Source organism: Pseudogemmobacter sp. W21_MBD1_M6 (assembly GCF_052119585.1).
Lineage (GTDB): Bacteria > Pseudomonadota > Alphaproteobacteria > Rhodobacterales > Rhodobacteraceae > JBGQOJ01.
The window spans coordinates 1-56,595 of record NZ_JBGQOJ010000013.1; the positions used below are offsets into that span (position 1 = coordinate 1).

General features: G+C 62.0%; 51 protein-coding genes, 1 pseudogene and 1 riboswitch (1 of these 53 only partly in view). Of the genes and pseudogenes, 18 read left to right on the plus strand and 34 right to left on the minus strand.

What is annotated here, in order from left to right; genetic code table 11:
* The 3 genes and pseudogenes from ACEN2R_RS13315 to ACEN2R_RS13325 form a co-directional block, all read right to left on the minus strand.
* Positions 1-519: pseudogene (locus tag ACEN2R_RS13315) on the minus strand (IS21 family transposase); the annotation flags it as partial.
* Between the two features lie 64 nt (positions 520-583).
* Positions 584-856 (minus strand): glycosyltransferase family 2 protein, encoded by a 273-nt coding sequence (locus ACEN2R_RS13320; RefSeq protein ID WP_442042980.1) that lies wholly within the window; start codon positions 854-856, stop codon positions 584-586.
* Between the two features lie 256 nt (positions 857-1,112).
* Positions 1,113-1,571 carry a GatB/YqeY domain-containing protein gene (locus ACEN2R_RS13325; RefSeq protein WP_442042982.1) on the minus strand — a complete coding sequence of 153 codons (459 nt, stop codon included), beginning with the start codon at positions 1,569-1,571 and terminating at the stop codon, positions 1,113-1,115.
* Positions 1,572-1,756: 185 nt separating this feature from the next.
* Between ACEN2R_RS13325 and carA the strand changes: the two genes are divergently transcribed.
* The gene (gene carA / locus ACEN2R_RS13330) at positions 1,757-2,923 is read left to right on the plus strand and encodes a glutamine-hydrolyzing carbamoyl-phosphate synthase small subunit (protein WP_442042984.1); all 1,167 of its coding nucleotides are present in this window, start codon (positions 1,757-1,759) and stop codon (positions 2,921-2,923) included.
* A 72-nt stretch (positions 2,924-2,995) separates the two neighbouring features.
* A complete protein-coding gene (locus tag ACEN2R_RS13335) occupies positions 2,996-4,909 on the plus strand; it encodes a glycosyltransferase (protein WP_442042986.1) in 1,914 nt (637 codons plus the stop codon).
* Here ACEN2R_RS13335 and ACEN2R_RS13340 read toward each other — a convergent pair.
* Positions 4,875-5,525, minus strand: coding sequence for a GntR family transcriptional regulator (locus ACEN2R_RS13340; RefSeq protein WP_442042988.1), 651 nt, complete (start codon positions 5,523-5,525; stop codon positions 4,875-4,877). The two genes, ACEN2R_RS13335 and ACEN2R_RS13340, sit on opposite strands and share 35 nt — an antisense overlap.
* Before the next feature lie 100 nt (positions 5,526-5,625).
* Between ACEN2R_RS13340 and ACEN2R_RS13345 the strand changes: the two genes are divergently transcribed.
* Entirely contained in the window at positions 5,626-6,273 is a 648-nt protein-coding gene (locus tag ACEN2R_RS13345; protein ID WP_442042990.1) for a pyrimidine 5'-nucleotidase, read from the plus strand.
* A gap of 38 nt (positions 6,274-6,311) precedes the next feature.
* The gene (locus tag ACEN2R_RS13350; protein ID WP_442042992.1) at positions 6,312-7,520 is read left to right on the plus strand and encodes a UbiH/UbiF family hydroxylase; all 1,209 of its coding nucleotides are present in this window, start codon (positions 6,312-6,314) and stop codon (positions 7,518-7,520) included.
* Positions 7,521-7,580: 60 nt separating this feature from the next.
* Here the strand turns inward: ACEN2R_RS13350 and ACEN2R_RS13355 are convergent, their stop codons facing one another.
* The 3 genes from ACEN2R_RS13355 to ACEN2R_RS13365 form a co-directional block, all read right to left on the minus strand.
* Complete coding sequence (locus ACEN2R_RS13355; RefSeq protein WP_442042994.1) at positions 7,581-8,708, minus strand: aminotransferase class V-fold PLP-dependent enzyme; 1,128 nt, start codon at positions 8,706-8,708, stop codon at positions 7,581-7,583.
* Between the two features lie 72 nt (positions 8,709-8,780).
* A complete protein-coding gene (locus ACEN2R_RS13360) occupies positions 8,781-9,242 on the minus strand; it encodes an Lrp/AsnC family transcriptional regulator (RefSeq protein WP_442042996.1) in 462 nt (153 codons plus the stop codon).
* Positions 9,239-9,694 carry an Lrp/AsnC family transcriptional regulator gene (locus tag ACEN2R_RS13365; RefSeq protein WP_442042998.1) on the minus strand — a complete coding sequence of 152 codons (456 nt, stop codon included), beginning with the start codon at positions 9,692-9,694 and terminating at the stop codon, positions 9,239-9,241. Before ACEN2R_RS13365 ends, ACEN2R_RS13360 begins: the two co-directional genes overlap by 4 nt.
* A gap of 139 nt (positions 9,695-9,833) precedes the next feature.
* On the opposite strand from ACEN2R_RS13365, the gene ilvC reads away from it, so the two are divergent.
* Both ilvC and ACEN2R_RS13375 read left to right on the plus strand, forming a co-directional pair.
* On the plus strand, positions 9,834-10,856 hold the full coding sequence (gene ilvC / locus ACEN2R_RS13370; RefSeq protein WP_442043000.1) for a ketol-acid reductoisomerase: 1,023 nt from the start codon (positions 9,834-9,836) through the stop codon (positions 10,854-10,856).
* Between the two features lie 66 nt (positions 10,857-10,922).
* Complete coding sequence (locus ACEN2R_RS13375) at positions 10,923-11,840, plus strand: DMT family transporter (RefSeq protein ID WP_442043002.1); 918 nt, start codon at positions 10,923-10,925, stop codon at positions 11,838-11,840.
* Here the strand turns inward: ACEN2R_RS13375 and glmM are convergent.
* The 8 genes from glmM to ACEN2R_RS13415 all read right to left on the minus strand — a co-directional run bounded on the left by glmM (position 11,837) and on the right by ACEN2R_RS13415 (position 22,475).
* Positions 11,837-13,177, minus strand: a complete 1,341-nt coding sequence (glmM, locus tag ACEN2R_RS13380) for a phosphoglucosamine mutase (protein ID WP_442043004.1) — start codon at positions 13,175-13,177, stop codon at positions 11,837-11,839. The two genes, ACEN2R_RS13375 and glmM, sit on opposite strands and share 4 nt — an antisense overlap.
* Positions 13,174-14,193 (minus strand): dihydropteroate synthase, encoded by a 1,020-nt coding sequence (gene folP, locus ACEN2R_RS13385; RefSeq protein ID WP_442043006.1) that lies wholly within the window; start codon positions 14,191-14,193, stop codon positions 13,174-13,176. Before folP ends, glmM begins: the two co-directional genes overlap by 4 nt.
* 40 nt (positions 14,194-14,233) lie before the next feature.
* The gene (locus ACEN2R_RS13390; RefSeq protein WP_442043008.1) at positions 14,234-15,163 is read right to left on the minus strand and encodes a dihydroneopterin aldolase; all 930 of its coding nucleotides are present in this window, start codon (positions 15,161-15,163) and stop codon (positions 14,234-14,236) included.
* 104 nt (positions 15,164-15,267) lie between these two features.
* Positions 15,268-15,969 carry a cell wall hydrolase gene (locus ACEN2R_RS13395; RefSeq protein ID WP_442043010.1) on the minus strand — a complete coding sequence of 234 codons (702 nt, stop codon included), beginning with the start codon at positions 15,967-15,969 and terminating at the stop codon, positions 15,268-15,270.
* Between the two features lie 194 nt (positions 15,970-16,163).
* On the minus strand, positions 16,164-18,761 hold the full coding sequence (locus ACEN2R_RS13400) for a putative PEP-binding protein (protein WP_442043012.1): 2,598 nt from the start codon (positions 18,759-18,761) through the stop codon (positions 16,164-16,166).
* A 58-nt stretch (positions 18,762-18,819) separates the two neighbouring features.
* Positions 18,820-21,051, minus strand: a complete 2,232-nt coding sequence (gene glyS / locus ACEN2R_RS13405; protein WP_442043014.1) for a glycine--tRNA ligase subunit beta — start codon at positions 21,049-21,051, stop codon at positions 18,820-18,822.
* A 6-nt stretch (positions 21,052-21,057) separates the two neighbouring features.
* On the minus strand, positions 21,058-21,549 hold the full coding sequence (locus ACEN2R_RS13410; RefSeq protein ID WP_442043016.1) for a DUF6446 family protein: 492 nt from the start codon (positions 21,547-21,549) through the stop codon (positions 21,058-21,060).
* On the minus strand, positions 21,546-22,475 hold the full coding sequence (locus ACEN2R_RS13415) for a glycine--tRNA ligase subunit alpha (RefSeq protein WP_442043018.1): 930 nt from the start codon (positions 22,473-22,475) through the stop codon (positions 21,546-21,548). The genes ACEN2R_RS13410 and ACEN2R_RS13415 overlap by 4 nt, the downstream gene beginning before the upstream one ends.
* A 179-nt stretch (positions 22,476-22,654) precedes the next feature.
* Between ACEN2R_RS13415 and ACEN2R_RS13420 the strand changes: the two genes are divergently transcribed.
* The gene (locus ACEN2R_RS13420; RefSeq protein ID WP_442043020.1) at positions 22,655-24,388 is read left to right on the plus strand and encodes a serine protease; all 1,734 of its coding nucleotides are present in this window, start codon (positions 22,655-22,657) and stop codon (positions 24,386-24,388) included.
* 155 nt (positions 24,389-24,543) lie between these two features.
* Here the strand turns inward: ACEN2R_RS13420 and ACEN2R_RS13425 are convergent, their stop codons facing one another.
* On the minus strand, positions 24,544-26,136 hold the full coding sequence (locus ACEN2R_RS13425) for a 5-guanidino-2-oxopentanoate decarboxylase (protein ID WP_442043022.1): 1,593 nt from the start codon (positions 26,134-26,136) through the stop codon (positions 24,544-24,546).
* A 261-nt stretch (positions 26,137-26,397) separates the two neighbouring features.
* The gene (gene folE2, locus ACEN2R_RS13430; protein ID WP_442043168.1) at positions 26,398-27,501 is read right to left on the minus strand and encodes a GTP cyclohydrolase FolE2; all 1,104 of its coding nucleotides are present in this window, start codon (positions 27,499-27,501) and stop codon (positions 26,398-26,400) included.
* Positions 27,502-27,712: 211 nt separating this feature from the next.
* Here folE2 and ACEN2R_RS13435 point away from each other — a divergent pair, with 211 nt between their 5' ends.
* On the plus strand, positions 27,713-28,330 hold the full coding sequence (locus tag ACEN2R_RS13435) for a glutathione S-transferase family protein (protein WP_442043024.1): 618 nt from the start codon (positions 27,713-27,715) through the stop codon (positions 28,328-28,330).
* On the opposite strand, the gene metZ is transcribed toward ACEN2R_RS13435, so the two are convergent.
* On the minus strand, positions 28,327-29,508 hold the full coding sequence (metZ, locus tag ACEN2R_RS13440) for an O-succinylhomoserine sulfhydrylase (RefSeq protein WP_442043026.1): 1,182 nt from the start codon (positions 29,506-29,508) through the stop codon (positions 28,327-28,329). The two genes, ACEN2R_RS13435 and metZ, sit on opposite strands and share 4 nt — an antisense overlap.
* Positions 29,509-29,574: 66 nt before the next feature.
* A riboswitch (SAM riboswitch) is annotated at positions 29,575-29,653 on the minus strand.
* A 152-nt stretch (positions 29,654-29,805) separates the two neighbouring features.
* On the opposite strand from metZ, the gene ACEN2R_RS13445 reads away from it, so the two are divergent.
* Entirely contained in the window at positions 29,806-30,720 is a 915-nt protein-coding gene (locus ACEN2R_RS13445) for an alpha/beta hydrolase (protein ID WP_442043028.1), read from the plus strand.
* Between the two features lie 23 nt (positions 30,721-30,743).
* Positions 30,744-31,451, plus strand: coding sequence for a glutathione S-transferase N-terminal domain-containing protein (locus ACEN2R_RS13450; protein WP_442043030.1), 708 nt, complete (start codon positions 30,744-30,746; stop codon positions 31,449-31,451).
* Positions 31,452-31,525: 74 nt separating this feature from the next.
* Here ACEN2R_RS13450 and ACEN2R_RS13455 read toward each other — a convergent pair whose 3' ends face one another.
* The 4 genes from ACEN2R_RS13455 to ACEN2R_RS13470 form a co-directional block, all read right to left on the minus strand.
* Entirely contained in the window at positions 31,526-32,131 is a 606-nt protein-coding gene (locus ACEN2R_RS13455) for an inner membrane-spanning protein YciB (protein WP_442043032.1), read from the minus strand.
* 8 nt (positions 32,132-32,139) lie between these two features.
* Positions 32,140-33,045 carry an EamA family transporter gene (locus ACEN2R_RS13460; RefSeq protein WP_442043034.1) on the minus strand — a complete coding sequence of 302 codons (906 nt, stop codon included), beginning with the start codon at positions 33,043-33,045 and terminating at the stop codon, positions 32,140-32,142.
* Between the two features lie 45 nt (positions 33,046-33,090).
* Positions 33,091-34,410 carry a signal recognition particle-docking protein FtsY gene (ftsY, locus tag ACEN2R_RS13465; protein ID WP_442043036.1) on the minus strand — a complete coding sequence of 440 codons (1,320 nt, stop codon included), beginning with the start codon at positions 34,408-34,410 and terminating at the stop codon, positions 33,091-33,093.
* Positions 34,411-34,539: 129 nt separating this feature from the next.
* On the minus strand, positions 34,540-36,225 hold the full coding sequence (locus tag ACEN2R_RS13470) for an NAD(P)H-dependent oxidoreductase subunit E (RefSeq protein ID WP_442043038.1): 1,686 nt from the start codon (positions 36,223-36,225) through the stop codon (positions 34,540-34,542).
* 189 nt (positions 36,226-36,414) lie between these two features.
* On the opposite strand from ACEN2R_RS13470, the gene ACEN2R_RS13475 reads away from it, so the two are divergent.
* Positions 36,415-37,491 (plus strand): alkane 1-monooxygenase, encoded by a 1,077-nt coding sequence (locus ACEN2R_RS13475; protein WP_442043040.1) that lies wholly within the window; start codon positions 36,415-36,417, stop codon positions 37,489-37,491.
* A 79-nt stretch (positions 37,492-37,570) separates the two neighbouring features.
* Entirely contained in the window at positions 37,571-37,978 is a 408-nt protein-coding gene (locus ACEN2R_RS13480) for a hypothetical protein (RefSeq protein ID WP_442043042.1), read from the plus strand.
* A gap of 85 nt (positions 37,979-38,063) precedes the next feature.
* Here ACEN2R_RS13480 and xseA read toward each other — a convergent pair whose 3' ends face one another.
* Positions 38,064-39,551, minus strand: coding sequence for an exodeoxyribonuclease VII large subunit (gene xseA, locus ACEN2R_RS13485; protein WP_442043043.1), 1,488 nt, complete (start codon positions 39,549-39,551; stop codon positions 38,064-38,066).
* A 72-nt stretch (positions 39,552-39,623) separates the two neighbouring features.
* On the opposite strand from xseA, the gene purD reads away from it, so the two are divergent.
* A complete protein-coding gene (purD, locus tag ACEN2R_RS13490; RefSeq protein ID WP_442043044.1) occupies positions 39,624-40,886 on the plus strand; it encodes a phosphoribosylamine--glycine ligase in 1,263 nt (420 codons plus the stop codon).
* Between the two features lie 101 nt (positions 40,887-40,987).
* Here purD and ACEN2R_RS13495 read toward each other — a convergent pair whose 3' ends face one another.
* Together ACEN2R_RS13495 and ACEN2R_RS13500 are read right to left on the minus strand one after the other, a co-directional pair.
* Entirely contained in the window at positions 40,988-41,698 is a 711-nt protein-coding gene (locus ACEN2R_RS13495; RefSeq protein WP_442043045.1) for an FG-GAP repeat domain-containing protein, read from the minus strand.
* Positions 41,695-42,018 (minus strand): 2Fe-2S iron-sulfur cluster-binding protein, encoded by a 324-nt coding sequence (locus ACEN2R_RS13500; RefSeq protein ID WP_442043047.1) that lies wholly within the window; start codon positions 42,016-42,018, stop codon positions 41,695-41,697. Before ACEN2R_RS13500 ends, ACEN2R_RS13495 begins: the two co-directional genes overlap by 4 nt.
* Positions 42,019-42,297: 279 nt before the next feature.
* On the opposite strand from ACEN2R_RS13500, the gene ACEN2R_RS13505 reads away from it, so the two are divergent.
* Complete coding sequence (locus tag ACEN2R_RS13505) at positions 42,298-42,837, plus strand: peptidoglycan-binding domain-containing protein (RefSeq protein ID WP_442043049.1); 540 nt, start codon at positions 42,298-42,300, stop codon at positions 42,835-42,837.
* Between the two features lie 78 nt (positions 42,838-42,915).
* Here the strand turns inward: ACEN2R_RS13505 and ACEN2R_RS13510 are convergent, their stop codons facing one another.
* From ACEN2R_RS13510 to rpiA, 6 genes are all read right to left on the minus strand, one after another.
* Complete coding sequence (locus ACEN2R_RS13510; protein WP_442043051.1) at positions 42,916-44,421, minus strand: Do family serine endopeptidase; 1,506 nt, start codon at positions 44,419-44,421, stop codon at positions 42,916-42,918.
* A gap of 136 nt (positions 44,422-44,557) precedes the next feature.
* On the minus strand, positions 44,558-44,752 hold the full coding sequence (locus ACEN2R_RS13515; protein WP_442043053.1) for a DUF2065 domain-containing protein: 195 nt from the start codon (positions 44,750-44,752) through the stop codon (positions 44,558-44,560).
* The gene (gene hflC / locus ACEN2R_RS13520) at positions 44,749-45,624 is read right to left on the minus strand and encodes a protease modulator HflC (RefSeq protein ID WP_442043055.1); all 876 of its coding nucleotides are present in this window, start codon (positions 45,622-45,624) and stop codon (positions 44,749-44,751) included. Before hflC ends, ACEN2R_RS13515 begins: the two co-directional genes overlap by 4 nt.
* Complete coding sequence (gene hflK, locus ACEN2R_RS13525; protein WP_442043057.1) at positions 45,624-46,763, minus strand: FtsH protease activity modulator HflK; 1,140 nt, start codon at positions 46,761-46,763, stop codon at positions 45,624-45,626. The genes hflC and hflK overlap by 1 nt, the downstream gene beginning before the upstream one ends.
* Before the next feature lie 88 nt (positions 46,764-46,851).
* On the minus strand, positions 46,852-48,207 hold the full coding sequence (gene gor, locus ACEN2R_RS13530) for a glutathione-disulfide reductase (protein WP_442043059.1): 1,356 nt from the start codon (positions 48,205-48,207) through the stop codon (positions 46,852-46,854).
* 8 nt (positions 48,208-48,215) lie between these two features.
* A complete protein-coding gene (gene rpiA / locus ACEN2R_RS13535; RefSeq protein ID WP_442043061.1) occupies positions 48,216-49,004 on the minus strand; it encodes a ribose-5-phosphate isomerase RpiA in 789 nt (262 codons plus the stop codon).
* A 145-nt stretch (positions 49,005-49,149) separates the two neighbouring features.
* Here rpiA and ACEN2R_RS13540 point away from each other — a divergent pair, with 145 nt between their 5' ends.
* From ACEN2R_RS13540 to ACEN2R_RS13550, 3 genes are all read left to right on the plus strand, one after another.
* Positions 49,150-49,854 carry a glutathione S-transferase family protein gene (locus tag ACEN2R_RS13540; protein ID WP_442043063.1) on the plus strand — a complete coding sequence of 235 codons (705 nt, stop codon included), beginning with the start codon at positions 49,150-49,152 and terminating at the stop codon, positions 49,852-49,854.
* Entirely contained in the window at positions 49,855-51,228 is a 1,374-nt protein-coding gene (locus ACEN2R_RS13545) for an L-serine ammonia-lyase (RefSeq protein WP_442043065.1), read from the plus strand. It begins immediately after the preceding gene.
* 67 nt (positions 51,229-51,295) lie between these two features.
* Positions 51,296-52,207, plus strand: a complete 912-nt coding sequence (locus tag ACEN2R_RS13550; RefSeq protein WP_442043067.1) for a DMT family transporter — start codon at positions 51,296-51,298, stop codon at positions 52,205-52,207.
* Here ACEN2R_RS13550 and ACEN2R_RS13555 read toward each other — a convergent pair.
* A complete protein-coding gene (locus tag ACEN2R_RS13555) occupies positions 52,176-52,847 on the minus strand; it encodes a thiamine diphosphokinase (protein WP_442043069.1) in 672 nt (223 codons plus the stop codon). The genes ACEN2R_RS13550 and ACEN2R_RS13555 overlap by 32 nt on opposite strands.
* 227 nt (positions 52,848-53,074) lie before the next feature.
* Between ACEN2R_RS13555 and ACEN2R_RS13560 the strand changes: the two genes are divergently transcribed.
* The gene (locus ACEN2R_RS13560) at positions 53,075-55,105 is read left to right on the plus strand and encodes a hypothetical protein (protein WP_442043071.1); all 2,031 of its coding nucleotides are present in this window, start codon (positions 53,075-53,077) and stop codon (positions 55,103-55,105) included.
* A gap of 134 nt (positions 55,106-55,239) precedes the next feature.
* On the opposite strand, the gene ACEN2R_RS13565 is transcribed toward ACEN2R_RS13560, so the two are convergent.
* The gene (locus tag ACEN2R_RS13565; RefSeq protein ID WP_442043073.1) at positions 55,240-55,470 is read right to left on the minus strand and encodes a DUF2842 domain-containing protein; all 231 of its coding nucleotides are present in this window, start codon (positions 55,468-55,470) and stop codon (positions 55,240-55,242) included.
* Between the two features lie 9 nt (positions 55,471-55,479).
* Positions 55,480-56,595 carry the 3' portion of an adenylosuccinate synthase gene (locus tag ACEN2R_RS13570; protein ID WP_442043075.1) on the minus strand. It continues 177 nt past the right edge of the window, so only the last 1,116 of its 1,293 coding nucleotides appear in the window; its start codon lies off the right edge, out of view; it ends in the stop codon at positions 55,480-55,482.

Below are 56,595 nucleotides of genomic sequence, written 5' to 3' on the forward strand. Positions count from 1 at the left end.
CGATGCACCCAGAACGGCGACAAACACCTGTGCCGTGCGCACCTCCCCGGTCTGGGGGTCAATCACATCGATCGTATGGCCGGCGTAATCGACGAACAGTCGTTCACCTGCAGGATGACGCTGTCGCATCACCGGCGACAGCTTACCTTCCCAGCGCGTGTACAGCTCGCAAAACCGCGAATAGCCATATCCATCAGGATGGCCAGAACGATATTCTTCCCACAGGAGCATCAACGTCACGCCCTTGCGGCGCAACTCACGGTGAATATGTGCCCAGTCAGGCTCGGTCGCACGGTTCGCAATATCACGCGCCGTGCGTGGATAAATCAGGCGCTCAAGGTCCGTATCGGACATATCTAGCGGTAGCGGCCAACTCAGATCAACCGCGGCAGCCCGATCCAGATAGGCCTGAACCGTTGTCCGCCCAATCGTCAGGCTGACCCCAATTTTACGGGTCGAAAGACCCTCGGCAGACAGTCGCAAAACATCTCGTATCTTCCGCATCGGCAATCTCTTCATCGGGCTTCCTTCCAGACCAAAAAGCCAGACGGTAGCCAGTTACAGATTGCCTCGCAGCATCACATCACAGGGTGGCCGGATACTCCGGAATCAGTGGCCGGATAAAATCGGAATGGGTGGCCGGATACTTTCGGAATCGCTGGCCGGATCGCTCCGGAATACGCAGCTCTGCCAGAAGTCGCAAAGTGTCATCCGTGCCGTCAATCGAGTCATTCTGGTAGACGACAATATCGTCAAACCCAGCAAGCAGATGATGCGACACCCATTCAAGGATGTTCGGCCCTTCGTTCTTCACTGTCGCAACAAGCAGGGTCCGTCCAATGGCAGGCTTTTTCATTCTCTCAACACCGACTTGTTGCGTTTTTCGATCGTCAGGACAAAACATCAGAAACGGCAGCCCCGTTCAATGACAGAAACGACCGGGAGATATCCAGATATTCATAGTATCAGTCTGTTCAGAAAAACATCGGAAACGAAGCGAAGATACTGCAAAAGCGCAACGGCCTTTGTGATCGACGGAGATGCCTTAAATCAAAAACAGCCCGACAATCGCCGGGCCGCTCTTCTAATTCTGCATGGGTTGCACCGCTGGGCTAGCCCAACATGTCCTTGACCATCGGCCCGACTTTTCCAAAATCCATCTGGCCGGTGTATTTGGCTTTCAACGCGCCGATCACCTTGCCCATGTCACGGATCGACGTCGCATCAGATTCGGAGATTGCCGCTTTGATCGCTGCGGCGGTTTCGGCCTCGCTCAGCTGCTTGGGCAGATACTCTTCGATCACCACGATCTCGGCGCGTTCCTTCTCGGCCAGTTCAAGCCGCCCACCCTCTTCGTAGGCGCGGGCGCTCTCGTGGCGCTGCTTGACCATTTTCCCAAGGATCGCAAGCACTTCGGCATCGGTAACCTCTGCCCCTTCGCCCTCGCCACGCATGGCGATTTCCTTGTCCTTGATCGCAGCATTGATCAGGCGCAGTGTTGACAGGCGGGCGGCCTCTTTGTTCTTCATCGCGTCTTTAAGGGCCAACGAGACCCGTGTTCGCATATCCATAGAGAATGCTATCCCCGGCAATTTTCCAAGACCTCACAATATCGCGACGCGACTTTGCTTACAACAGGATAGATTTCAGCTAAGTCATTGATAAATATCAATAACGTAAATTACCCCTTCCCTCTTGACCCTGACTGTCCCTGACCCTAGTTTGCCGAGAATTTTGAGACGAGGAGTCGTTGTCCATGTCCACCATCCTTGCAGATGCAACCGCCAAACCGACCGCCTGTCTGGCATTGGCGGATGGTACGATATTCTATGGCAAAGGGTTTGGCGCCGTGGGCGAAACGGTGGCAGAGCTTTGCTTCAACACCGCCATGACCGGTTATCAGGAGATCATGACAGATCCCAGCTATGCCGGTCAGGTCGTGACCTTCACCTTTCCCCATATCGGCAACACCGGCGTGAATGCCGACGATGACGAAACCGCAGACCCCGTCGCCGCCGGCATGGTGGTCAAATGGGACCCGACCGAGGCGTCCAACTGGCGCGCCACAGAGCAGCTGACAGCCTGGCTGCAACGGCGCGGCCGGATCGGCATCGGCGGTCTTGATACCCGTCGCCTGACCCGCGCGATCCGCCAGCAAGGGTCGCCGCATGTGGCACTGTCCCACGATCCCGACGGCAACTTCGACATCGAGGCGCTGGTTAAAAAGGCGCGGGCATGGTCCGGCCTTCTGGGGCTTGATCTGGCCAAGGATGTGACCTGTGCGCAATCTTACCAGTGGGATGAAATGCTTTGGGCCTGGCCAGACGGGTATACCAAGCGCCCGACCAAGGGTCACAAGGTCGTCGCGATCGACTTTGGCGCAAAGCGCAACATCCTGCGCTGCCTGGCCTCGGCCGGTTGCGATGTCACGGTCCTGCCCGCCACCGCCACCGCAGACGAGGTGCTGGCACTAAACCCTGCGGGCGTATTCCTGTCGAACGGTCCCGGCGATCCGGCAGCCACCGGCGTCTATGCCGTTCCGATGATCCAGGGCGTGCTGGAGCGGTCCGCAGTTCCCGTGTTCGGCATTTGCCTTGGCCACCAGATGCTGGCACTGGCGCTGGGTGCAAAGACCGTCAAGATGAACCACGGTCACCATGGCGCGAACCATCCCGTCAAGGATCTGGAAACCGGCAAGGTCGAGATTACGTCGATGAACCACGGCTTTACCGTGGACAGCCAGACGCTTCCGGCCGGTGTGAAGGAAACGCATGTGTCCCTGTTCGACGGGTCGAACTGCGGTATTCGCATGGCCGACCGTCCGGTATTTTCGGTGCAATATCACCCCGAGGCAAGCCCGGGCCCGCAGGACAGCTACTATCTGTTCGAGCGGTTTGTCGCAGCGATCGAAAAAACAGCCTGATTTCAAGCGGCTTTAACGCGTTGTTAATCTAAAGCGGTGAAGTCTGAGGCCTAGTGCCTTTGGACTTTGCCCATGACACCGCATATTCGTGTTCATACCGACCCGGCCCCGATCCGCCCCACAAAACCGCGCGGAACCGGGCGTGTGCCCTTGGGGCAGCTTCTGTTGGACAGCGGCGCGCTGGCCCCCGGCGACCTGTTGCAGGCCCTTGCGATGCGCGCCCGTCAGGACGCACGGCTGGGCGACATCCTGCTGACACATGGCATGGTCACGGAACACGCGCTTTTCGCGGCATTGTCACAGCAATGGTCGGCGCAGGTTGTCGATCTGGCGGCAGGTCCGGCTGACCCGCGACTGATAGATCAGGTCGGGCCGGAATGGTGCATCCGCCACGGGGCCATTCCATGGCGCAAACTGGGTGGCATCACCATCTTTGCCACCGCCCGCCCGGAACAGTTCATGGCCCTGACACAGGATCTTCCGCTGTCACTGCGCCCTGCACTGATGGGGTTGGCCCCCGACCGCGAGATCCAGAACGCGCTTTTGCACTCGCGCCAATCCGCCCTTGTGCGCAAGGCGGAAACCCGTGTGCGGCCAGAGGATAGCTGCCGCAGCTGGCATGTTCCGGTGCTGCGGCGATGGGTTCTGTCGGTCCTGATTGCGGTTCTGGCACTGGCAATCGCGGCACCTATGACGCTGTTCAGCCTGCTGTTCGGCTGGGCGGTTCTGACCCTTGTCTTGAGTTCCGCGCTGAAGGCCGCTGCCGCCGTGATCCATTTGCGACAGCCCCCGCCGATTGTCGGCCCCGACGCCCCCATGATCGCGCGACTGCCAACCGTTTCGATCATGGTGCCGCTGTTCAAGGAAACCAACATCGCGGGGCGGTTGGTCAAGCGGTTGCAAAAGCTGAATTATCCGCGTGAAATTCTGGATATCTGTCTGGTGACCGAAGCCGACGACACCCAAACCCGCGAGACATTGGCCCGCACCCATCTGCCGCCCTGGATACGAACTATCGCCGTGCCGCGCGGCACGCTGAAAACCAAGCCCCGCGCGCTGAACTACGCCTTGGATTTTTGCCGGGGGTCGATCATCGGGGTCTACGACGCCGAAGATGCCCCCGATCCGGAACAGATTCACAAGGTCGTGCGCCGCTTTCATCAACGCGGGCCGGATGTAGCCTGCCTGCAAGGGGTGCTTGATTTTTACAATGTCCGCACCAACTGGCTGTCGCGGTGCTTTGCCATCGAATACGCATCATGGTTCCGTATCGTATTGCCAGGCCTGCAAAAAATGGGCTTTGCCATTCCCCTTGGCGGCACCACCCTGTTCTTTCGCCGCGACGCGCTGGAACGGTTGGGCGGCTGGGACGCACATAATGTCACCGAGGATGCAGATCTGGGTATCCGCCTGGCGCGCTACGGCTACCGCGCGGAACTGATCGACACCGTGACAGAGGAAGAGGCGAACTGTCGTGCCTGGCCCTGGGTCAAGCAACGATCCCGCTGGTTGAAGGGATACGGCATGACCTGGGGCGTCCACATGCGAAGTCCGCGCCGACTGCTGGCCGATCTGGGCTGGTGGAAATTCATCGGAGTGCAGCTGCTGTTTCTGGCTACGCTATCGCAATTTGTCCTCGCGCCGCTCCTCTGGAGCTTCTGGTTGATCCCGCTGGGCCTGCCGCACCCGTTTTCGGGCGGGGAAACACATGGGCTATTGATGGCGCTGGGGCTGCTGTTCTTTTGCACCGAATGCGTGAACATCGCCGTCGGGATACTTGCCGTGCGCGAAACGAAACACCGGCATCTATACCCGTGGATCCCGCTGCTATACGTCTATTTCCATATGGGCGCGCTGGCCTCTTACAAGGGCATATACGAACTGGTGACAAAGCCTTTTTACTGGGACAAAACCACCCACGGGCTGCACGACCAGCCCGTGACCGCCCCGCCTACGGCTCCTCTGACGTCCCTGCGTCAAGCTTGAGCCGGGTCTCAAATGCCTTGGAAATATGGCGTTTCAACGCCTGATAGGCCGCGTCGCCGTCTCGGTTTTCAATCGCGGTGACGATGGCATCATGCTCTGACACAGTCATCTCGCCACGCCCTGCCGCCGCAATGGACGTACTGGCAAGCAAGGCCATGGACCGATACACAAGGTCCAGCTGCTGCACCAGATAGCGGTTGTGCGAGGCCAGATGGATCTGCTTGTGGAACCGCCGGTTCGCCCGCGACAAAGCGCCTGGATTTTTCTCCAACGCGCGGTCTTCCTCGACCATGTTGCGCAGAACACGCACCTCTTCTTCGGCCGCGTGACGGGCGGCAAGGCGGGCGGCAAGGCCCTCCAGCTCTGCCCGCACGACGTAAAGCTCTGCCAGTTGGTTATGATCCAGCGAGGCGACAATCAGGCTGCGCCCGTCACGGGTCAGCAGGGATTGCGTCTCAAGTCGCTGCAATGCCTCGCGAATCGGGGTGCGTGAGACGCCGAACCGCTCTGCCAGTTCTGATTCCACCAACCGGTCACCGGGGCGATAGATGCCCGTGTCGATCGCATCAAGGATCAGCGCGTAGGCGTCCTTTTGCACTGTTTTCAGGTCTTTCATTTCATTCCTCGTCATCGTCGCGCGACCCTACAGTGCCGCGGGTGCCCGGATCAAGCATTCCCGCGTTGAACCCCGCCACATTCAGGGCTAGCCTGCGCCCATGGTAGCACAACATTTCGATCATGTGTCCGCTTGGGTCTTTGATCTGGACAACACATTATACCCGCCCTCGGCCCGCCTGTTCGACCTGATCGAGGTGCGGATGACGGCCTACGTCATGGATGCCCTTGGCGTCGACAAAGGCACGGCCAACCGGCTGCGGTCCGAATACTGGCGCGACTACGGCACGACATTGGCGGGGTTGATGGATGTCCATGGCGTCGACCCTGCGCCTTACCTGACCGACGTGCATGACATCCCGATGGACGCGCTGATGCCCGACGCCACCCTGGCCGCGCGCATCCGCGCCCTGCCGGGCCGCAAGATCGTCTATACCAACGGCTCTGCGCCCTATGCCGAACGGGTGATCGCCGCGCGCGGGCTGTCGGGCCTGTTCGATGCGGTCTACGGGGTGGAACACGCGGGGTTTCGCCCGAAACCGGAACCGCGCGCCTTTCAGACCGTGTTCGCCGCCGATGGCATCGACACATCCCGCGCCGCCATGTTCGAGGATGATCCGCGCAACCTTGCCGCGCCCCACGCCATGGGCATGCAATGCGTCCACGTCGCCCCCGACCGGCTGGAGGCCCCGCATATCCACCATCACACCGACGATCTGACATATTTTCTGGGTCAGGTGCTGCGCTAAACCTTTCCCAAGGCCCGTCTTCGTCCTACATCTAAGCGATGGAAAAACATCACGTCGATATCTTGATTTCAGGCGGCGGCGTCGCGGGCCTGACAGCGGCTTGTGCCTTTGGCACGGCAGGGTTCTCTGTGCTTTGCGTCGATCCCGCCCCCCCCGTGACAGAGCGCGATGCGCCCGGCTCCGACCTGCGCACCACGGCCTTTTTGCAACCTGCCCGCATCTTTCTGGAACAGGCCGGGCTGTGGGGCAGGCTCGCACCCCACGCAAGCGACTTGCAGATCATGCGGATCGTGGATGCGGGCGGCGACCGGCCAGAACCCCGCGCGGTCAAGGATTTCGACGCCGCCGATATTTCCGACCTGCCCTTTGGCTGGAACCTGCCCAACTGGCTGCTGCGGCGCGAAATGCTGGGGCGCATCGCAGAACTGCCGAACGTAGAATTCCGCGCAGGCGTGGGCACCACCCTCGTGCTGACCCGCCAGACAGAGGCGCTGGTCGCCTTGTCGGACGGAACGCCGGTCGCGGCCAGGCTGCTGATCGCGGCTGACGGGCGGAACTCTCCCGTGCGGGAGGCGGTTGGAATTGACGTAAAAACAACGCGCTACGGCCAAAAGGCACTGACTTTTGCAGTCACCCACAGTGTCCCCCACGACAATGTCTCGACCGAGGTGCACCGCAGTGGTGGCCCCTTTACGCTTGTGCCATTGCCCGACCGCGACGGGCACCCCTGTTCTGCGGTGGTCTGGATGGAACGCGGGCCAGAGGCGGCGCGCCTTGCCGCCCTGTCAGACGCCGCGTTTGACGCCGAGGCATCGACGCGGTCCTGCCATTTGTTCGGGCCTTTGACGCTGGTCAGCCGCCGCACAGTCTGGCCAATCATCAGCCAGATCGCCGAACGGTTTTACGCAGAGCGCACCGCCCTTGTCGCCGAAGCCGCCCATGTCGTGCCCCCGATCGGCGCGCAGGGGCTGAACATGAGCCTCGGGGATATGCGCGTTCTGCTGGATCTCGCGCTGGCCAATCCCGCAGACCTTGGATCGCCCAAGATGCTGGAAACCTATAACCGCCGCCGCCATCCCCAGGTCCGCCTGCGGGTGACGGGCATCGACGCGCTGAACCGCGCGTCGATGGTCGAAGGACAGGTCATGCGGGATCTGCGGGCGGGTGCCCTGAACGCGCTTTATTCTGCTGCCCCCGTCCGCAAAACGCTGATGCGGGCGGGGCTGGGGGTCAAGGGGGCGACCTAACCCCTTCTTGGTTCTACAAATATCCATTTCGACCGGGATATTGCAAGACCAGCGCCGGTGTTAAAGCACCCGGTCGATCACGGCTTTCAATCGGCCAACAGCCCCGTCCACATCGTAAAGCTTGTCCAGGCCGAACAACCCCAGACGGAAGGTGCGAAACCCGTCAGGCTCGTCGCATTGCAGCGGCACGCCAGCCGCAATCTGCATGCCCTCTGCCATGAACGTCTTGCCAGTCTGGATGTCGGGATCATCGGTATAGCTGACCACGACCCCCGGCGCGCCGAACCCTTCGGCGGCAACAGATTTGATGCCTTTCTCGGCCAGCAACGCCCGCACGCGATTGCCCAGTTCCCACTGCGCGGCGCATAGTTTTTCGAACCCGTAGGCCTTTGTTTCCAGCATCGTATCGCGAAAGGCCCGCAGGGCGTCGGTGGGCATGGTGGCGTGATAGGCGTGCCCGCCGCCTTCGTAGATTTCCATGATCGACAGCCATTTTTTCAGGTCCAGCGCAAAACTGTTCGACGTGGTGCTGTCGATCTTGTCCCGCGCCAGTTTCGACATCATCACCAGCCCGGCCGAGGGCGACGCCGACCAGCCCTTTTGCGGCGCCGAAATCAGAACATCGACCCCGGTTTTTTCCATATCGACCCAGGCGCAGCCCGATGCGATGCAGTCCAGCACCATCAACGCGCCCACCTCGTGGGCGGCGGTGGCAAGGGCCGCGATATAGTCGTCGGGCAGGATCAGGCCGGCGGATGTCTCGACATGCGGCGCAAAGACCACTTCTGGCCGCGCCTCGCGGATTTTCGCCGTCACTTCGTTGATCGGGGCGGGTGCGAAGGCGGCTGTAGCGCCGTTTCCGGTCTGCCGCGCCTTGAACACCGTGGTTTCAGAGGTAAAGCCGCCAGCGTCGAATATCTGCGACCAGCGATACGAGAACCACCCGTTGCGAACCACCAATGCGTGGCGCCCGCTGGCAAACTGACGCGCGACCGCCTCCATGCCGTAGGTGCCGCCACCGGGCACGATGGCCACGGAATGGGCATGATACACCTCTTTCAGCATCCCCGAAATATCGCGCATAACCTCTTGAAAGGATTGCGACATCGAGTTCAGGGAACGGTCGGTGAAAACCACCGAATACTCCAGCAGGCCATCGGGATCGACTGTATTCAAAAGGGCGGTCATGTTCATGTCCTTTGCATTGGTGCCAAAGACCTAGCGCAGCGCCCCGCAAAGTTCAAAAGATATCGGCGGGACTTATTGCCCCAGTGGCCCCGCAAGGCGCTCTTCGCTCAGCATCACGTTCGCTTCGACGTCACCCACCCCCGGCAAGGTCATGATCCGGCGGCGCAGCACCCGCTCGAAATCCGGCAGGTCACGGGCGACGACGCGCAGGCGGTAGTCGTATAGGCCCAGCACATGCTGCACGGTCTGCACCTCGGGGATGGCGGTGACGGCGCGCTCAAAATCCTCAAGGCTGACGCGGCCCTTGGTGGCCAATTTGACCCCCAGAAACACCGTCACCCCGAACCCCAACGCCTCGGCGTCCAGCACAAGGCGTCGCCCCTTCAGGATGCCCGCCTCTTCCAGCCGCTTGATCCGCCGCCATGTGGCGGGTTGGCTAAGCCCAAACAACCGCCCGAGGGCACCCGCGCTTTGCGTGGCGTCCGTGGCCAGCGCGCGCAGGATGTCGCGGTCTGTGGCGTCAAGCGGGATCATATCGGCAGCGCCTCTGAGGTTTTGATCGTGGCGATATGCATCAGGGATTCGATATCGGCGATATGCGGCAGGGTCAGGATACGGCTGCGATACAGGGTCTGGTAATGTGCCATGTCGCGGGCCAGCACGCACAGGCGCACGTCAACGCGGCCAAGGAAGGTCTGGATCTCGTAGACTTCTGGCACCTCGCGGGCGGCGGCAAGAAAGTCGTCGAAGGCATTGCGCTGGGTCTTGTCCAGCGTGATGCGCAACGAGACATCAACGGCATACCCAAGCGCGACCCAGTCGATCACCGCCTGATGCCCCTTGATCACCCCCGATTGCGTCAGCTTTTCCAACCGGCGCCAACAGGTGGCCGTGGTCACACCTGCCCGTTCCGCAAGGTCCGTGGTGGACAGGTCCGGTGCGGCCTGCAAGTGGCGAAGGATGCGGCGGTCTGTATCGTCGAGCATGGATATTTATATAACCAAGAGTTTTACGCATGATTTTTGCAATTTAATACAGAATTAGCGAAAGATTGCAAAGTCATTCGCGAGATATTCGCTAGATTGCCCTTCAGACGAACACCCTAACATGACAAAGGAGCGCCCGATGCGCGTTTATTACGATCGTGACTGCGATATCAACCTGATCAAGGACAAGAAAGTCGCCATTCTGGGCTACGGCAGCCAGGGCCACGCCCACGCGCTGAACCTGCGCGACAGCGGCGCGAAGAACCTTGTCGTGGCGCTGCGCGAAGGATCGCCTTCGGCCAAGAAAGCCGAAGCCGAGGGCCTGAAGGTCATGGGCATCGCCGAAGCTGCCGCATGGTGCGACCTGATCATGTTCACAATGCCCGACGAATTGCAGGCAGACACCTACAAGAAATATGTGCATGACAACCTGCGCGAAGGCGCTGCGATGGCATTTGCCCACGGCCTGAACATCCACTTCGGCCTGATCGAGCCCAAGCCCGGCGTCGACATCATCATGATGGCCCCCAAGGGCCCCGGCCACACCGTACGCGGCGAATACACCAAAGGCGGCGGCGTGCCCTGCCTTGTTGCCGTTCATCAGGACGCATCGGGCAAGGCCATGGAACTGGGTCTGTCCTATTGCTCTGGCATCGGTGGTGGCCGGTCCGGCATCATCGAGACCAACTTCCGTCAGGAATGCGAAACCGACCTGTTCGGCGAGCAAGCGGTTCTGTGCGGCGGTCTGGTTGAACTGATCCGCATGGGTTTCGAGACACTGGTCGAGGCCGGCTACGAGCCGGAGATGGCATACTTCGAGTGTCTGCACGAAGTGAAACTGATCGTGGATCTGATCTATGAAGGCGGCATCGCCAACATGAACTACTCGATCTCGAACACCGCTGAATACGGCGAGTATGTTTCCGGCCCACGCATCCTGCCCTACGCAGAAACAAAGGCACGGATGAAAGAGGTTCTGACCGACATCCAGACCGGCAAGTTCGTTCGCGATTTCATGCTGGAAAATGCGGTTGGTCAGCCCTCGTTCAAGGCAACCCGCCGCCTGAACGACGAGCACCAGATCGAAAAGGTCGGTGAAAAGCTGCGCGCGATGATGCCTTGGATTTCTGCCGGTCGCATGGTCGACAAAGCCAAGAACTAAGCTACATCTGACCCGATCCTGAAAGGCACCGTTCGCGGTGCCTTTCTTTTGTTTGAAAGAGTTGTCATGACCACCCCCACCTCTCCTGGATTGATCAACTGGCTGCGCATCATCGGCGTCGCCATTATTTGGGGTGGCGCGTTCATGACGGTGTCGATCGCCCTGCGCGATCTTGGCCCCTTGAGCGTGGCTGCGGGCCGGATTGTTGTGGGGGCTGTGGCCCTGTTCGGGCTGATGAAGGTGCGTGGCGGATCCTTGCCCGCCCTGTCAGAACGCCGGATCTGGGGCTTTGCCCTTGCCATAGGGGTGTTTTCCAGCGCACTGCCCTTTGCCCTTCTCAGCTGGGGCCAGCAATACGTCGCCTCGGGTTTTGCCGGAATGACCATGGCGGTTCTGCCGATTTTCGTTTTGCCGCTAGCGCATGTTTTTGTGCCGGGCGACCGGATGACCCTGCGCAAAAGCATAGGTTTCGGCGTTGGTCTGCTGGGCACGGTTCTGCTGGTCGGGCCTGACGCGCTGCACACTGTCGGAAACGAGGTGGAATCGCTGGCGCGGATCGCCTGTTTGGGCGCCGCGTTGTCCTATGCGGTAGGGTCGATCATCACGCGGCTTTGCCCCGAGGTGAACCAACTGGCGCTGTCCACCGCAGCCCTGATGCTGGCGGCGGTGATTCTGGTGCCGCTGGCATTGATCGCGGACGGCGTGCCCCATGCGGTTCCGCCGCGGGCCCTGCTGGCGCTGCTGTATCTCGGGGTGGTGCCGACGGCGGTCGCCTTTGTGGTCAAGGTCGCGGTGATCCGGTCTGCCGGGCCGTCCTTCATGACGCTGACCAATTACATGGTGCCGGTCTGGTCGATCCTGATGGGGGCCGTGTTTCTGAACGAGACGCTGCCAACGCAACTTTTCTATGCGTTGGCATTGATCCTGACCGGCATCGCGATCAGCCAGTGGCGATCGTTGGTGCGCCTGTTCGGGCGGGCCTAAACGGCGGCCTCTATCCGCTCCACGATCCCGTTGACAACCTCGGCCAGCATCAGCTCGTCCTCGCATTCCGCCATGACCCGCACCAAAGGTTCGGTGCCCGACTTGCGGATCAACAGCCGTCCCTTGCCGATCAGCCGCTTTTCGGCATCGGCGATGCTGGCGAGAACATGCACGTCGTTCAAAGGTTCCTGCCCTGCGGCATAGCGCACGTTTTTCAACAACTGCGGGCAGCGATCGAAGGATTTGATCAGGTCGCTTGCGGGCTTGCCGGTTTCCGCCATTTCCGCAAGAAACTGCAATCCGGCGATCAGGCCATCGCCGGTCGTGGCGTAGTCGGTCATCACGATGTGCCCCGACTGTTCCCCCCCAAGGTTGAAGCCCCCCGCCCGCATCGCCTCGACCACGTAGCGGTCACCGACGCCGGTGCGATGCAGCGCGATCCCCTTGCCGTGCAAGAACCGCTCCAGCCCAAGGTTGGACATGACCGTCGCCACCAGAGTATTGCCGTTCAACCGCCCCTCGACGGCCCAGCGGGCCGCCATAAGCCCCATGATCTGGTCGCCATCGGCCACGTTTCCGTTCTGGTCCAGGATCATCACGCGGTCCGCATCACCATCAAGGCAGATGCCCACATCGGCCCCGTGGGCAACGATGGTTTCGGCCGCAAGGCGCGTGTTGGTCGATCCGCATTCGTGGTTTATGTTGGTGCCGTTCGGGGTCACGCCCACAGGGATCACATTGGCCCCGAGTTCCCACAATACCTCGGGGGCGGCCTTGTAGGCGGCACCGTTGGCGCAATCCACGACGACCCTCAGACCGGCCAGCTTTACCCCGCGCGGAAAGGTTGTCTTGGCGTATTCAACGTAGCGGCCCAACCCGTCATCGATGCGCTTTGCGCGCCCGATGTTCTGCGGCTGCACCGGCTCCAGATCTGACATGACAAGGGCTTCGATCTCTGCCTCGGCCTCGTCCGACAGCTTGAACCCGTCGGGGCCGAAGAATTTGATGCCGTTGTCCATATGCGGATTGTGGCTGGCAGAAATCATGATGCCCAGATCGGCCCGCATCGAACGGGTCAGAAACCCGACCGCAGGCGTGGGCACGGGGCCCAGCAGCAGCACATTCATGCCCGTCGATGTCAAACCCGCCGTCAGCGCGTTTTCCAGCATGTACCCGGACAGGCGCGTGTCCTTGCCGATCACCACGCGGTGGCGGTTCTGTCCATCGCTGCGAAAATAACGCCCCGCTGCGGCCCCCAGTTTCAATGCCATCTCTGCGGTCATGGGATAGCTGTTCGCCTGCCCCCGGACGCCGTCTGTGCCAAATAGCTTTCTCATATTTTCAATCCCTCGATACCAATTACAACACTTTGAACCCGAATTGCCTGTTTCGTAAGTGCAATATCATGCACCCGTAAAATCTGAACGCCCTGCATCACTGCACCAAGGGCCACGGCCACCGACCCCGCGGCGCGATCTGCGGCCGCCTCGGCACCGCTGATCACCCCGATGAACCGCTTGCGGGACGCGCCCAGAAGCACCGGACACCCAAGGGCATGAAACAGGCTGATCCCGCGCAAAAGCGCCAGATTATGGTCCGGCGTTTTTCCGAACCCGATACCGGGGTCAACAATGATCCGGTTGCGCGGAATGCCCGCGGCCGTGGCGACAGCGATGCGGTCCGCAAGAAAGTCGTACACATCCAGAAGCACATCGTCATAAACCGGTGCCGTCTGCATGGTTTTAGGGTCGCCCTGCGCATGCATCAGGCAAACCGGCGCGCCCATGCCGGCAGTCAAGGCGGCAAGGCCCGGATCATGGGTAAAGGCAGCCACATCGTTGACCAGCGAGGCCCCAGCCATCAACGCGGCGCGAGCCACGGCGGATTTACGGGTGTCGATGCTGATCGGCACCGCCTGCCCTGCCCTGATCGCGGCGATCACGGGGGCAGTGCGGGCGATTTCGACGTCATCGGGGACTGTTTCGGCACCGGGCCGAGTGCTTTCCCCGCCGATGTCCAGAATATCGGCCCCCTCTTCCACCATGGCGGCGGCGCGGGCCAGCGCGGCCTCGGGGGCGTTGAATTTTCCGCCGTCGGAAAAGCTGTCGGGGGTGACGTTCAGGATGCCCATCAGGCGCGGTGCATCCCATGTCAGCCCGGCAATCGTGGCCCGGGGGGCGCTAATCGCGTGAAGAACGGCGGGCGGAATGCAGGTCAGCGGCACAAGGCTACGCGCGCCGCCCCGCTCGATCCGTTCGGCATGGCTGAACCAGCACCAGCCACCGGCAACGGGCAAGGCCCCCTGTGGGCGGCAGGGATCGGTCTGGACGATGGGGCGGTAATAGATGCTCATGGTTCGCAGGTTTCGGGGATTGCGGCCGCCTTGGCAAGGGCTAGAGCGAAAGGTTCGCGCCCAGATCGTGCCTCTCGACCGGCAGGTCCGATGATTTCGGCGCCGTATCGCCGATGACCAGCATGCGTTGCGCCTCCATCTCTTTTGCGAACCACAGCGCCAGCGCTTTTGCCTCTCGAGGAGAGGCCGAGGGACCATCTACCGCGTCCAGCACCATCTTTGACGGCGCCCAAACGCACATCTGGCCATTCTTCATCGCCCAGTCGAGTTCGGTGCGGGTGCCGACCACGACGCAGCGGCGATCACGGGCAGCCAGAAGCCAGGCGTTCTGTTCGATCGCCAGCAGGTCGATCCGGCGCTGCACGGCGGGGGCCGCTGTTTGCGGGGCCAACGTATCGGCGGGACCGACACAGATGATAACCGGCGCGGAACCTGCGGTCAGCTGATCTATCCAGCCGGTCAGATGCTCCGAGGCAATCGCCTCGTTCGACAGGAACACCACAACCGGATGCGGCAGCATCGCCCGCGCATCGACAGAGCGCAGATTGGTTTTGCTGCGGCTGCGCACGATCTCAACCCCAAGCGAGCCCGGACCGCGGTCCAGCTTTTCGATGCGGACGAAAACGCGCAGCGCCAGAGGTTCCAGCAAGATCCGCTCTGCCACGCGCTCTGCCAGCGTTTCCAGCAGGTTCAGACGCTCTGCCGCCAGTTCTGCCGCAATCGCATCTGTGATGGCGTCATAGGACAGGATGCGGTCGACATCGTCGTCCAGCGGGGCATTCGCGGGCTGCACCTCGACGACAACATTGAAGCGGATGCGTTGGGTATGGCCGCGTTCGGCCTGAAATGCGCCGATCTCGACCTCGACCGTGTGATCGCGCAGGGAAATACGGTCGCGCGGCGTCTCTCCGGCGGTGGCTTCGGCACGTTCCGAGGGATGCGCAAAGGCAAGACGGATATCATTGGTCATCGCGCTCTCCATCGCGGGGTCATTGCGTGCAAACTATGCGGGCATGTGCAACTATACCCCGTCAGGCACGGCAGTTACACCGTCACAAACGACCTATGGCCGGATTAGTTGCTGGAAAGGCGCGTGGGCTGGCGATAAAAATAATGAACGCCGATCGAGGCCGTGCGCGGAAAGGATTTGGCCCAGCGGGGGTTGACCGCCTTTGTGTGGTAATGCGTCGCGCCATCGGTCAGCGCACGCGGCGCCCCGTCCAGCATCGCGCGGGCAATTTTGCCCAGATTGCGGTAGGCATCGGGTTCATGGATCGCCTCGGCATTGCCATCGCAGGTATAGGTGAACTGGCACTGGTATTTGCGGCCCGTTCCCTGATGGATGACGCCGCAGACACTGTTCGGGTAACTGCCCGATGACACACGGTTCAGAATAACCTCGGCCACAGCGAACTGGCCTTTGACCGTCTCGCCGCGGGCTTCGAAATACAGCGCCTCGGTCAGGCATTGCCAGTCGGCGCTGCCCGCTGCGGCAGGACGCGCGGCAAGCCATGCGGTGTTATAGGTCAGATCCGTCGCGGTGGCGGCTGTTTTCGACGCTTTGATCAAGGCTTCGGGCGGGGCTGTCAGTTTCATCAGCCGATTGTCCTTCACCGCCCTGAGCGCGACCCGTTCCGTGCCCAGCAACTGGGTCAGCCGCGTGTCCAGCACCGATGTCGGCGCCGAGGACGAGCTGAGAGTGGTTTCGGAAAACGCCATCCCGGACAAAGCCAGAAACAGCGCGACGCTCAGTGATATGATCTTGTGGAAGGACATTCCAACTCCGGTGCAGCCTCTCGACCAGAATGGTTAAAACCAATCAAGCCGTCGGCGGGCGTAACGGAAAGGACTTTAGGAGTCTACTCCAAGGTCAAATAGCGACATAAAAAAGCCAGATTTCAGGCGGTTTTCTGCCGTTTATGTGCGTTTTTGGCGTCAAAATCAGTGTAATTTAACCACCTATAACATTGTTAAATATGGATAATATTGTTTTTATCCACAGATTTCACGCGCGGGTCCAATAAAGCAGCCTGTGCTGCGGCAAGCCGCGCAACCGGAACGCGAAAAGGCGAGCATGAAACGTAGTCAAAGCCTGCATTGCGACAAAATGCGATTGATTCGGGGTTGCCACCGTGTTCACCACAAATGGAAAGCACAACGTCTTTTCGTGCCGCTTTGCCCCGTTCAGCACCGATTTGCAGCAGCTCTCCGACACCGTCGGTATCAAGCATATGGAACGGGTCTTCGGGGTAGACGCCCTGCTGGACGTAGGCGCTCATGAAGCGGCCAGCGTCGTCGCGTGACAGGCCATAGGTCATCTGCGTCAGGTCGTTCGTGCCAAAGGACAAGAACGCCGCGTGACGCGCGATGTCGCCCGCGCGAAGGGCCGCGCGGGGCGTCTCGACCATGACCCCCAGTTTATAGGTAAAGTCGGTTTTCTTTTCGATCCGCACCGCCGCCGCAACGGCGTCGATGCGGGATTTCACCAGCTCGACCTCGCGCATGGCGCTGACCAGCGGGATCATGATTTCGGGCACGATCGGCGCGCCATTCTCGCTGGCCTCGACGGTTGCCTCAAAAATGGCGCGGGCCTGCATGTCATAGATCTCGGGCACGGTGATGCCCAGGCGCACGCCCCGCATCCCCAGCATCGGGTTGAACTCTGACAGGGCCTCTATCCGGCGGGTCACGTCGGACAACGGCAGGTCCAGGGCCTCTGCCATTTCGCGCATCCCGTCGCGGCTGGACGGTAGGAATTCATGCAAGGGCGGGTCGAACAGGCGGATGCACACGGGTAATCCGCTCATGATTTCAAACAGTTCCTTGAAGTCGGCGCGCTGCATTGGCAGCAGCCGCGCAAGCGCCGCCCGGCGGTCGTCAGATGCGTCGGCAAAGATCATCTCGCGCATTACGGTCAGGCGGTCGTCCTCAAAGAACATATGCTCTGTCCGGCACAAACCGATGCCCTGCGCCGCGAAACTGCGAGCCATGCGGGCGTCGGTCGGCGTGTCGGCATTCGCCCGCACCCCGATGTCGCGCACATCGTCGGCCCAGGTCAGAAGCGTCTGGAAGGCGTCATCAAGGGCAGGCGGCAACATCTCGGCGCTGCCCGCCAGAACCTCGCCGGTGGTGCCGTCCAGGGTGATGATATCGCCTGCGGAAAACGTGCGGCCCTTTACGGTGAACGAAGTGTCGCGGATGCCCAGCGACAGCTCCGAAGCCCCCACAATACATGGCACCCCAAGGCCGCGGGCGATGACGGCGGCGTGGCTGGTCATGCCGCCCCGCTCGGTCAAAACACCGATGGCGGCATGCATGCCGCGAATGTCCTCCGGTGTGGTTTCGCGGCGGACAAGGATGCAATCCTCGCCCCGCGCGGCGCTGGCCTGCGCGGCGGTGGCGCTGAACACGATTCGCCCCGTTGCCGCACCCGGACTGGCGGCGATCCCGCGGCAGAACACATCGCGCGGACCGCTCGGGTCGACCTGACGGTGCAAAAGTTCGGACAATGCGCGGGGCGGAATACGCAACAATGCCTCTTCGCGCGGGATGATCCCGTCGGTTGCAAGCGACACGGCAATACGCACATCCGCACGGGCACCGCGCGGCAGGCGCACCGCGTCAAGGATGCGCAAGTTGCTGTTCTCAATGGTAAATTCGACCTGCATTTCTTCGCGTAACCGCTTGCGAATGATACCACCCGCCTTTTTCAACGCCTCGAACGCAGCGGGGTTTTGATCTTCGAAGCTGGGACCGCGCAGATCGCGGGTCAGGAACATTGCCTCTTCGCCGGCGCGCAGGGCGTCGCGCCCCTGACTTTGGTCAAGATAGCGCCCCTTGATCTGCGGCAGGCCGGTCACGACATCCACAAACTGGATCACGCCGGAGCCGCAGCTGCCAGCGCCGACCCCCAACGCCATTTCCTGCACCACAAGGCCAAGGCCCGCATCAACGGGTGCGCCCTTGGCCTGACGCAGCAGGCGGGCGGTGGTTCCGCCCCATGCCCGCGCCATGGACCGCAAGACTTCGGACAGTTGCCGCGCCGGATCTTGTGGAAATTCCTCATCCGTTTCAATGGTATAGGCCGCTAGCATCGCCTGAAGCGCCGCAGCTGTCGGGTCTTTCGGCATCTCGAACATATCGGGGTCAAGGCGGGCCACATGCACGGAATAGGAATGGATAAACCGCAGGTAAAGCGCGTTCGCCGCCAGTTCGCCGTGGGTTTTGACCAGCCTGACGTGACGCGCGGCGGTCATGCCGATATTCAGCACGGCGCGGGGACCGCCCCAATCGGGATCCTGACTGCTGGGTCGCGCAGACAACAACGGGGCCTCGCCGAAAATCGTCATTAATTCCGTTATATCAGGGACATGGCTGGCCGATATCCGTTCGACGCAGGCGGTAGACAGCGCAACGGTTTTGGGCACAGGCAGGTCAAGCCGGATCAGGCGTTGCAGGCATTTCGCCCGCCCGCCATGTTGTTCGACGGAAATGCCCGCCGTCGGGGTGATCTCTGTAAAATCCGTATCTTTCTGCACAGCGGCAATCCTTATGCGTGGGTGCAGCATACGCCGAACGCGGTTTCACACAAGGGTTACATTACGGCGAAACCGCCGCGAAAACGGCTTACCCCTCGATGCGGGACATATGCACAACCGATGCACAAACTGTGCGGATGCGGTGCAACAGGTTCAGGCGGTTCCGGCGGATCGTCTGGTTGTCGGTGTTGATCTGCACCGCCTCGAAGAAGGCGTCGATGGGGCCGCGCAGGGTTGCGATGGCGGTCATGGCGCCGGCGAAATCCTCGGCCTTGAGGGCGGCGGTGATCCTGGCCTCGGCCTGATCGAGCGCGGTGAACAGCGCCTTTTCGGCGTCGTTTTCCGCGAACTTCAGATCGGCACCGTAAGAGTATTCGACGCCGTCTTTTTCCTCGGCCTGACTGAGGATGTTGTTGGCACGCTTGTAGCCCTGCAACAGGTTCTCGCCGTCGTCGGTTTTCAGGAAGGCGGCCAGCGCCTCGGCGCGCTTGACCAGAAGCGTCAGGTCGTCATTGCCCGGCATGGCAAGGCAGGCGTCGATCACATCGTGACGGATGCCCTGATCGCGCAGGTGGACCTTCAGGCGGTCATGGAAGAAGGACAGAAGATCGGTGCTTGTGTCCGGGATTGCGGTTTGTGCGGCAAGGATGTTTTCGGGCACATCGCCATCGACTTTGTCCAGCACCGTGCGCACAGCAGCGCCGAAAACGCCGTGATGCGCGATTTCCTGCAAGATTTCGGTCAACAATGTGTTTCTATGGTGTTCCACACCGCCGTTTTTGGCAATCTCGAAGCGCAAAAGCTGGCTGTCTATGAAGCGGTCGATGTTCATCCGCACACCATTGGTCAGGATCAGGCGGATCACCCCAAGGGCGGCGCGGCGCAGCGCAAAGGGGTCTTTTGACCCCGTCGGCTTTTCATCCACCGACCAGAAACCGGTCAGCGTGTCCAGCTTGTCGGCCAGCGCAACGGCGACCGAAACCGGTTCGGTCGGCACATCGTCGGACGGCCCCAGCGGCGAGTAATGCTGTTGGCAGGCAGTGGCGACCTGCGCATCAAGACCGGCGGCGGCGGCATAGTAGCGGCCCATAAGTCCCTGAAGTTCTGGGAACTCGCCGACCATTTCGGATTGAAGGTCGGCCTTGGCGACCTTTGCCGCCTGTTCGGCAAGACCCGCATCGGCACCGATCAGGGGCGCGATATTTGCGGCAAGTTCCGCGATCCGCGCGACACGGTCCGCCTGAGAGCCGAGCTTGTTGTGGAAGGTGACATGGGCCAGCCCTGCCCCCATCCCTTCCATGCCCTGACGTTCGACCGTGCGCAGGTCGTTTTCCCAGAAGAATTTCGCATCGGACAGGCGGGCCGACAGCACCTTCTGGTTGCCCGCAAGGATGGTCGCGCCGTGGTCTTTGGTGACGATATTGGCGACCGTCACGAATTTCTCGATCCGTCCGGTTACGGGGTTCCGCACCGAGAAGAATTTCTGGTGTTCGCGCATCGAGGTTTGCAGCACCTCTGGCGGCAGGCCCAGAAAGGCCTCTCCGATGTCGCCCATCAGGACAACGGGGAATTCGACAAGCCCTGCAACCTCGACCAGAAGGCCGCGGTCCTCGACCACCTCCAGCCCAAGGGCGAAGGCGGCGGTGGTGGCGTCGTGCCAGATGTGATCGGCGCGTTCGGCGGGGTCAAGGATGACGCGCGCCTTTTTCAGCTTTGCCTCGTAGTCGTCAAAACCGGAAACCTTGAACGCGTCGGGGGCCATAAAGCGGTGCCCGCGCGTGGTGTTGCCCGATGCGATGCCGTCAACGTCCAGAGCCACGACTTCGGAGCCGGCCTCGTCGGTCAGGATGCACAGGATGGAATGCAGCGGGCGGACCCATTTCAGGGTGCCGTTGCCCCAGCGCATCGACTTCGGCCACGGGAAGTTGCGGATCGCGTGGTCCAGCACTTCGGCGATGATATCGGCGGCGGGGCGGCCCGGCTTTTGCAGGACGGCAAAATAGACCTGACCCTTTTTCTCGTCGCGGATTTCAAGCTGGTCTTTGGTCAGGCCGGTCGACCGCAGGAAGCCCGCCAGCGCCTGTTCTGGCGCATCGGTGCGCGGGCCTTTGCGTTCCTCGCGGGTGGCGGGCGATGCGGCCAGCACGCCCTGCACGGTTAGCGTCAGGCGGCGCGGTGTCGAAAAGGCGGCGGCACCGGCATAGGTCAGCCCGGCCTCTACCATGCCGTTGGTGACCAGCGATTTCAGGTCGTCCGCAGCGCGGCCCTGCATGCGGGCAGGGATTTCTTCCGAGAAGAGTTCGATCAGCAGGTCGGGCATGATGGATTAATCCGCGTATGTATCGTTAAGCTGATGCCAGACAAAGGCCCGTCCATCAGGGAAAACAGCGACGATCCTGTCGACGCCATCGGCAATATTCTTGTGCGACAGAAAGGCCAGCGCCTCTCCGGTTTCCAGTTTGGCCCCGATGTCCTCGGGGTCAAAGCATTCGAACCAGCCCGGCGTGATCAGCGGCACGGCTTTTTCGTAGCTGACATAGGTTTCCGACAGCATTCCCAGCGACATCGGCGTTGTGAAACACCCGCGGAACCGCAAGGGGGAACTGGTGGCGTCGATCCCCTCAAAATTCTCGGCAAGGATCACCTCTGGTTCGCCGCTGACGATGCTGGTCAGTTCGATCCGGGTGGCGCCTTTGATCGCCGGATCGCTGCTGATCAGGACCGGTTGGTAATAGGCGTAGACCTGCAGGTAATAGATCGCGATGCCCGCGATGACGGCGATCACAGCGATAACCGTTGCTGGTATCTTGCCATTCATGCGGCCCACCCGCCGGCTGTCGTCTGCACAAAGGCATCGGCGCAGGCCTTGGCCAATGCCCGCACGCGGCCGATGTAGGCCTGACGCTCGGTCACGGAAATCACGCCGCGCGCGTCCAGCAGGTTGAACAGGTGGCTGGCCTTGATGCACTGGTCATAGGCGGGGTGCGCCATGACGATGCGCTTGCCGGTCTTGGGGTCATCGAAGGGCGCGTCAAGGATCGCCCGACATTCGGCCTCGGCCTCTTCAAAATGGCGCAGCAGGACATCGGTGTTGGCGATGTCGAAATTCCAGCGGCTGTATTCCTGTTCGGTCTGGCGGAAGATATCGCCATAGGTCAGCGGAATTGGCGCATCGGGCGCATTGAAGGCCATATCCATGACATGATCGACGCCCAGCACATACATCGCCAGACGTTCCAGCCCGTAGGTCAATTCCCCCGATACAGGATGGCAGTCATGCCCGCCGACCTGCTGGAAATAGGTGAACTGCGACACTTCCATGCCGTCGCACCAGACCTCCCAGCCCAACCCCCAGGCACCCAGCGTCGGGCTTTCCCAGTCATCCTCGACAAACCGGATATCGTGGATGTCCATGTCGATGCCGATGGCAGCCAGACTGCCCAAATACAGGTCCTGCATGTCCGGCGGCGAGGGTTTGATCAGCACCTGATACTGGTAATAATGTTGCAGGCGGTTCGGGTTCTCGCCATAGCGCCCGTCGGTGGGACGGCGCGAAGGCTGGACATAGGCCGCCGCCCAAGGCGTGCTGCCCAGGGACCGCAGGGTCGTCGCGGGGTGGAACGTGCCCGCCCCCACCTCCATGTCATAGGGTTGCAGCATGGCACATCCCTTTGACGCCCAATAGGCCTGAAGCCTGAGGATAATCTCTTGAAAACTACGGGGGGCTGTGTCGCGCGTTGCCATCTCGGACCCTTTGGTAAAGCGCGTTCTCAATAGGCAACACTCGGGGCGCGGTCAATGGATCGCACGGATTATTGACGTGCATCTGCCGCCCCGTCTGGTAGATTCTTTGCGATTGCCCCGCAACGGGGACAAATGATGTAACGCGGGGAATAATGCGGTATTTTGCTTTGGTTATTTTAATGACGGTTTTTTCATCGCTATCAGGGGCTGCCCACGCACAGGCGACAGCCTGGCTTCAGATCGAGGCGCAGCCCAGCCTGTCCAAGGCGCAGGAACGTGCCCGCGACTATGCGACCGTCTTTGAAACCGTCAACGGGTTCGCCCTGGGGTCGGGCTGGTACGCAATTGCCCTTGGGCCGTTCGACCCCGCCGTCGCCCCCGAGGTTCTGGCAGACCTGCGCGGACGCGGGTCGATCCCGCGCGACAGCTTTGTCGCGGATGGCGGCAATTTCCGGCAGCAATTCTGGCCTGTCGGCGCATCCGCCACGATCACAGTGCAGCCCATCGCGCCAGAGACGACAGTGCCCGAACCCGCCCTGCCCGACCTTGCCATCGCAATGCCGATCGTGCCCGACGCCCCGCTGGACGAAACCCCCGAAGAGGCCCGCCGCAGCGAAGGCCTGCTGGACCGCGCCGCGCGGCAACTGCTGCAAACCGCCCTGCAATGGGAAGGGTTCTATGCCGCCGCGATCGACGGCGCATTCGGCCCCGGCACCCGCAATTCGATGGCCCAATACCAAGCCTCGAAGGGCTATGAGGCCACAGGCGTGCTGACCACCGCCCAACGCCGCGACCTGATCGCCGCCTATGAGGAAGTTCTGGCCGGGATCGGAATGCAGACGGTCACGGACACGGCGGCGGGCATCGAAATCAGAATGCCCACAGCGCTGGTGCAATTCGACCACTACGAGCCGCCCTTCGTGAAATACAACGGCGCCTCGGGCGAGGTCGTACAGGTGCTTTTGATCTCGCAGAAGGGCGATCAGGACACGCTGTTCGGCCTTTACGACATCATGCAGACCCTTGCGATTGTGCCTCTGGACGGGATGCGCGAGCGTAAATCCTCCAGCTTTGTGCTGACCGGCGAAAACGACGAGATCACCAGCTATACCCAGGCCGCGTTGTCGGGCGGGCTGATCAAGGGCTTTACGCTGGTCTGGCCACGCGGCGACGAAAAGCGCCGTGACCGAGTGCTGGACGAGATGCGCGCAAGCTTTACCCCGCTGGGTGACCGCGCACTGGACGACAGCCTTGGCAAAGGGGCGGCAGATCAAAGCATCAATATGCTGGCGGGCCTTGAAATCCGCAAACCCACGGTGTCGCGATCGGGGTTTTATATCGACAACGCGGGCACGGTCCTGACCACGGCAGATGCGGTGGCCAACTGCACCTCGGTGACGATCGACGGTGACACAGAAATGGGTGTGGCGATGACCGATCCGGTTCTTGGCCTTGCAGTTCTGAAGCCACTTGCGCCTCTGGCGCCATCCGCCTTTGCCCGCTTCCGCCAAAGTATCCCGCGCCTGCAACAGGAGGTGGCCGTTGCGGGCTACCCCTATGACGGCGCCTTGGGCGCACCGACGCTGACCTTCGGCACCTTGGCCGACATTCACGGGCTGAACGGCGAAGAGCATCTGCAACGTCTGGCCCTGTCCGCGCGCAACGGCGACGCGGGCGGCGCGGTCATCGACAGCGCTGGCGCGGTGATCGGCATGCTGTTGCCACGCGCCGGGAACAGCGCCCAGCAACTGCCCCCCGAGGTCAGCTTTGCCGCAAACACCGGCGCGATTGTGACGTCATTGATTGCCGGCGGAATTACGATCAGCGCGACAGATCAAGCGGGCGACCTAGCGGCAGAAGACCTGACAAACATCGGCATGGACATGACCGTTCTGGTGTCCTGCTGGAACTGATCGCGCACAGGACCGGCCTGTTGCATTCGAGTATTTAAGGAACAAAGTAGCGGTATCTTCTCGGTCCAAATACTCTCGCGCGAAGCGCAAAAACCCGAGCCCCCGCGCCAGCGGGGGCGAGAAATATACACCGCGCCGCAGGCGCGTCCTTTGGATCAGGCCGTGATCCCTGGCGTGATGTGGATCAGCGTCGGGCCGTCGGCCTTCAGAGCGGCCCGCAGCGCCTCCTGAAATTCCGCAAGCGATTTCGGCGCGGCTGACCTCGCGCCAAAGGCTTCGGCCAGCTTGCAAAAATCCGGGTTGCGGGCGATGACCGCGTTGGGCGCGATCTGTGCGCGGACCATGCAGTCCTCGATCTCTTTCAGCTTACCGTTGTCCCACAGGATGATCGGAATACTCAGCCCCAGTTCCACCGCGACCCCCAGTTCCTGCATCGTATAGTGGAACCCGTAGTCACCGATGATCGCCACGACCGGTGCGGCCTCCACCCCGACCTTGCCGCCGATCGCGGCGGGCAGCGCGTAGCCCAGCGTTCCAAAACCGTAAGGGTGGTGCCAATGGGCGGGGCGGTCCATATCGCAGACCTCTTTCGCGACATAGGCGATCTGGGTCATATCGGAAAAGAACATCGTCTCTTTCGGCAGCGCCTGCATCATCGCGACGCAGATCGGCACGATGCCCGGACGCTCTGCATCCGTTGCTGCGTGAAACCGGGCGCGGGCGCTGGAAATGTGGTCATGGGTCCATGTGGTCGCGGGCACATGCCCTTCAAGTGCGGTGTCCAGCAGGTCAAGAAAGGCCGCGGCATCGCCCGCCACCGGCAGGGCGGCAGGGTGATCGTCGGCCAGCGCGTGGGGGTCGATATCGACGCGGATCATCGGGCAGGACTGTCCCAGATGATCGCGCCACAGATCCACCTCTGACAGTTCGGTGCCAATGCAAAGCACCAGATCCGCCTCTGCCATAAAGGCTGCGCTGTCGGGGCGGGACAGGTTGGCACCAAAGTGGAACGGGCAATCCGGCCCGATGATGCCGCGACCGGCGTAGGTGGTGAACACGGCGGCCCCGCTGGCCTTTACCACGCGGCGTGCGGACAGATATCCCTCCACCGCCCCGCCGCCAAAGACGAAGATCGGGCGTTTGGCCGCCATCAGCATCGCCGCCGCGCGGGCCACGTCCGTTGCATGGGGCACGGGGCGCCGGGGCCGCGCGGGCACGGGCGGGGCCGCAACGGCGCGGGCACCCAGCACGTCGATCGGCACCTGGATATGTTTCGGGCGCTTGCGGGCACTGGCGAATTCGGCAAAGGCCTTGTCGATCAGGCGGTAGGCGGCGGCGGCGTCGGGGGCTGTCACGGACCAGTCGCAGACCGTCGCGGCGGCGGCTTCCTGATCGCGCATCTCGTGCAGGCGCCCCCGCCCTATCGCCCGGTCCTTGCGTTCCAGACAACTGGACACCACCAGCACCGGCACCGAATCCGAATAGGCCTGCCCCATGGGCGTCATGATATTGCACAGGCCCGGTCCGGTGATGACATAGGCCACCCCCGCCTTGCCGGTCGCCCGCGCATAGCCATCGGCCATAAAGCCCGCGCCCTGTTCGTGGCGGGCCAGAACATGGGTGATGCCCGCCTCCTCTATTCCGCGATAGAGCTCGACGTTATGGACGCCGGGGATGCCGAAGACCGTATCCACACCCCGCGCCTTGAGCATATGCGAGATTTGCGCGCCAAGGGGTCTTGTGACCATAACGTCCTCCAGAATTTGACCGTCAGGGTAGCATGGACCACCAGACCCTTTAACCGGCCAATCGACAGCGCCGCGGACTGTCGCCGCCGGGCGGTGCCGGTCAGAATTTTGGTGGGTCCGGCAGGGCCGGTTGCAGGCCCGACGCGGCGCAGGGCCAACCCTGATCTTAGGGTTGGCCCTGCGCCGCTGATGTGTCAAGCGAAGACGGCGCCCGGTCAGGGCGCCGTGGCGGGTTTATCATGGATTAAACCGGGCGCCGGTCTAGCCGACGTGGAACAGCGTGTTGAACAGCTTGGGGTCCAGGCTGTCGGCGGCGAATGTGGCACCTTCGGTCAGGATGCTGACCGCATCATGACTGTGCAGGCTTTCCTGATGGCTGGCCAGCACGCGGAAATCGCCGATACGGGGGTCCTTTTGCAGATGTTCGCAGAACAGGCGCGCGGCATCCTCGACGAAGATCGGGTTTGCGGCGTTCAGTTCGGCAAAGGCCTGTTCGTCTTCGCGTTTGACCATCACCTGCGTTTCGGTCGGCACGGCGACGCGGCAGATATCCACCAGATCCTCGAACCACAGGCACCCTGCCCCCTCGACCGCCTCGACGGAAATCCGCGCGACAGATCGTTGCGAATGGGGTGTGGCCAACTGACCACGGAACTGGCGCGCATGTTCGGAAAGTTCAAGCGAGCACGGGCAAGTGGACGAGTAGACATAGTCCAGATGTATGATTTTCTTGCGCAGGCCGTCTTTCTCGATCAGTTCAAGGGCGATGTCGTAATATTGGTATCCCTCCAGTCCCGACCGTAGCGATGTCACTTTCATCGGAAAGGACAGGCGCATCTGGATGCGGGCGTCAAAACTTTCGAGATCGGTTTTATAGTCGTCCAGCGCCGCCTCGATCACCTCGAAGCTGAAGGTTTCCTCGGCCCGCCGGTAGAAGGTCCGCATGATGCGGGACATGTTGATGCCCTTCTTTTCCGCCTCGAGACTGACGGTGCCGGTGACAGAGGTTTCCAGCCGCAGATCGCCGTTGTCGCGGGTGTGGAACTGGATCGGCAGGCGGAAATTCGAAATGCCCACATGCTGGATATGCTGCTTGGCGCCTTTGATCAGGCTGGACGGGCCGTTCTGAAGGTCGGGCAAGCCCCGCTTATAGGCCGCGTCCACGTTGAAATCTACGGGATAGGCGCGGGACAGCGCGGGATAGTTCGACACCTCCATCCCCGGCACAAGGCGCGAGATGACAGGATCAAGCGCCGCGATTTCCGTATCGCTGACCGCGCCAGCCCATTTTTTCAACAGGGCAAGCGCAAGCTCTGCCTCTTCGCGGCTGGGTTCACGATCAATGTCTGGCGTGTGGATGTTCATCTTTGTCCCCTCGCGCGTCATGCTTCGGTTCCGTATATAGGGTCCGCATGACACTATTCCAATGTGTTACCTTTGGATACGGTGCGGTGCCCCGATTGGATCACATTCGGGGGATAGCACCTTGTGCCAGCGCGACCGATTGAACCCGGTTGACGCCATAATGCGGAACAATACTGTCATGAATATAGTCGGTTTCAGAAAGTAATTCGAGATGAGAAACGTCGTTCTGTTTGGCCATTCGGACTCTGGCCATGCGTATAAAGTTGCGCTGGCCCTGTCGCTGGCGGGGGTCGCACACCAGCGCCGCACCGTCGATATCTGGGCCGATCCTGCCAGCCGCCCTGCGGAATTTCTGACCGCTAGCCCCTTTGCCGAGGTGCCGCTGTTGCTGGCGGATGGCGAGGCGATGACCCAATCCGCCAGCATCCTGACCGAAATCGCGCAGCGCAGCGGCATGTTGGGCGGCGACGACGCGGACCGGATGCGGCGGGCCCGCGAGATCCTGTTCTGGGAGGCAAACCGCATCGGGATGTGTCTGCCACAGTTGATCGAGGACCGGCGCGTGTCCGGCAAGGGCTTTCCCGAAGGCGCTGTGGACTGGCTACGGATGCGGTATGCGGTGGATTGCGCAAGGTTCGACCGGCTGCTGGGCGACAGTCCGTTTTTGCTGGGCGATGCGCCGACAATCGCCGATTGCTGCGTGATGGGTTATGCCCAGTGGCACGAAAAGGCGGGGGTTTGCGCATCGGATGCCATGGCGCGCTGGCTGGACCGGATGCGCGCGCTGCCCGGATACCGGACAGCGGCAGAGTTTTTCCCGACCGCCTAAAGCGTCGCCAAAGCGCCGGTCAGATCCGCGATCAGATCGCCGGTATCCTCTAGCCCGACGGAAATACGGATCAGGCCGGGCGTGATGCCCAACAGGGCTTTCTGATCGTCAGGCAGGCGCTGATGGGTTGTGGTCGCGGGGTGGGTGACGATGCTTTTCGCGTCGCCAAGGTTGTTCGAAATCGTGAAAATATCTAGCGCATTCAAGACCTTGAACGCCGCGTCCTTACCGCCCTTGACGTCGATCGACAGCATCGTGCCGCCCTCTTCCATCTGCGCACGGGCGATGTCGTATTGCGGGTGGCTGGGCAGAAACGGAAAGACCACGCGGTTCAGCGCGGGGTGCCCGTCAAGCGCCTGCGCCAGCGCCGTTGCACTGGCGGCCTGCGCGCGACAGCGCAGATCCAGCGTTTCCAGACCCTTCAGCATGACCCAGGCGTTGAACGGGCTCATCGCGGCTCCGGTGTGCTTCAGGTAGGGTTCGGCGATCTTGCGGATGAAATCCTTGGTGCCAAGGATCACGCCGCCAAGGCACCGCCCCTGCCCGTCGATGTGTTTGGTCGTGGAATAGATCACCACATCGGCGCCTAGATCCAGACTGCGCTGGAACACCGGCGTCGCAAAGACATTGTCGCAGATCACAAGCGCGCCAACCGCATGGGCAACCTCTGAAACCGATTTTATATCAATGACTTCCAGTGTCGGATTTGAAATCGCCTCTAGAAAGACCGCCTTGGTATCGGGGCGCACCGCGGCACGCCATTCGTCGATGTTCGTGCCATCGACAAAGGTAACCTCGACGCCGTAACGGGTCAGGATTTCCTCGAGGATATACAGGCAGGACCCGAACAGCGCACGGGCCGAGACCACATGATCGCCCGCCCGCAGCATCGAGGACAGCGCGCCGCTGACCGCCGCCATGCCAGAGGCCGTGGCAAAGGCGTCTTCCGCACCCTCAATCGCGGCGATGCGATCCTCGAACATGCGGACGGTGGGGTTGCCGTAGCGGGCATAGATGAATTCATCCTCGCCCAGCGACAAAAACCGCGCCTCGGCCGCCTCGGCTGTGTCATAGACAAAGCCCTGTGTCAGAAAGATCGCCTCTGACAGCTCGCCGTACTGGCTGCGCCGGGCGCCCGCGTGCACCGCTTTGGTTCGGCTTTTCCAAGTGTCTTTCATTGTCTGTCTCCCTCCATGCGCCTTTGCCCGCGCATAAAAAAACCCCAACGCATACCAAGAGCGTCGGGGGCAAAGACCCAGACCTCTTTAGCGGCATGTTTAGCGTGGCCCGCAATCCGGTAAACAAATCGCCACGTTGTGGGTGCTGGATAGCCCCATGGCACCTTTAGGTCAACCATGAGTCGGGCGGAAGCGGGGGCGCAATACGGCACCGTCACGCAAGCGTAACAGGACCTTCACAAGGGCGTCGTAGGCTTGCGCTACCCCGAGACCACAAGATGTTGTGGGAGTTTGCAAATGACCCTCCTCTCGATCAACGCCGGACAGCCCGCCTGCGAATGGCAGCCGCGCCTTTCGGGCGCATTGGACGGCCTGCCCCCAGACGCACCCGTCGTGATCCTGATCCACGGGTTCAAGTTCTCACCCGGCTGCCCGAAGGACGACCCGCACACCCATATCCTGTCCCTTGCCCCCGCGCAGACCTGCTGGAAGGCGATCTCATGGCCGCTCCATCTTGGGTTCGGTCGCGGGGCGCCGGGGCTTTGCATTGCCTTCGGGTGGAGCTCGCGCGGCAGGCTGCGGTCCGCCTACTCCGAGGCGGAACAGGCCGCGCGTGCGCTGGCGGATGTGATCGCGGTGATCGCACCCCGCCGCCCCGTGCAGATCATGGCGCACAGCCTTGGGGCGCGGGTGGCGCTTCAGGTGCTTCCCTTCGTGGCGGCGGGGGCCATCGGGCGCATGGTGCTGATCGCCGCAGCAGAGATGCAGGCAGCCGCCCGCGCCGCACTGGACAGCCCTGCGGGCCGCAGCGCCGAGGTGCTGAACATCACCAGCCGCGAAAACGACCTGTTCGATTTCGGTGTCGAATGTCTGGTGCCGCATCCACCCGGTGACCGCGCCCTTGGATGCGGTCTGGGACAGGACCGGCGCAACTGGCTGGACGTGCAGATCGACGACGGGGCAACGCTCGCCCTGTTGTCCGACATCGGCTATAAGATCAGCCCGCCGCGCTATCGCATCTGCCACTGGAGCGGCTATCTGCGCCCCGGCATCTTTCCCTTCTACCGCGCGGCCCTGTTCACCCCCGCCGCATTGCCCCTGCCGTTCCTGCGTGCGGCCCTGCCAAAGGCCGCAACCCCGCGCTGGTCGCGACTTCTTGCGTGGCCCGCGTTCAAACTGGCCTTGCCACCGCGCCGAAAGGCGTCATCCTAGGGCGACCCTGACAGGAGCCCGCCATGACCGCCCCCATCGACCTGTATTTCTGGCCCACGCCCAACGGCTGGAAAGTCTCCATCGCGCTAGAGGAAATGGGCCTGCCCTATACCTTGCATCTGGTGAACATCGGTGCGGGTGACCAGTTCAAGCCCGAGTTCCTGAAAATTTCGCCGAACAACCGGATGCCCGCGATCATCGACCCCGACGGGCCGGACGGTGCGCCTGTGTCTGTGTTTGAATCTGGCGCGATCCTGCAATACCTCGCCCGCAAAACCGGCCGTTTTTATGGATCGACGGAACGCGAAAAAATCGCGGTCGAGGAATGGTTGATGTGGCAAATGGGTGGCCTTGGACCGATGGCGGGACAGGCGCATCACTTTCTGAAATACGCCCCCGCGATGGAACCGCCGAACGACCTGCCCTATGCCAAAAATCGCTACCGCGCCGAATGTGCGCGGCTGTACCGCGTGCTGGACACGCAGCTGGGCCGGCATGAATTCGTTGCAGGTGACTTCTTTTCCATCGCCGATATGGCGATCTGGGGCTGGGCCAGCCTGTGGGAAGGCCAGCAACAGACGCTGGACGATAAACCCCATCTAAAACGCTGGCTGGACCGGGTCGGCGCGCGCCCCGGCGTGATCGCGGGCCGCGCCCTTGCCGCCGAAAAGCGCGGCGACCTTAGAGCGGATAAATCCACCCACGGCGTGCTGTTCAAACAAAAGGGCTAGGAAAAACACCCCTACCCCTTCTTTGTTCTGAAAATATCCCTGCCCGATGCGGCCAGAGGCGCAGGCCTTCAGGGTCAGCTTTCGGTTGGTTCTTCAACCGCATAGGCCTGCATCAGTTTACCCTGCGTCATGAAGAACACGAACACCGCAGCGGTCAGGCCGAAGGTCTTGAAATTGACCCATGCGTCGGTGGACATGGTGCGCCAGATTACCTCGTTCGTTACCGCCAGCGCGAAAAAGAATGCGGCCAGACGTTTGGTCAGGATCATCCAGCCCGCCTGTTGCAGGGGCATGACCTCTTCCATAACCAGCCGCAAATAGCTTTGCCCGCGCATCAGGCCAAAGGCAAGCATGCCGCCGAACAACAAATAGATCATCGTCGGTTTCATCTTGAAAAACCGCTCGTCGTTCAGCCAGACACTAAGCCCCCCGAACACGACAACCAGAATGGCAGTCATGACCTGCATCTTCGACAGTTTTCCGGTCAGCCACCAGACAAGGCCGGTGGAGGCCAGGATCAACGGGATGAACAGCGCTGTTGCCACGATAAAGCCGTTATACTCGGCACCACCGATGGTGAATATCTGGTCCTTGATCCGGCCGTAGCCAATGAAGAACAGGACAATCGGGCCGATTTCCAGACCGAGTTTCACAAAAGGGTTCAGTTTCTTCTCGGTCATGATCTCTCCTATCCGCCCATCTCAACTATCACAGCGCCCACCGCAATCAACGCCATAAGGGCAACGCGGCGCGGTCCCGTGCGTTCGCCCAACAGCAACCAGCCGATCAATGCCGCAAAAACCGTCGAGGTTTCGCGCAATACGGCGGCCTCGCCCACATTGTCCAGTCGCGTGGCCATCATGATCGAGCCGAAGCTGAAAAACGCCACGCCAGCCCCCAGAAGCCCGCGTTGCAGCAAGGGGCCAAGATCGGGCCGGTCCGCCATGCGCGCCCATCTGACAATCCCGTAGGGCGCGATGGAAAACAGCCCGTCGAGAAAGAAAAACCACATCAGAAAGGTAAATGGGTCCGCGGTCGCCCGAATTCCATAGGCATCGTAAGTTGTATAGAGCGCGACGAACATGCCGGTCATCACTGCCAGCACCAGCGCCATCTTCAGCGTATCCCTGTCCACTGTGACATGGCGCAGGTTATAGGCGGCAAGCCCGAAGATGCCGGACAACAGAACCGCGATCCCTGTCAGCTGAATCGCGTTGAAGAATTCGCCGAACACGAAATACGCCCCGATCACCGCGAACAGCGGCCCCGTCCCGCGCACCACGGGATAGACGACCGTATAGGCGCCACGCACATAGGTCATGCCTTGCAGGATCTTGTAGACAAGGTGGATGGCCCATGCCCCTGCAAAGATCGGCCACATATGCGGTTCCGGCCAAGGCACGACAAACAGGGCAAAGGGGGCCGCAATCAGCCCGTAGCACAGGTCGATGGACCCACGCGACAGCCATGGGTCGTGCCTGCCTTTTTGCAGCGCCCCGAAAATCGCATGTAGCAGCGCCGCAAGCAAGGCCAGCGCCAGCGCCAGATCATGACCGGCAGAGGTGCCCTCGAGGCCGATCAGCCAATCGCTCAAGTGGCAACCCGCGATTGAGTATTTTCAGAACAAAGTGGGGGCATGTTACGCGTCAAGCCCGGTCAGGGCGCGGGCGAAATCATCGGGATCGAAGGCCTGCAGGTCGTCGATCTGTTCGCCCACCCCGATGGCATGGATCGGCAGGCCGAATTTGTCGGCCAGCGCGACCAGAACGCCGCCCTTTGCGGTGCCGTCGAGTTTTGTCATGACAAGGCCCGACACATCGGCGAGCTTTTGGAAGGTGGCGACTTGACTGAGCGCGTTCTGCCCCGTCGTGGCGTCCAGCACCAGAAGGGTGTTGTGGGGCGCATCGGGGTCTTTCTTGCGGATCACGCGGACAATCTTGGCCAGTTCTTCCATCAAATCGGCACGGTTTTGAAGGCGTCCTGCGGTGTCGATCATCAAAAGATCGACATTTTCCTTCTCGGCGCGGGTCATCGCATCGAAAGCAAGGCTGGCGGGATCAGAGCCTTCGGGCGCGGTCATGACCGGCACGCCCGCGCGCTGACCCCAGACCTGAAGCTGTTCGACCGCAGCCGCGCGGAAGGTATCACCGGCGGCAATGATCACCGTCTTGCCTGAGGCGCGGAATTGGCTGGCCAGTTTGCCGATGGTCGTCGTCTTGCCCGAGCCGTTGACCCCCACCACCAGCACCACCTGCGGTTTTTTCGCATAGAGCGGCATCGGCTTGGCGACGGGTTCCATGATGCGGGTGATCTCTGCCGCCAGAAGCTGTTTGATCTCTTGCGCCGACAGTTTCTTGCCATAGCGGCCTTCGGCCATATTGGCGGTCACCCGCAGCGCGGTATCGACGCCCATGTCGGCGCTGATCAACAGCTCCTCAAGGCTTTCCAACATGGCATCGTCAAGGATGCGGCGTGGCTCTGGCGCGGTCTCTTTCCGGCCCAGAAGGCGACCGAGGATGCCCGGCTTTGCGGCGAGCGGCTTGCCCGTAACAACGGTCGCCGCGATCGAGCCTGACAGCTCTGACGGGGTATCATAGACCGGCATTTCCATCGGGTATGGATCGGCGACAGGTTCGGGCGCGGCGGGCACCTCGAGGGGGGCGCGTGTGTCATCCTCGTCATTCTGTGGCGCGGGAATGTTCAGCGGTTCCGGTTCGGGGCGCGGCTTTTCCGGTTCGTGCTGCGGCTCCGGCGGCAGATTCGGCTCGGGTTCCGGCGCGGGCTGCGGTTCCGGTTCCGGGCCGGGTTCGGCGGGTGTGGGCGGCACCTGTTCGGGTTCGGGTGTTGGTTGGGGGTCCGGGTCCGGCGTGTTGCCCGCCTGCACAATCGCATCCAACCCGTCCTCGATCTTCGAGGAGGAATTGAACATACGGTCTTTGAGCTTTTTGAAAAAGGACATGGGGGGCGCGCCTTTGATTTTGGTCTATATCTCACCTAATGTGGATCAGGCGGATTTAAAAGACCACCTGATCCGGCGCGGGGTCGGATCAGGCACTTTGGCTATATCCCCGACGTAGATTGGCGGGGGTCAAATCTCGTCGGGGAAATGTTTCATCACCAGCCGGATCGGGTTCGGCGCGGCCTGCCCCAGACCACAGATCGAGGCATCGGCCATTGCTGTCGCCAGGTCCTCCAGCAAGGGTTGATCCCATCGGTCGGCCTGCATCAACTTGACCGCCTTTTCACAGCCGACGCGGCAGGGTGTGCATTGGCCACAGGATTCGTCCTCGAAGAAACGAAGCATGTTCAGTGCGGCGGCCCGTGCGCTGTCGTGATCCGACAGGACGACCACGGCGGCAGAGCCTATGAAGGTGCCAAGCGGTTGCAGCGTGTCGAAGTCCAGCGGCACGTCATTGATGCTGGCGGGCAGCAGACCCGAGGACGGGCCACCCGGCTGATACGCCTTGAAGCTGTGACCGTCGAGCATTCCGCCCGCCGCCGCGATCACATCCGTGATGGTCGATCCGGCGGGCAAAAGATGCACGCCCGGTTGTTTCACCCGCCCCGAGACAGAATAGCTGCGCATCCCCTTGCGGCCGTTTTTCTCGACGCCGGACAGGATCTCGCCACCCTCGCGCAGAATGCGGGTGACCCAGTGCAGGGTCTCGACGTTATGCACAAGCGTGGGCCGGTTGAAAATGCCGACCTGCGCCACAAAGGGAGGACGGTGGCGCGGGATGCCGCGCTTGCCCTCGATCGACTCGATCATCGCCGATTCCTCGCCGCAGATATAGGCGCCCGCGCCGCGTCGCAGGTCGATGAAGCCCTTGGCGACAAGGCCCGCATTTTCAAGCGCGGCGATTTCGCGTGCCAGAATCTCCAGCACGGCGGGATATTCATCGCGCATGTAGATGAACACGGTGTCCGCCTCGACGGCCCAGGCTGCAATCAGCATGCCCTCAAGGAACAGATGCGGGGTCCGCTCCAGATGGTATCGGTCCTTGAAGGTGCCCGGCTCGCCCTCGTCGCCATTCACCGCCATGTAACGCGGGCCTTTGGCGGCCCGCACAAAGGACCATTTCTTGCCCGACGGAAATCCGGCCCCGCCCAAACCGCGCAGCCCCGAGGCCAGAACCCTGTCCTGCACGGCGTCCGGGTCGCCAGCGGCTTTCACCTCTGCCAGAACGGTGTACCCGCCATCCGCGACATAGGCCGCATAGTCCTGATAGGCCGGCACATGCGCGTGGGTGTCGCCCGCCAGTATTGCCGCCTTTGCCTTGTCCAGCGTGGCGTGGTCGATGTGGTTGTGCCCGATTTCCAGCACCGGCGCGGTATCGCAACGCCCCATACAGGGGGCGCGCACCACACGGACCTCGGACGCATCAAGCCCCGATTCCAACGCCGATTTCAACGCCTGCGCACCGGCCAGTTCGCACGACAGGGAATCGCACACACGGATGGTCAGCGCGGGAGGCGGGGTTTCACCCTCCTTCACCACGTCAAAATGCGCGTAAAAACTTGCGACTTCGTAAACTTCGGCCTGCGACAGGCGCATTTCCTCGGCCAGAGCCCGCAAATGGGCGGCAGACAGGTGGCCATATTTGTCCTGAATCAGGTGCAAATGCTCGATCAGAAGGTCGCGGCGAAGCGGGCGGTCGCCCAACAGCGTCTTGACCTCGGCCCAGGCGGTATCGTCAAGCTGACGCCCCTTGGGGGTCTTGCGGCCCTTGCCCTTGCCCGATTTCCAGACGCCCTTTTTGTTGTCCAAAGCCATGTCGCGCCCCTTTTGCGGTGTTGTCGCGACCCTACCCCGCCACGAAAACGGCTGACCATATCAAAAACGACCTTTCCCGATGTGCCAGCGCACGGAATCGCGCCATTATGTCGCCTATCGGAACGCTGTGTTCCGGTTTGCCGCTGCCAAAGCTCTCGTCAGGGGCCGTAAACCTGATAGGTTCCCCGCATGAGCGCCGATTTTGACCGATCCCATCTGATGTTTGCCGTGGCAACCCTGTGCCCCCTGCCGCTGCTGGGGGTGGGTGCTGTATTCGGGGGCGTCTGGATCGGGTTGGCCTGCCTTTACATGACGCTGTTCACCTTTGCGCTGGACGAGCTGGTCACAAAGGCGGATCGGGGCAGGCCTGGGTCGGAATTTCCCGCCGCAGATGCGCTGTCGGTGACGCTGGGCGTCAGCCACTTTGCCTTGCTGGCACTGGGTGTCGGGGCCTTGTCGGGGGCCACGGACCTTGGCGGACTGGACCGTTTGGGCGTGTTGGTGGCCTTTGGGCTGTTCTTTGGGCAGGTCAGCAATTCCAACGCGCACGAACTGATCCACCGCAGCGACCGCAGGCTGCATGGCTTGGGCAAATGGGTTTATATCTCGATGTTGTTCGGGCATCACACCTCGGCCCATACGCGCATCCACCACAGGTTTGTCGCGACAGAGGATGACCCCAATACCGCGCGTCTGGGCGAATCGTTCTACCGCTTCGTACCGCGCGCCTGGATCGGCAGTTTTGTGGCGGGATACGAGATCGAGACGCAAATGATGCGGCAGAAGGCACCACGCCCGCCGCGCTGGCGTCACCCCTATGTCGTCTATGTCGGGGGGGCGATGCTGTGTCTGGGGCTTGCGGCATGGGCGGGCGGGCTGTTGGCCTATCTTGCACTGGCCGGCTATGCGCAGACGCAGCTGATGCTATCCGACTATGTGCAGCACTACGGATTGATGCGGCAGCGGCTGGCCAATGGGAAACCCGAACCCGTCGGCCCGCAGCATTCGTGGAACGCGCCACACTGGTTCTCGGGGTATCTGATGCTGAACGCGCCGCGCCATTCCGACCACCACGCCCACCCCGCAAAACGCTATCCGGCGCTTGATCTGCCCGGCCCGCAGGATGCGCCGACCCTGCCGCGCAGCCTGCCCGCGATGGCGGTGATCGCCCTTTACCCGGCGCTATGGAAACGGGTGATGACCCCGCGTGCCCGCGCATGGAGCGAGGGCAGAATGCCCGCAATTGCGGCAGACACGGGCAACTGAGAGCCGTTTTCCGCACAAAGACGCGGACGACACCCAGCTGTCACTGGATCGGCGCCGCGTTCTCTGGCAAGCTTGGGTCATGAACATCCTGCACCTGATCCCCGCCGCCCTTGCCTCGTTGTTTCTGGTCCTGCCCGCGCAAGCGGATTCGCCTTTGTCGGCAGAGGCATTTGACAGCTATTCCCTTGGAAAAACGCTGTATTTCGGGCTGGGTGGCACGCCTTACGGCGCCGAGGAATACCTGCCGAACCGCCGCGTGCGCTGGTCCTTTCTGGATGGCAATTGCAAAGAGGGGGAATGGTATGCAGAAGGCGCGATGATCTGCTTTATCTACGAGGACAACCCCGATCCGCAGTGCTGGACCTTCACCAAAGGCGGGCGCGGGCTGATCGCGACGTTCGAGAACGATCCCGCATCGACTACGCTGTACGAGGTCGAAAAAAGCGCCGAGCCGATGCTGTGCCTGGGGCCGGACGTAGGCGTTTAGCCCTTTGTGTCACTTTGTTCCCTAAATACTCACGGCGCGCGGGTTCCGCCGCCGCGCCGTGAGTATTTAGGGAACAAAGTAGCCATCAGAACAGGCTGCCTTGCCCGGCTTCAGGAGCGCCCGCTTTCGGCTTTTTGATGGGCTTCACGGCGGCACCGACCGCAATCCGCCCATCGTGGAACTGGATTTCCAGATCCGACGCGGCCCCTGCCGCCTTTTTCGAGGTCACCACATCGCCGTCGCCGCGCACCACCGCATAGCCGCGTTTCAGCGTTTCAGTATACCCAAGGGTCTGGCGCAAACGCTCCAGCGCGTCCAGCTTGTCCCTTTGCCGTTTGACCTGCGTTATGCCCGCCTGCGACAGGCGCGACAGCACGGCGGCAAGGTCTTTCTTCCTTATCTCCAGATCACGCTGCAACAGCGGCAGGCGCAACCGGTCGGCGCGGCGATCGAACAGCGCGCGCTTGTCCTGAACGACGCGGCGCAGCAGCGCGGGCCGTAACGCGCCGCCCTTTTCGCTAAGGACCAGCTTTTTCTTCTGGGTCGCCGCCCCCAGGGCCGGCCGCAGGCGTTCGCCCCAAAGGTCAAGCTTTTGCGCCGGACCGGACAAGAGCGCCTCGGCCCGTGGCAAGGCGCGCGCCAGATCGCGCAGGCGTTGGCCACGCAGATCGACGCCGCGACGCGCGGCCCGCACAAGCCGGCTGTCCTGTTCACCCACCCATGCCAGCAAGTCCAGCCTCACCGGCACCGCCAGTTCCGCCGCCGCCGTCGGCGTTGGCGCACGACGGTCCGAGACAAAGTCGATCAGCGTTGTATCGGTTTCGTGGCCGACAGCGGAAATCAAAGGGATATCGCTGGCCGCCGCCGCCCGTGCGACGATTTCCTCGTTGAAGCCCCAAAGATCCTCGATAGAGCCGCCACCGCGCGCGACGATAATCAGGTCGGGGCGCGGCAATGCACCCCCCGGCGTAAAGGCATTGAACCCCCTGATTGCGGCGGCCACCTCGGCCGCGCAGCGGTCACCCTGAACGGCGACGGGCCAGATCAGCACCTTGCGGGGAAAGCGGTCGCGCAGGCGGTGCAGGATGTCGCGGATCACAGCCCCCGTCGGCGAGGTGATCACGCCGATGATTTCGGGCAGATAGGGCAAGGGTTTCTTGCGGCTTTGGTCGAACAGGCCCTCGGCCTCCAGCATCGCCTTGCGTTTTTCCAGCATCATCATCAATGCGCCCATGCCGGCCGGCTGGATATCGTCGATGATGATCTGGTATTTCGACTGGCCGGGGAAGGTCGTCAGCTTGCCGGTGGCGACAACCTCCATCCCTTCCTCTGGCTGGACGCGCAGTTGCGCCGCCTTGCCCTTCCACATGATCCCCGCCAGCACGGACGAATCGTCTTTCAGGTCAAGATAGACATGGCCGGATCTGGGCCGCGTCACGCGCCCGACCTCGCCACGGACCCGCACCAGCCCGAATTCGCCCTCGATCACACGTTTCACCGCACCCGAAATCTCGGACACGGTATATTCGGGTGAATTCAGCCCCCCGGAGGGGTCGTCGATCAGGTCGGACATCTGGCCTCGCTTGTCATGGGCGTTGATGCACCTTAGAACGCCCGCAATCCAAGGCCAAGCGGGGGCGACGAAATGAATATCCTGATTTTAGGCAGCGGCGGGCGCGAACACAGCCTTGCATGGGCGATCAAGCAGAACCCGAAATGCGACCGGCTGATCGTGGCCCCCGGCAATGCAGGGATCGCCGCCATCGCGGAATGTGCGGATTTCGACATCAATGACGGCAGTTATGTCGTCACCTTCGCCGAGGAAAACGCCGTTGATTTTGTCGTGATCGGCCCCGAGGCCCCCCTGGCCGCCGGCGTCGCCGACCGGTTGCGGGCTGCGGGCATTCTGACATTCGGCCCCTCGCAACTGGCCGCTCAGCTTGAGGCGTCCAAGGCGTTCACCAAAGAGATCTGCGATGCCTGCGCGGCCCCGACGGCGGCCTATGCGCGGTTTGTCGATGCCGGGGCGGCCAAGGACTACATTCGGGCGCAGGGTGCGCCGATTGTGATCAAGGCCGACGGACTGGCCGCAGGCAAGGGCGTGATCGTCGCCATGACGCTGGACGAGGCGCTGAACGGCGTGGACGAGATTTTCGGCGGGGCCTTTGGCGCGGCCGGGACCGAAGTCGTGATCGAGGAGTTCATGGAGGGAGAGGAAGCCTCTTACTTTATCCTATGCGATGGCGCCGACATTCTGCCGATCGGCACGGCGCAAGACCACAAGCGGGTCTTTGACGGTGATCTGGGCCCCAACACCGGCGGCATGGGGGCCTATTCCCCCGCGCCGGTCCTGACCGACGAGATCGCGCAAAAGGCGCTGGACCAGATCATCCGCCCCACCGTGGCCGAAATGGCAAGACGCGGGATGCCATATCAGGGGGTGCTTTACGCGGGTTTCATGATCAAGGACGGCCAGCCGCGTCTGGTGGAATACAATGCGCGGTTCGGCGATCCGGAATGTCAGGTCCTGATGATGCGGTTAGGCGCGCAGGTGCTGGATCTGCTGCTGGCCTGCGCCGAAGGGCGGCTGGCGGATGCGCGGGTGAACTGGGCCGACGACCATGCGCTGACCGTGGTGATGGCCGCAAAAGGCTACCCCGGACCCTACAGCAAGGGAAGCGTGATCAACGGCTTGGACGGTTTGCCGGAAACCAGCATGGAAATCGTATTCCACGCAGGCACGACAGAGGCCGAAGGCAAGATCTCGGCGACCGGCGGGCGGGTTCTGAACGTTACCGCGCGGGGTGCCAGTCTGGCAGAGGCACAGGCGCGCGCCTATGCACTGGTGGACCGGATCGACTGGCCAGACGGCTTTTGCCGCCGCGACATCGGCTGGCGGGCGCTTTGATCAACGCGCAGTCCACTCTTGCTGCTACTTTGTTCTAAAAATACTCAGGGCGCTTCGGTCCGGACTGTTGCGACGTGAGTATTTAGAGAACAAAGTGGGGCTCAGGGCGCGCAGCCTCTGGCCGGATCGGCAGAGGCTTTTCCAGTATAAGGGCGCAGGTCTTTTGACGTCAGTCTGCCCCCCTGAAACCGCGTGGCGATCACACGCGACCAATCCGCGCTGACGGTGATCATCGCAGGGCCGTCGCAATCGGCAATGCCGCCGGTGATGTAACTGTCGCCGATGCGGTGATTGGTCAGCCCGCCGGATTGCGCAGCCTGCACCAGCTTTCCGCCTATGAGCCGCCAAACCATCAACAACCGCGCCAGATGCGGGCGGTCGATGTAGGCGATTTCCGTCCGGCCGTCGCCGTCAAGGTCGCTTATGCCGATCGGCGCAAGCCAGCGGTGGGTCCGACCGATGGCGGGGGTTGCGGCAACACGCCCGCCTTCGTCATAGACGGCAAGACGTGCGCCACGGGCAATATCGGTTTCCACCACGACCACCTCTGGCGCGCCGTCACCGTCCAGATCCGCAAGGCGGGGGGCGGTATCCTCGAACACAAAGCTTTCAGGCAGCACAAGCCGCAGGGTGCGGCCATCGGTCAAGACCAGTTCCAGCGTGCCATGCTCTATCGCATCGCCAAGGATGCCATGATCATAGCGCAGTGTGGGATCGGCATAGCGGGCAATGGCTATATCGGCCCGAGCATAGCCGCCCCCCAGTGTCGAAACAGTGCCGAGGGCCAGTGCCGCCAGCACCCGCCGCATCATATCTGTTTTTCGGGCATCTGCACGATCAGACCGTCCAGCGCGTCGGTGACCTTCAGTTGGCAGGTCAGGCGCGAACGGGCGGGGTCGGGCTGATAGGCGAAATCCAGCATATCCTCTTCCATCGCGTCCTTGGCGGGCAGCTTGTCGGCCCAAGCGGCATCGACATAGACATGGCAGGTCGAGCAGGCGCAGGCACCACCGCAATCGGCCTCGATGCCGGGAATGTTGTTGTCACGGGCGCCTTCCATCACGGTCATGCCGTTGGCAACGTCGACGATATGCTGTTTGCCGCCGTGTTCGATATACGTGATCTTGGCCATTGAGGTCCCCTTGGTCGTCAAAATTGTTCAGCCTTGTTTAGACAAGGCGATCTGGCCTTGCCAGCCCGTTTTGCGACACGCGCTGGTCACGCTTGCGTTAAATTACAAATGTTCTGCTTTCGTTTCCGCGTATTGGACCCCATGCACGCGCCCCCTCGCTGTCTCGCTGACCGGAGTCAGGTCAGGTGCGCGGCCAACCTTAGCGCTGTCGCGCGGGTGTAAAAAACGCTATGATGCGCCAAAGGGGGCAAAAGACCCCGCATATTGGCAAAAGCAGTGATGATCCGAATTGCATTTCTTGTGGGCCTTGGGGGCCTGTCGTTGAATGCCTGCGGTATGGTGCAGGGCAATGCCTCTGCGCCCGACAACGGGTTCAACCTTGTGCGCAGCAGTCAGGTTCCGCCGCCCCCCGGCGCCGAACCGGGCAGCTGCTGGGGCCGCGACATCACCCCTGCCGTACTGGAAACCGTCACCCATCAGGTGCAGGTCGACCCCGCAACGCAGGATGCCGCCGGCAAGATCCTTAGCCCCGCGACCTATCGCACCGAAACCACCCAGCAGATCGTGCAGGAAAGGGCGGTTGTGTTGTTCCAGACCCCCTGCCCCGATCTGGTCGACACGGAATTCACCGCCTCGCTGCAACGGGCGCTGTCTGCACGGGGCCTGTTCGCGGGCGAGATCAACGGCACCTACGACGGTCGCACCCAGCGCGCGGTGCGGGCGTTCCAGATGGCCGAAGGCGGGCCGAACAGCGGTATCCTGTCGCTGGAGGGCGCGCGGCTGTTGGGGCTGGTTGCTTACGAAAGGAGCGATTTATAGCCGCATGATCCCGCCAATGGACCGCAGACGAAAAAGGGCGCCACCGGGGCGCCCTTTGTCTTTGTATCGACAGGTTTATTATTCGACGGTCAGCGCGACAAAACGCGGGTCGCCGTCGCGGCGGACCAGAAGCAGCAGGGACTTGCGGCCAGCCTCTTTGGATTCGGCGATACGCTTGTCCAGATCAGAAACCGTGACGACCTTTTGCTGGCCCGCTTCGGTGATCACGTCACCGGCGCGCAGGCCTTTCTCGAAGGCTTCGCTCGTTTCGTCGACATTGCCCACAACCAGACCAGACGCCCCGACCGGCAGGTTCAGTTGCGTGCGCAACTCGTCCGACATCTCTGCCACGGTCAGGCCAAGCACGGTCTTTTCCACAGGCTCCGGCGCTTTGACAGAGGCCGGAACAGGCGATGCCTCGGCGGTTTCGCGGCGGCCAAGCGTGACCATCAGCGTCTGCGTCTTGCCGTCGCGGTTGACGACAACGCGCACGGCCTTGCCGACGGGCGAACTGCCGACGCGGCGGACCAGTTCACGGGTGTCAGAGACGTTGCCGCCATCGAACGAGGTGATCACGTCACCCGACAGGATGCCCGCCTCCTTGCCGGGGCCATCCGGCACGTCCGTCACCAGCGCGCCTTTGGCTTCGGCCAGCCCCATCGCCTCGGCGACATCGGGGGTGACGTCCTGAATGCGGACGCCCAACCAGCCACGGCGGGTTTCGCCGAACTCTTTCAACTGGTCCACAACCTTTGTCACAATCGCCGACGACATCGAGAAGCCGATACCGATCGACCCGCCGTTGGGCGACAGGATCGCGGTGTTCACGCCGACCACGCCACCGTCCATGTTGAACAGCGGCCCGCCCGAATTGCCGCGGTTGATCGCGGCGTCGGTCTGGATGTAATCGTCATAGGTGCCTGACAGCGCACGGCCGCGGGCAGACACGATACCGGCAGAAACCGAAAAACCCTGCCCCAGCGGGTTGCCCATGGCCATAACCCAGTCACCGACTCGCATCACGTCGCTGTCCCCGAACGGAACAAACGGCAGCGGCTCGTCGCTTTCGACTTTCAAAAGCGCGATGTCAGTGTTCGGATCGGTCCCGATCACCTTGGCAGGCAGTGACTTGCCCGAGAAGAATTCGATCTCGATCGCGTCGGCACCTTCGATCACATGGTTATTCGTAACGATGTAGCCATCCTCGGACACCACAAACCCGGACCCAAGGGCCTGACTGCGGCGCGGGGCACGATTTGGGCCACCGTTTCCGCCCTGCTGTCGGTCCATGAAGTCCCTGAAGAAGTCCTCGAACGGAGAGCCTTCGGGAACAATCGGGCCAGGACCGGTCGAGGCGGCGACGGTCGTTGATGTGGTGATATTCACAACCGACGGGCTGACCTTTTCGGCCAGATCGGCAAAGCTTTCTGGGGCGCCGCGCGCATGGGCCACCATCGTCTGGGCCATCAGCAGCATAAGGCCCAGAACAAAGAAAAGCATCGCCCGCGCGGGCGCTGAATTGGCGTGCTGGACGGGAACGGAAATTGCCTGAGGTCTCACTGCGAACTCCTTCTTGGTCGGCATGGCGCGACACGGCGAAATGTCGTTAGCGCTTTTCTTATATTTCGAACGACGGGCCCGGATTGCAACACAAAGCCGGTCTCGGCGCGTCACATGCGCGTGACTTTGGCGGCTCAGGCACCCGTTTGGGCAGAGTGTTTCAGGGGATCATCCAGCGTGCAAGCGAAACGAGTGCCGCGCCGGCCACAATTGCGATCAGGCCGATCAGGCGGCGCGCCTCGACGGGCATGTCGCGCAGGGCGGCCAGAATATCCTCGATACGCGAAGGGGCCAGTGCAAGCACCAGCCCCTCGACTAAACAGACACATCCTATTGCAAGGATGATCCAGCTCATTTATCGGCGCTGGTCGATGACTTCAGATAGTTGAAGAAGTCTGAATCCGGCGACATCACCATGGTCGAGTTGGAGCCTTTCAGCGCCTCCTCGTAGGCTGACAACGAGCGGTAGAATTCGAAGAACTCTGCATCGGCACCATAGGCAGCGGCATAGATGCCGGTGCGGCGCCCATCGGCCTCGCCTCGGGTGATTTCCGCCTGACGCTTTGCGTCCGAGACAAGCTCGACCACGGTCCGGTCGGCCTGGGCGCGGACACGTTGCGCCGCCTCTTCGCCGCGTGCGATCTCGTCGGCGGCCTCGCGTTCCCGCTCTGCCCGCATCCGTGCGAATGTGGCTTCGAGGTTCTGCTCTGGCAGGTCGCTGCGCTTCAGCCGCACGTCAACCACGGTCAGACCGATTTTCTCTGCCTGAAGACGGGCCGCATCGCGGATTAGGGCCATCAGGGCCGCGCGATCTTCGGACAGGATGTCGTTCGAGGTGACACCGCCCAATGTTTCACGCATCTGCGCCAGCAAGATGTCGGTCAGACGGATTTCCGCGGCGCGTGCACCGGCCCCGCCGACAGCCTGACGGAACCGCACAGGGTCGGCGATCCGGTAACGGGCGAAGGCATCGACCACAAGACGACGGTCGTCCAGCGGTGTGACCTCGATCGCATCGGTGTCGATGGACAGGATGCGGTCGTCATAGCGAACGACCTCCTGGATCAACGGGATCTTGAAATAAAAGCCCGGCGTTTCCTTGACGGAAATCACCTCGCCGAATTGAAGCACAAGCGCCTTTTCACGTTCGTCCACGATAAACACCGAAGACAGGATCGCAGCCGCGGCGATGACAAGGGCGGGAAGGCCGTAGGTTGCTAGTTTCATCAGTTGGTCCCTCCCGCGGCCGGTGTGCGGCGCAGTTCATTCAGCGGCAGATAGGGCAGAACACCATTCTGACCGCCGACGTTGTCGTCAAGAATGATCTTGTCGACGCCGCCAAGCACTTTTTCCATCGTTTCCAGATAAAGCCGCGTGCGCGTCACGTCCGGGGCTTTCTGGTATTCGGCAAGAACCGCACTGAAACGGCTCGCCTCGCCTTCGGCCTCGTTCACGACCTGTGCGCGATAGCCTTCGGCCTCTTCCAGCACCTGTGCTGCTTCACCGCGGGCACCCGCAAGCGCCTGGTTCGCATAGGCGTCGGCCAGCTTTTCAAGCCGGTCGCGCTGCTGCTCTGCCGCCTGCACTTCGCGGAAGCTGTCGATCACTTCACGCGGCGGATCAGCCTTGTCAAAGTTGACGCGGACGATGTTCACGCCACTGTCGTAGCTGTCCAGCGTCGACTGAACCAGTTCCTTGAGGCGCACCGCGATAGACGCGCGATCCCGGTTCAGGACAGGCGCAAGTTCGGATTGCGCGATAATCTCGCGCATGGCGGATTCTGCAACGGCGCGGACTGTTTCCTGCGGGTCACGCAGGTTGAACAGGAATTCCTGTGGATCCCGGATATTCCAGACGACCTGAAAGTCGATGTCGACGATGTTCTCGTCACCCGTCAGCATAAGACCTTCGTCGCTCCGCGAGCCACGCCCGACGCCGATCTGCTCGACCCGCTCGGTCGTAACCGACAGCACCTCTTTGGTGACAACCGGCCAAGGGGCAAAGTTCAGACCTTCCTGGCCGACATTATGGAATTTTCCGAGGAACAGTTCGACCGATTGCTCGGATGTATCAACGCGGTAGAACGATGCGAACGCCCAGACCGACACCACCGCCAAAAGACCAAGGCCCACGGTGCCGCGTGTCATTTTGGGCAACCCGCCGCCGCCCTGACCGCCGTTGCCGGACCCGCCACCGCGCCCGCCCATCAGGACGCGCAACTGCTCTTGGCCCTTTTTCATGATTTGTTCGATCTCGGGTATCTGCGGACCGTCGTTTCCGGGCCTGCGACCGCCACGGTTTTTATCACCGTCGTCGCCGCCATTGGATCCGCCTCCGCCCCAAGGTCCGCCGTTATTGCTAGCCATTCAGGTTAGTTCCCTTCTTTCCCAATCGAGACTTCCATTCCTAACTGGTCGTAAATCTTCAGAATTCAAGCGCCACACCCCAGAGTTTTCATCCAGCGCGCACCGGTGTTTTCATCGTGACCAGCTCTTCCGACATCGTCGGATGCACCGCAACGGTGCGGTCGAAGTCTTCTTTCGTGGCGCCCATCTTAAGCGCGATTGCGACCAACTGGATCAATTCGCCAGCATGGTCCGCGACGATATGACAGCCAAGAACCTTGCGGGTCTTCTGGCTGACAACAAGTTTCATCATCACGCGGTCGTCACGCCCTGCAAAGGCGGACTGCATCGCGCGGAAGGATGTGCAATAGACCTCGATCGGTTCCAGATCGCGGGCTGCCTCCTCGGTAAGCCCGACAGAGCCAAGCTCGGGGCGGGTGAACACCGCATTCGCCACCAACTCGTAGTCGGGCTTGGTGGGGTTGCCTTTGAACACCGTCTCGACAAAGGCCATGCCCTCGCGGATCGCCACAGGCGTCAGGTTGATCCGGTCGGTCACATCGCCCACCGCATAGATCGACGGAACGGCGGTCTGGCTGTAGTCGTCCACGACGATCTCGCCGCCGCGGCCCAGTGCGACGCCCAGCGCCTCCAGCCCCAGACCCGCCGTATTAGGCGTGCGACCGGTGGCGAACATGACCTGATCATAGGTTTTCGCGACGCCGTTGGTGTCCTTTACCCAAACCCCGTCGGCGGTTTTGTCAATCTCGAGCACATTGGTGCCGACATGCAGATCAATGCCCTGTTCGCGCATCAGTTCGGCGATATGCCCCCGCGCCTCTTCGTCGAAGCCACGCAAAATCTGCGCCCCGCGATAAAGCTGCGTCACCGCAACGCCCATCCCGTTCAGGATACAGGCAAATTCGCAGGCGATATACCCGCCACCGACAATCAGGATGGATTTTGGCAACGTTTCCAGTTGGAAAACCTCGTTGGACGAGATCGCATGTTCGGCCCCCTCCATGTCGGGCAAGAAGGGCTGGCCCCCTGTGGCCACCAGAATATGCTTGGCCGTCACGACGTCTCCGGTGGACAGTCGCACCGTATGCGGATCGTCCAGCGTCGCGCGGGCGTCATAGACGGTGACGTCCGAATTTTTCAACAGGTTGCGATAGACGCCTTCAAGCCGGTCAAGTTCGGCATGCAGCTTTGTGCGGAACTGCGCCCAGTCAAAGACACCGTCCGGCACATCCCAGCCATAGGCGCGGGCATCCGCGAACATCTCGCGGTAGCCCGATGCAAAAACCATCAGCTTTTTCGGAACGCACCCACGAATGACGCAGGTGCCGCCCATACGGTATTCCTCGGCCAAGGCGACACGCGCGCCGGTCGCCGCAGCCACCCGCGCGGCCCGCACCCCGCCAGAGCCGCCACCGATGACAAAAAGGTCGAAATCAAAGGTCATGGACTCTCCTAGTCGGTCATGTCCGAGAACAGGTTGTCGGTATCGAGAAAGTCGATCCGCTCTGATTCCACGGTGCCCGCGTTGATATCGCGCACCTCGACCCGACCGTCGCCATAGCCGATCACGACCGCATCGCAGATGTCGATGAACAGGCCGTTTTCGACGATGCCGGGGATCTGGTTCAACACCAGCGACAATTGCCGCGGGTTGCCGATGCGGTGCAGATGCAGATCAAGGATATAGTTGCCCTCGTCGGTGATGAAGGGCGTGTCCTGATTCAGGCGCAGGGTGCTGGTGCGCCCCAGCACATCCATCGAGATCAGAGTTTCCTCGACCAGCGCCTTGGTTGTCTGCCAGCCGAAGGGGATCACCTCGATGGGCAGCGGGAAGGCGCCCAGCGCCTCGACCTGCTTGGTGATATCGGCGATCACGATCATCTGGTCCGATGCGGTCGCCACGATCTTTTCCTGCAACAGCGCACCGCCGCCGCCTTTGATCAGGTTCAGGTCGGCGTCATATTCGTCGGCACCGTCGATGGTGACGTCCAGCCATTTGGCCTCGTCCAGACTGATCACCTTTATGCCCACGGACCGCGCCAGATCGGCGGTGCGGCTGGAGGTCGGAACACCGGTGATCTTCAAGCCGTCCTGACGCACCATCTCGCCCAGACAGCGCACCATCCATGCGGCGGTCGATCCGGTTCCAAGCCCCACCCGCATGCCGTCCTCGACATATTCGCACGCGCGTTTGGCGGCCACGAATTTGGCCTTGTCTATGGGGGATAGTTCTCCGGTCATGGCAGCGACTCCGTTTTGTTCATGCGCGGTTATAGGAAAGATGGGCACGGGGCGCGAGGGGGCAATGCACCTGAATTGCGGGTTTCAGCGCCGAATGGTCGCTTTCCATCTGGCAAATCCGGTATCCAGGGACCAGGTTGCGGGGATGACTCCGACCTACCGCCTGCATTACGCGCCCGACAACGCCTCTCTGATCGTCCGCCTTGTGCTGGACGAACTGGGCCAACCTTTCGAGACGACGCTGGTGGACCGCCGCGCGCAGGGCCAGCGCAACGCATCCTATCTGGCGTTGAATCCGAACGGGCTGATCCCCGTGCTGGAAACCCCCGACGGCCCGATATTCGAGACGGCGGCGATCTGCCTCTGGCTTGCCGACCGCCATCACGCCCTGTTCCCGCCGCCGGAGTCAGCCGCACGTGGCGACGCCCTGAAATGGCTGTTCTTCACATCGAACACCCTGCATGCAACGCTTAGAATGCTGTTCTATCCGGAAAACTACATTGGCCCCGATGCAGACGACCAGAGCCGGCTGCGCACCCGCCTACAGCAGAACCTGCGCGGCCATCTTCAGACCCTCGACGCCGTTGCCGCCACCCGCCCCGCCTGGCTGGGTGGCCGCGACGCGGGGGTGCTCGACTTCTACATTTCCGTCTGCCTGCGCTGGATCGCGCTCTATCCCAAGGGCGAAACCGACTGGTTCAGGTTGTCCGATACGCCGCATTTGCGCGCCCTTGCGGCGCGGACAGAGACGCGCGCCCCGGTTCGCCGTGCAATCATTGCCGAAGGACTGGGGGCAACGCCATTCACCCGCCCCGTCTATGCCACCCCACCACAAGGATCGGCCACCTGAATGTTCCTCAGCGTATTTGACATGTTCAAGGTCGGCATCGGCCCTTCGTCGTCGCACACCATGGGCCCTATGGTCGCCGCCGCGCGGTTCCTTGACCGGATGCGTGCCTCGCCGTTCCAGTTCGCCGGCGTCCGCGCGTCGCTGCACGGCAGCCTGGCCTTCACCGGCGTCGGACACGCGACAGACCGCGCCACGATTCTGGGGCTGGCGGGTTTTGCCCCCTCCACCTATGACGCCGCACTCGCTGACGCCGCCCTGATCCTGAACCGCAAGACCCGCAGGCTGACCCCCGAAGGCCTGCCGCCGCTGCGCTTTGATCCCGCCACTGATCTGGCGTTCGACTACGGCCCACCCCTGCCCGGCCATGCGAACGGAATGATCCTGATGGCGACCGATCCCCAGGGCGACGTGATTCTGCAAGAGACCTACTATTCCATCGGCGGCGGCTTTGTGATGACACAGGCAGAGCTGGCCGCAGGCAAGAACACCGATGACGGTGCGCCGGTGCCCTACCCGTTCAAATCGGCGGCAGAGATGCTGGAGATGGCCGCATCCAGCGGCAAAACCATTGCCCGGATGAAACGCGAGAACGAACTGTCCCGGATCAGCCCTGCGGCACTGGACGCCGGGATCAGCCGGATCTGGCAGGTGATGAACGACTGCATAGATCGCGGGCTGGCCACGGGCGGCATTCTGCCCGGCGGGCTGAACGTGCGCCGCCGCGCGCCGAACATCCACGCCCAGCTGAAGGCAGAGCAGGGCCTGAACATGACCGCGCCGCACACGATCAACGACTGGATGAGCACCTACGCCATGGCGGTAAACGAGGAAAACGCCGCTGGCGGGCAGGTTGTAACGGCCCCCACCAACGGCGCTGCCGGCGTGATCCCCGCCACGATCCGCTATTGGCTGGACCATGTGCCCGGGGCCGCACCTTCGCGTATCGGGGATTTTCTGCTGACCGCCGCCGCCGTGGGCGGGCTGGTAAAGCACAACGCCTCGATCTCGGGGGCGGAATGTGGTTGTCAGGCCGAAGTGGGCAGCGCCGCCGCGATGGCCGCCGCAGGGCTATGCGCCGTGATGGGCGGAACACCGGAACAGGTGGAAAACGCCGCCGAAATCGCGCTGGAGCATCACCTTGGCATGACCTGCGACCCGGTCAAGGGGCTGGTGCAGGTGCCCTGCATCGAACGCAACGGGCTGGGCGCGATCAAGGCGGTCAGCGCGGCCTCGTTGTCGCTGCGCGGCGACGGCATGCATCTGGTCAGCCTTGATGTCTGCATCGAGACCATGCGCCAGACCGGCGTCGATATGTCCGAAAAATACAAGGAAACCAGCCTGGGCGGGCTGGCCGTCAATGTGCCAAATTGCTGATACTTTGTTCCAGAAATACTCGAATTCCACGGTTGCCGCCATGCGCGCCACTGGCTAGCGTGGCGCCATGACCGGCGACCGCCCGCTTGTGGGTATCCTTTTCATGCTTGGCTTTTGCGTGCTGGCCCCGATGGGCGACGGCATTGCCAAACTGCTGGGCGACACCGTGCCGGTGGGGGTTTTGGTAACCGCGCGTTTCGCGCTTCAGGCGTTGTTCCTGATGCCGGTCGTCGTGCTGACGCGCCGCACCATGCGAATGACCCGCCGGGTGCTGGTTCTGACCACGCTGCGCACCGGGCTGCACATCACAGGCATTTCGGCAATGTTCCTGTCGCTGCGGTTCCTGCCTTTGGCTGACGCGATCGCCATCGCCTTTGTGATGCCCTTCATCATGCTGCTGCTGGGCCGCTATGTGCTGAACGAGGAAATCGGCACGCGCCGCCTGACCGCCTGCGCGGTGGGGTTCATTGGCACGCTTCTGGTGATCCAGCCCAGCTTTGCCTCAGTCGGGCTGGCGGCACTTTTGCCGGTGCTGGTCGCGGTGGTGTTTGCGCTGTTCATGCTGGTCACACGGCTGATTGCAAAGGAAACGGACCCTATCACGCTTCAGGCGATCAGCGGGGGCATGGCCTGCGTGCTGTTGGTGCCGGTCCTGTGGCTGGCCGATGGCACCGGTCAGCCCCTGCTGGACCCGGTGATGCCCGACACAGGCGACACCATATTGTTGCTGGTTCTAGGTGCCCTTGGCACGACCGCGCATCTGTTGATGACATGGTCGTTGCGGTTTGCCCCCTCGGCCACGCTTGCGCCGATGCAATATCTTGAAATCCCCTTTGCCACGCTGATCGGCTGGGTGGTGTTCCACGACCTGCCCAACGGGCTGGCGGCAGTCGGCATCGCCATTACGATCTGCGCGGGGCTTTATATTGTCGTTCGGGAAAGAGGCCTCAGTCGGCAGTTGGCGGCAGAAGCGCCCTGATCGCCTCGTTCAGGTGGTCGCGCGACAGGATCACCAGCATTCCCGCCCCCGACACCGATATCCGGACATGCGGCGCGCTTGTCTCGTTCGAGGTGCCGCTGCGGCCCCATGGCGCGAAACCGATGCCGTCCAGCGGCCAGCGCAGGCCAGAGGAGTGCGCGGTCAGGTCCGACAGCGGAAACAGCGACACGGTTGCCCCCACAGGCAGGGTCAGCGCCAGATCTGGCGGGCAGTGAAAGCAGATCTCGCTTGCGCCAATCAGAATCACCGGACGCCCCGCACGCCGCACCAGAACATTCAGCGTCGCCAGTTCATGGTCCAGCCGCCCGCCCAGAAACCCGACACCCAGAATCAGCGGTGCCTTAATGTTGCGCAGACATTTGTCGAAATCCGTGCTGTCCTGCTCGGAAATAAGGTGCAAACAAGACGGGGGTAGCGCGGCACGCGCCTTGTCCGATATACTGTCAAGGTCCCCGATGACGGCAACAGGCAAGTGCCCCGCCGCCAGCGCCGTATCCGCGCCGCTGTCGGCAGCCACCAGAATCGGGGCAAGATACAACGCGATATCAATGACTTCGGGTGAAGTGTGCCCTCCACCGACCAGCGTTACAGCATCATTTGTTTGAACAATCGGCGTCATCGTCACATCATTACCCCTGTTTTTGGAAACAAGCCACAATCCGAACACGAAATAATACGTTTAAAATACCAGTTTTGTTCATTTTCCAGAACCTGTGTATGGTAAACATTCCCTTGCTGGGTTGGGCAGAAAGCGAGCTACCGATGGTGGGTGCGAGTAAAATCCTAACCGTTTCTTACGGAACCTTCTCTTGCACACTTGAGGGTTTCGACGATTCTTTTTCCACGATGAAAGCCATCGCGGAGTATTTTCGGGACTTGGCGGCAGATGACCGCTATTTTGGCGCGGAACCTCCGACGCCGGATGCAGATATGCTGGCCCGGATTGCGGAAAAAGAAATCCAGAAACGGGTAGAAGCAAAGATACAGGACAACGGAGTCGTTTTGCGACCCCGCGTCGAAATGCAGCCCAGAGCCGCCGCAGCGCCTGCGCCTGTGGCAGAGCCGACGTATACTGCGGCGCAAGCGCTGGCCGATACCGGTCCGGTGACAGAGCCTGTGACAGCGGCAACTGCGGACGAATATGATTTCGACTCGGCCTCCTTTGATGATGCGGTGTTTGATGACGCGATCATTGATGAGACGCCCGAGGCCGCGACAACGCCCTCGATGGAGCTGGCCGCCGATGTTGCCGAAGGCACACAGGCCCCCGCAGACCCGGACGAGACTGTCGATGATCTTGACATCGCGGGCCTTTTGTCAGGCGAAGAGTTCGCCGAAGACATCGAGCCCGCCCCTGTTGCCCCGGCACCGGTTTATACCAAAGTGATTTCCGATACGGAATCGGTCGCGGCAAAGCTTCAGCGCATCCGCGCCGTTGTGGCCAAGGCCGACACCGCCGCCAAAATCGCGCCAGCCGCCTATTCCGAAGACGAACACGCCGAGGACCTGTCGCTTGCAGCGGTCACCGGAACGCCCGACGAGGCCGAGGATTTGGCCGACGTGGCTGAAGACATGGCTGAAGCCGCACCCCAGCCTGTCGAAGAGCCGGTTGCCGAGCCTTTGGCGGCGCAGGACTACGACGAGGCAGACTTCGATATCGGCACCTTTATGGTCGACGCCTCGGACGAAGATGAAGAGACTGCGATAGAAGAACCTGCCGACGTCGAGGACGAGGACTTTTCAGGGGTCGCCGCATTGGTTGCCGAAGCAGACCTGAACATCGAAACCAACGTTGTGGAAACCACCGAAGTCACCGAAAGCAACGTCGCACAAGACGAGGGTCCAGAGTTTTCGGAAGAGATGCCTGCCCCGGCCCCTGCGGCGCAACGCGCACGATCGCGCGTGATCAAGGTCAAACGGGCCGACTATGAAAAAGCCGTCGCCACGGGCGGACGCGGGCTTGCCGATCTGATCGACGAGACAGCGCCGCTGCCTGAAAAAACCGAACCGCTGGACGACACCGGCCTTTCAGCCGAAGCCGAAGCAGACCTGATGCAGGAACTGGCCGAGGTGGAACGCGAAGCCGAAACGACCCGTCGCGTGGACCGCGAAGGCCGCGCCGTTCTGGCCCGCGTGGACACAGGCAAGGAAGACTCGGTCAAACGAATTCTGGATGAAACCAACACCAAGCTGGACAATCCCGAAAGCAAGACCCGCCGCTCTGCCATCGCGCATCTGCGTGCTGCCGTCGCGGCAACGGTCGCCGACCGCAAGGTCACGGGCGGCGCGGGCATCGACAAAGACGAAAGCCTGACCTACCGCGCGGATCTGGCCAAGGCCGTCCATCCGACACGCGACGGCAAGGCGACACCGGGCGTCAACCGGCCTGCCCCGCTGGTTCTGGTGTCGGAACAGCGCATCGATCAGGCCAAGCCAGAGCAGCCGGGCATGGTGCGGCCGCGCCGTGTGGCAGCCACCCCGGTGGTGCTGCGCAAGGTCGAGAACACCTTCCACGAGGATCTTGATCAGGAGGATGCCGGCGAGCAGCGCGACGAAAGCGATACCGCCAACATCTTCCGTGACAGCGCCAGCTTTGCCGAGTTCGCCGAAAGCCTTGGCGCAACTGAACTGCCCGACCTGCTGGAAGCCGCAGCAGCCTACGCGGCCTTCGTTGAAGGGCGTCCGCATTTCTCGCGGCCCCAGATCATGCAGAAAGTGGCAACCTATAGCGCGAAAGACGGGTTCAGCCGCGAGGCCGGGCTGCGGTCGTTCGGGATGTTGCTGCGTCAGGGCAAAATCCAGAAGCTGGAGCGTGGACAGTTCACCATCGCGAAATCGACCCGCTTCAAGCCAGAGGCGCGTTACGCAGGCGAGTAAGCTATAGATGAACGGCAAAAGGCGGGACGATCACCAGATGATCGCCCCGCCTTTTTTGTATTTGAAAGAGAAGTCGAGTATTTTCGCCGAGAAGATGAACAACTTTGTTCTCTAAATACTCGAATTCAGGGGCCTTAATCCGCGCTGTCCTTGGCATCGGGGTCGGCCTGTCCGATGCCGCGAAAGACCATTTTGAACGGGATTGCCCAAAGTACGCCCAATCCGACGTAAACCAGCAGTTCCACCAGAATAGACGGGCGGTCCAGCAGACTGACCGCCTTGACCGCGACGATGATGTAGACCGGCAAGCCGATCAGCAGGATCACCAGCGACCAGCGGCGGCGCGCTTTGTATGACAGGGCCATGGCGGGTCGTCAGTCGGCGAAGGGGTCGGTCACCAGAATGGTGTCGTCCCGCTCCGGCGAGGTGGAAAGAAGGGCGACGGGGCACTGGATCAACTCTTCGACGCGGCGCACGTATTTGATCGCCTCGGCGGGCAGTTCGGCCCAGCTGCGCGCGCCTGCGGTGCTTTCGCTCCACCCTGGCATGGTCTCGTAGACCGGAGTCACCCGCGCCTGCTGATCTGCCGCAGTGGGAAGATAGTCCAGCGCCTTGCCGTCCAGCATGTAGCCTGTGCAGATCTTCAGCTCTTTGAAGCCGTCCAGCACGTCCAGCTTGGTCAGCGCGATGCCCGACACGCCGGAGGTTGCGCAGGTCTGGCGCACCAGAACTGCATCGAACCAGCCGCAGCGCCGCTTGCGCCCTGTGACGGTGCCGAATTCGTGGCCGCGTTCGCCCAGACGCTGGCCGTCCTCGTCGAACAATTCGGCGGGGAACGGGCCTTCGCCGACACGGGTCGTATAGGCCTTGACGATGCCCAGCACGAAATCAATCGCGCCCGGCCCGATGCCGGTGCCTGTGGCGGCCTGCCCTGCGATCACATTCGAGGATGTGACAAAGGGATAGGTGCCGAAGTCGATGTCCAGGAGCGCGCCCTGCGCCCCTTCGAACAGGATGCGTTTGCCGGCACGGCGCTTTTCGTTCAGCACCTTCCACACGGGGGCGGCGTAGGGCAGGACCTGGGGGGCGATGTCCCGCAGTTTGGCCAGCAGCTCGTCGCGGTCGATCGGGTCCATCCCCAGACCACGGCGCAGCGCGTCATGGTGCACCAGCAGGCGGTCGACGCGCAATTCCAGCGTCGCATCATCTGCCAGATCGGCCACGCGAATGGCGCGACGACCGACTTTATCCTCGTAGGCCGGGCCGATGCCGCGACCTGTGGTGCCGATCTTTGCAACGTCGGTCTGGGATTCGCGGGCGCGGTCCAGTTCGCCGTGAACCGGCAGGATCAGCGGCGCGTTCTCGGCGATCATCAGGTTCTCGGGCGAAATCTCGACGCCCTGACCGCGCAGCTTGGCGATCTCTTCGATCAAGTGCCATGGATCAAGGACAACGCCGTTGCCGATCACCGAAAGCTTGCCGCCGCGCAC

Bases quoted from the DNA above. Each gene is read 5' to 3' on its own strand.
- ACEN2R_RS13320 (WP_442042980.1), bottom strand. From the start codon at position 856: ATGAAAAAGCCTGCCATTGGACGGACCCTGCTTGTTGCGACAGTGAAG.
- ACEN2R_RS13325 (WP_442042982.1), bottom strand. From the start codon at position 1,571: ATGGATATGCGAACACGGGTCTCGTTGGCCCTTAAAGACGCGATGAAG.
- carA (WP_442042984.1), top strand. From the start codon at position 1,757: ATGTCCACCATCCTTGCAGATGCAACCGCCAAACCGACCGCCTGTCTG.
- ACEN2R_RS13335 (WP_442042986.1), top strand. From the start codon at position 2,996: ATGACACCGCATATTCGTGTTCATACCGACCCGGCCCCGATCCGCCCC.
- ACEN2R_RS13340 (WP_442042988.1), bottom strand. From the start codon at position 5,525: ATGAAAGACCTGAAAACAGTGCAAAAGGACGCCTACGCGCTGATCCTT.
- ACEN2R_RS13345 (WP_442042990.1), top strand. From the start codon at position 5,626: ATGGTAGCACAACATTTCGATCATGTGTCCGCTTGGGTCTTTGATCTG.
- ACEN2R_RS13350 (WP_442042992.1), top strand. From the start codon at position 6,312: ATGGAAAAACATCACGTCGATATCTTGATTTCAGGCGGCGGCGTCGCG.
- ACEN2R_RS13355 (WP_442042994.1), bottom strand. From the start codon at position 8,708: ATGACCGCCCTTTTGAATACAGTCGATCCCGATGGCCTGCTGGAGTAT.
- ACEN2R_RS13360 (WP_442042996.1), bottom strand. From the start codon at position 9,242: ATGATCCCGCTTGACGCCACAGACCGCGACATCCTGCGCGCGCTGGCC.
- ACEN2R_RS13365 (WP_442042998.1), bottom strand. From the start codon at position 9,694: ATGCTCGACGATACAGACCGCCGCATCCTTCGCCACTTGCAGGCCGCA.
- ilvC (WP_442043000.1), top strand. From the start codon at position 9,834: ATGCGCGTTTATTACGATCGTGACTGCGATATCAACCTGATCAAGGAC.
- ACEN2R_RS13375 (WP_442043002.1), top strand. From the start codon at position 10,923: ATGACCACCCCCACCTCTCCTGGATTGATCAACTGGCTGCGCATCATC.
- glmM (WP_442043004.1), bottom strand. From the start codon at position 13,177: ATGAGAAAGCTATTTGGCACAGACGGCGTCCGGGGGCAGGCGAACAGC.
- folP (WP_442043006.1), bottom strand. From the start codon at position 14,193: ATGAGCATCTATTACCGCCCCATCGTCCAGACCGATCCCTGCCGCCCA.
- ACEN2R_RS13390 (WP_442043008.1), bottom strand. From the start codon at position 15,163: ATGACCAATGATATCCGTCTTGCCTTTGCGCATCCCTCGGAACGTGCC.
- ACEN2R_RS13395 (WP_442043010.1), bottom strand. From the start codon at position 15,969: ATGTCCTTCCACAAGATCATATCACTGAGCGTCGCGCTGTTTCTGGCT.
- ACEN2R_RS13400 (WP_442043012.1), bottom strand. From the start codon at position 18,761: ATGCTGCACCCACGCATAAGGATTGCCGCTGTGCAGAAAGATACGGAT.
- glyS (WP_442043014.1), bottom strand. From the start codon at position 21,051: ATGCCCGACCTGCTGATCGAACTCTTCTCGGAAGAAATCCCTGCCCGC.
- ACEN2R_RS13410 (WP_442043016.1), bottom strand. From the start codon at position 21,549: ATGAATGGCAAGATACCAGCAACGGTTATCGCTGTGATCGCCGTCATC.
- ACEN2R_RS13415 (WP_442043018.1), bottom strand. From the start codon at position 22,475: ATGGCAACGCGCGACACAGCCCCCCGTAGTTTTCAAGAGATTATCCTC.
- ACEN2R_RS13420 (WP_442043020.1), top strand. From the start codon at position 22,655: ATGACGGTTTTTTCATCGCTATCAGGGGCTGCCCACGCACAGGCGACA.
- ACEN2R_RS13425 (WP_442043022.1), bottom strand. From the start codon at position 26,136: ATGGTCACAAGACCCCTTGGCGCGCAAATCTCGCATATGCTCAAGGCG.
- folE2 (WP_442043168.1), bottom strand. From the start codon at position 27,501: ATGAACATCCACACGCCAGACATTGATCGTGAACCCAGCCGCGAAGAG.
- ACEN2R_RS13435 (WP_442043024.1), top strand. From the start codon at position 27,713: ATGAGAAACGTCGTTCTGTTTGGCCATTCGGACTCTGGCCATGCGTAT.
- metZ (WP_442043026.1), bottom strand. From the start codon at position 29,508: ATGAAAGACACTTGGAAAAGCCGAACCAAAGCGGTGCACGCGGGCGCC.
- ACEN2R_RS13445 (WP_442043028.1), top strand. From the start codon at position 29,806: ATGACCCTCCTCTCGATCAACGCCGGACAGCCCGCCTGCGAATGGCAG.
- ACEN2R_RS13450 (WP_442043030.1), top strand. From the start codon at position 30,744: ATGACCGCCCCCATCGACCTGTATTTCTGGCCCACGCCCAACGGCTGG.
- ACEN2R_RS13455 (WP_442043032.1), bottom strand. From the start codon at position 32,131: ATGACCGAGAAGAAACTGAACCCTTTTGTGAAACTCGGTCTGGAAATC.
- ftsY (WP_442043036.1), bottom strand. From the start codon at position 34,410: ATGTCCTTTTTCAAAAAGCTCAAAGACCGTATGTTCAATTCCTCCTCG.
- ACEN2R_RS13470 (WP_442043038.1), bottom strand. From the start codon at position 36,225: ATGGCTTTGGACAACAAAAAGGGCGTCTGGAAATCGGGCAAGGGCAAG.
- ACEN2R_RS13475 (WP_442043040.1), top strand. From the start codon at position 36,415: ATGAGCGCCGATTTTGACCGATCCCATCTGATGTTTGCCGTGGCAACC.
- ACEN2R_RS13480 (WP_442043042.1), top strand. From the start codon at position 37,571: ATGAACATCCTGCACCTGATCCCCGCCGCCCTTGCCTCGTTGTTTCTG.
- xseA (WP_442043043.1), bottom strand. From the start codon at position 39,551: ATGTCCGACCTGATCGACGACCCCTCCGGGGGGCTGAATTCACCCGAA.
- purD (WP_442043044.1), top strand. From the start codon at position 39,624: ATGAATATCCTGATTTTAGGCAGCGGCGGGCGCGAACACAGCCTTGCA.
- ACEN2R_RS13495 (WP_442043045.1), bottom strand. From the start codon at position 41,698: ATGATGCGGCGGGTGCTGGCGGCACTGGCCCTCGGCACTGTTTCGACA.
- ACEN2R_RS13500 (WP_442043047.1), bottom strand. From the start codon at position 42,018: ATGGCCAAGATCACGTATATCGAACACGGCGGCAAACAGCATATCGTC.
- ACEN2R_RS13505 (WP_442043049.1), top strand. From the start codon at position 42,298: ATGATCCGAATTGCATTTCTTGTGGGCCTTGGGGGCCTGTCGTTGAAT.
- ACEN2R_RS13510 (WP_442043051.1), bottom strand. From the start codon at position 44,421: ATGCCGACCAAGAAGGAGTTCGCAGTGAGACCTCAGGCAATTTCCGTT.
- ACEN2R_RS13515 (WP_442043053.1), bottom strand. From the start codon at position 44,752: ATGAGCTGGATCATCCTTGCAATAGGATGTGTCTGTTTAGTCGAGGGG.
- hflC (WP_442043055.1), bottom strand. From the start codon at position 45,624: ATGAAACTAGCAACCTACGGCCTTCCCGCCCTTGTCATCGCCGCGGCT.
- hflK (WP_442043057.1), bottom strand. From the start codon at position 46,763: ATGGCTAGCAATAACGGCGGACCTTGGGGCGGAGGCGGATCCAATGGC.
- gor (WP_442043059.1), bottom strand. From the start codon at position 48,207: ATGACCTTTGATTTCGACCTTTTTGTCATCGGTGGCGGCTCTGGCGGG.
- rpiA (WP_442043061.1), bottom strand. From the start codon at position 49,004: ATGACCGGAGAACTATCCCCCATAGACAAGGCCAAATTCGTGGCCGCC.
- ACEN2R_RS13540 (WP_442043063.1), top strand. From the start codon at position 49,150: ATGACTCCGACCTACCGCCTGCATTACGCGCCCGACAACGCCTCTCTG.
- ACEN2R_RS13545 (WP_442043065.1), top strand. From the start codon at position 49,855: ATGTTCCTCAGCGTATTTGACATGTTCAAGGTCGGCATCGGCCCTTCG.
- ACEN2R_RS13550 (WP_442043067.1), top strand. From the start codon at position 51,296: ATGACCGGCGACCGCCCGCTTGTGGGTATCCTTTTCATGCTTGGCTTT.
- ACEN2R_RS13555 (WP_442043069.1), bottom strand. From the start codon at position 52,847: ATGACGCCGATTGTTCAAACAAATGATGCTGTAACGCTGGTCGGTGGA.
- ACEN2R_RS13560 (WP_442043071.1), top strand. From the start codon at position 53,075: ATGAAAGCCATCGCGGAGTATTTTCGGGACTTGGCGGCAGATGACCGC.
- ACEN2R_RS13565 (WP_442043073.1), bottom strand. From the start codon at position 55,470: ATGGCCCTGTCATACAAAGCGCGCCGCCGCTGGTCGCTGGTGATCCTG.